This window comes from Gluconobacter roseus (genome assembly GCF_046058915.1).
Lineage (GTDB): Bacteria > Pseudomonadota > Alphaproteobacteria > Acetobacterales > Acetobacteraceae > Gluconobacter > Gluconobacter roseus_A.
The window spans coordinates 972645-1030315 of the sequence record NZ_CP175538.1 but is presented as its reverse complement, the minus strand read 5'-3'; the positions used below and the strand labels follow the sequence as shown (position 1 = coordinate 1030315).

Below are 57671 nucleotides of genomic sequence, written 5' to 3'. Positions count from 1 at the left end.
GGCGCGCAGCAGGGCGCCTGACTGTGCCATGCCGAGAATATCCAAGGCAGGCAGGATCGCGGGGTCAAGTTTGATGGACATTCTGATCTTTGGTTCGCGGGTGAAAGAGACCGTGCCATTCCGCGGAAGGCGCGGCCTCTGTGCCGTTTTCAGTGCGGCGGATTGCCCATGGCCTGCATCAGGGCCGTGACCTGTCCGGGCTGCGCCTTGAACAGGGCGACATTGGACGGGTTGGGGCTTGGCATTCCCGTTGGGAGCTGACCATTGCTGGCGGCGAGCGTCATGCCGAAGGCCGTCATGCCCATAACGAAGGTTTCAGGTGTGCAGCCGTGGCTTTGCAGGACTGGCGCCAGACCCGGAACCTGACTGATCTGCCGGATCGTATCCCCAAGGCTCGTGCCGTGGGAATTGGGGGGCTGGATATTCCGGGCCTGGAGTTCGGCGATCGTTGCTGCGGCCCGGGTCATGAAGTCGGGCGGCAGCGGGTAGTGCATGGCCCGTTCCGTATCGGCGCGGACCTGTGGTGAGACCTGCGGAGCCTGCTGGGCCGGAGCACCCTGAACAGGTGTACTTCCATCAATCTGGGTCTGGCTCTGGCTCGGGACGCCACCCTGATAGGCGGATGGCGGGTAGGTCTGCGCCTGTGCCACCAGTGGCAGCATTACAGCGGAAACGAGAAGGGCCGAGAGCCCTGTCATGCGGGGAAATGTCATGCCTGCACCCATTCGCCAGCGCGCATCAGTGGCACGCGGTTGCCATTCTTGAGACCATCAAGGTCGATCTTGTCCGAACCGATCATCCAGTCAATGTGGATGAGGGAGTCGTTGACGCCGCGCTCCAGCAGTTCTTCCGGCGTCAAGCCTTCGATATCGACCATGCACTTCGTATAGGCCTGACCGAGAGCGATATGGCTGGATGCGTTTTCGTCGAATAGCGTGTTGCGATACAGGATCTTGCTCGCCGAGATGGGCGAGGAGTGCGGCACGAGGGCTACTTCACCGATCCGGGCTGCGCCTTCATCGGTGCTGAGGATGCGCTTGAGCACGTCTTCGCCATGGCTCGCGGATGCTTCGACAATCCGCCCGTTTTCAAAGCGGACCGAGATGTTGTCGATCAGCGTGCCCTGATGGAAAAGCGGCTTGGTGCTGCTGACCCGGCCATCGACCTTGCTGCGATGGGGCGTCGTGAAGATTTCTTCCGTCGGGATATTCGGGTTGCAGACAATGCCGTTACCTGACTTTTCCGAGCCGCCTGCCCAGAGATGGCCATCCGCAAGGCCGACCGTCAGATCGGTGCCGGGGCCGCTGAAATGCAGGGCCTCGAAGCGGCTGTCATTCATGTATTTCGCCCGGGCGTGCAGGCGGGCGTTATGGGCTTTCCACTCGGCGACCGGGTCGGCCACGTCGACGCGGGAGGCCTTGAAGATTCCATCCCACAGGGCGGCGAGCGCCTCATCGGCCGGAAGTTCCGGGAAGACCTGTGCGGCCCAGGCCGGGGTGGCGCAGGCGATGATGTTCCAGTTCACGGCGAACTGCGTGATGATTTCCATCGCCGGGCGGTTGGCCTTGGAATTGGCACGGTTGGCCCGGGAAATGCGCTCGGGATCCTGGCCCTTCAGAAGGGTCGGGTTGGCGCCCGTGATGGCCATGCGGGCTGCTCCTTCGCGGAAAGCGCGGGCCATGCCGTCGGCCAGCCAAGTGGGAGCGACGTCGAAGGCGTCGTCCGGGGCGTGGATGAAGCGGGCCAGCGTGGTCTCGTCATCCGCATACAGCGTCGTCACCAGGGAGGCGCCAGCCTTGTAGGCGTGTTCCGTCACGCGACGGACCAGCGGAACGGCAGCCAGAGGTGCTGTGATGAGAAGCTGCTGGCCCGGCGCGATGTTCAGGCCAACGCGGACGGCAACTTCGCCCAGGCGATCAAGCAGCTGTTCGTGCGAAAAGGTGGAAGGAGCGGACACGTTGGACTCTTTCGCAGTGATCATTCTGTCCGTCATGGTGTGCCCTGTGGCGGCGAAGTGCAAGAGAGCAGCGCAGGCTCAGGCCGTGACGTGACAGGTCTGCGGACGCGCAGTATCGTCGCCGGCATGGAACCCGGACTTCACATTTTCGCCGATGCCGGCGAACCAGACCAGCGACCATTCGATGTTGCGGTCGTCATGCCGAGCCTGCTGCGACCGAGTATCGTCCGGGCACTCCAGTCCATCTTCGCGCAGCAGGGCGGATTGAGGGTCCAGATCATGATCGGTCTGGACTGTGCTCCGGGAGAGGGTGCTGACGAACTGATGCAGCGCGCTGTTGAAGGACGGCCGGCCGGCTGGGTCGTCGAAGTGCTGTGGCCCGGCTATTCCACATCCCAGAGGTATGGCGGATTTGGCCGTGCCAAGGATGGGGGCGTGTTGCGCAGTGTGCTCAGCCAGCTTTCGAATGCGCCGCGGATTGCCTATCTTGATGACGACAACTGGTGGGCGCCGGATCACCTGTCTTCCCTGCTGACGGCAATCGAGGGGCAGGACTGGGCCTGGGCCGGGCGCTGGTTTGTGCATCCGCGGACGCTGCTGCCGATCTGCGAGGATCAGTGGGAGTCTGTTGGGATCGGGGGCGGGATTTTCCGGGAAAGCTATGGCGGGTTTGTCGATCCGAACTGTTTGATGATCGACCGCACACGAGTGCCGGAAGCTCTGGACATGTGGAACCAGCCTCTGGCCGGAGACGGGACACAGATGACGGCCGATCGGAATGTTTTCAGACTGCTGAAGGAGAGGCCGGGCAGGCCGACCGGCGAATATACGGCGTATTATGTCCTGACCGAGACCGACGGGCTTCATCCGGCACGGTTGCGGCTGATGGGGCCGGCGGCCTGGGATGCGGCATCGCGGGAAACGGTCGAGCAGGACGCCTGATGCAAAACGGCCGGTGCAGAAGGGAACTCTGCACCGGCCGTCTCAGCCGCCATTACATGGAGCGGATCGTGTTACGACGCGGCGGGCGGCGCTGGCGGTCGGACTGGGCGTCCGGATTGGCGGCCTTGGCAGCCTTTTCACGCGCGATGGTGCGCAGTTCGACCTCCAGTTCGCGAATGCGGCGCTGGATGCTCTCCTTCAGTGTCGGAGAGGTGTGGGACTTCATGGACGCGATCGTCTCCTTGAGGTCCCGGAGCTGTTTTTCCTTTTCGGCCTGATTGCGGCGAATAGGCTGATTGTCGGACATCTGTCCCTGGAATGCACGCATGTGTTCTGTCTTTCCGCATGAAACATTCACAGACCTCCCGCTCATCCGGGGAATGGCGGGATGGAGCACACGAAAGCGTGCCCGGCTGGCCCTGTCTGGCTCATGATTATGGGGGACGGAGTATTACCGTCCGGTTAATTCAGGATCGGGGAGAGAGGATGTCCCGCAAAGCGTCTGTCAGGCGTATGCACGCCTCGTCCGTTCCGATCGAGATGCGCAGCCAGTCCTGGATGCGCGGGGTTGAGAGATGCCGGACCAGGATCGCCCGCTCGCGCAGTGCGGCGGCGATGTCTCCGGCCCTGTGCTCCGTATGGTGCACAAGAACAAAGTTGGCACAGGATGGCAGGACTTGGAAGCCAAGATTTTCAAGCTCCGGGACCAGCCTGTCACGGCTGGCGATAACGCGCGCCGTGATATCCGCGAGCCATTCGGTATCCTGGATCGCGGCGATGGCCCCGGCCTGTGCCGGGCGGGAAAGGGGATAGGAATTGAAGCTGTCCTTGACCCGGATGAGACCTTCGATCAGCTCCGGGGAGCCAATCGCAAAACCCACACGCAGCCCTGCCAGGGCATAGGACTTGGACAGCGTCTGGACCACCAGAAGATTGTCATACCGGTGTGTCAGTTCAATGGCGGACTGCGCCCCGAAATCGACATAGGCCTCGTCGATGATGACGGTCCGGTCCGGATGACGCTTCAGGAGCGTCTCGATCTGCTCCAGCGGCAGGGCGATGCCCGTGTTGGCGTTGGGATTGGCAACGATGATGCCGCCGCAGTCGCCGGTATAGGCGTCGATGTCGATCGCAAAATCGTCATTGAGCGGGATGTGGCGGAACGGCTGTTCGAACAGGCCGCAATAGACCGGATAGAAGCCGTAGGTCACATCCGAAAACAGGACCGGCGCGTCATCGTGGAAGAGGGCGCGGAAGGCATGGGCCAGTACTTCATCCGAGCCGTTGCCAACGAAAACGCGGTCAGACGTTGTGCCGAAGCGCGCGGCAATGGTGTCGCGCAGAACTGTCGCCGTCGGGTCGGGATACAGGCGCAGGTCGTCGGATGCAGCGTCCCGGATGGCTGCCAGCACTTTCGGGCTTGGACCGTAGGGGAACTCGTTCGTGTTGAGCTTCAGCAGGTCCGCGACTTTTGGCTGCTCGCCGGGGACATAGGGGTGCAGGTCACGGACGCGACGGTTCCAGAAACGGCTCATGCGGGCGTTCCGGTGAACAGGCCGGTCATGAGCTGGCGCTCGGCGAGGTCGCGGGCAGAGACACCATCCGCGTCTTTCAGGTCCGAGTTTGCTCCGGCCGCCAGAAGCTTTCTGGCCATGTCTTCACGGTTGAACATGATGGAGAACATCAGCGGCGTGCGACCGGCATGATTGGCGTGATCCACCTGCGCGCCGTGATCGAGCAGAAGTGTTGCAATGTCGGTCAGGCCCTTGAAGGCCACGCCGGACAGGGCCGTAGCGCCCTTGAGATCGGTGGCTTCCGTATCGGCCTTACGGTCCAGCAGCAGGCGGGTGGCGTCCGCGTGGCCGTTATAGGTGGCGACGATCAGCGCGGTATAGCCGCGGCTGTCGGGCGTATCGATGGCCATGCCGGCGTCCAGAAACTGGGTCAGGAGGTCGGTATCGCCTTCACGGGCCGCGTCGATGAACAGGGCGGTGATCTGGTCTGACGTGAAAGTGACGTTCTGGGCGTTCATGACGGTTTCCACATGGCGGTGTCCCCTCGCGGGGTGTTGTCGGAGGAGAGGTTAGCTTTTTGTGTCAGCGGGCGGAAGGGTGAGGCTTTCACCGTTCTCCAATGCCCGGAACGGACGTCCGGCTCCGCGGCTGGCGAATTCCAGACGGGTGGGGGGCTCCAGAATGGCCTCGTCGGTCAGCTGGAAGGTTCCGAAATGGATGGGCAGCCCCTGTTTTGCCCTGAGTGTATCAAAGGCCATGAGGGCTTCTTCGGGCGACATATGGACACGGCGCATGAGATCGCGCGGGTCATAGGCGCCGATGGGCAGGATGGCGAGGTCGATGTCCGGCCAGCGGCGGTGGATCGCGTCGAAATGCTTGCCCCAGGCCGTGTCGCCCGCGAAAAACACCGTGTGGCCATCTGCTTCGATCGTAAAGCCGCCCCAGAGCGCACGGTTGGCATCAAACGGCGTGCGGGCGCTGCCATGCAGGGCCGGGGTGGCCGTGATGCGGGCGCCGTCATCGGTTGTGCTTTCCCACCAGTCCAGCTCGGCAATGCGCGGCAGACCGGCCTTTTCCAGATGGCGGCGGTTGCCGGGGAGCGACAGGCAGAGCGGGTCGTCACGCTCGGCCAGAGCGCGCAGGCTCGGCAGGTCCATGTGGTCGTAATGGCAGTGCGAGACGAGGTTGATGTCGATGCGGGGCAGGGCATCGAGGGTGATGCCGGGCGGACGGACGCGACGGGGACCGAAACTGCGGAAGGGGGAGCAGCGTTCGGAGAAGACCGGATCAGTGATGATCCGCAGGGGCGCGCGTCCTGTGCGGCCAAACTGGAGCAGAACGGTCGCATGACCGATAAATGTAACGCAGCATTCCCCCGGAGCGGGCGTAACCTGCGGGTAGGCTTTCTGGGGCGGCAGGGCATCCGGCCAGCGGGGACGCAGCCCCATCTGCCATCTGAAGATGTTTCCGATCCGCTGGGATGTCTTGCGGGCCGTACGTGTCTCGTCGGGACGCCAGGCCTCTGGGTTTCGGTAATGACGCCCGTCGAAATGTGACAGGTTGTCATCAAGCACAAGAGCGTGTTTCACAATATGGTTTACCAATCAGCCATTGCGTCCGGCGCGACTTCGCGTCATGCCGTGGCAGCAGAATGTGCGGGAGATATCGTTGCGTTTCTTCCCGTCAGTCACAAGCCGGAGACCCCATTCCGATGAGTACGCTTCCCCAACTCGCCATCAATACGATCCGTACCCTTTCGATGGAAGGTGTCGAACGCGCCAATTCCGGCCATCCCGGCACAGCCATGGCGCTTGCCCCGGCAATGTATGCGGTGTGGCAGCATGACCTGAAGTACGATCCGGCCGATCCGTGCTGGCCGGCGCGTGACCGTTTCGTCCTTTCGGTCGGTCATGCCTCCATGCTGCTGTACTCCACCCTGTTCCTGACGGGGGTGAAGGACATCCAGGACGGCAAGGTCGTCGACGCACCCTCCCTGACGGTGGAAGACCTCTCCCAGTTCCGCCAGCTGAACTCCAAGACGCCGGGCCATCCGGAATACCGCTTTACCGCTGGAGTCGAGACCACGACCGGTCCGCTCGGGCAGGGTTGCGGCAATTCCGTCGGCATGGCCATCGCACAGAAATGGATGTCCGCGCGCTATGACCGTCCGGGCTTCAAGCTGTTCGACTACCATGTGACGGTGTTCTGTGGTGATGGCGACATGATGGAAGGCGTGGCCTCCGAAGCCGCTTCCACGGCCGGTCACCTTGCGCTGGGCAATCTGACCTGGATCTATGATTCCAATCAGATCTCCATCGAGGGCTCGACGGATCTGGCCTTCACGGAAAATGTGGGCAAGCGCTTCGAGGCCTATGGCTGGCATGTGCAGACCCTGACGGACGGCAATGACGTTGACGCTATTATCGCTGCGCTGAAGGCCGCCCGTGCGGTGACGGATCGCCCGAGCATGATCGTTCTCAGGACGGTCATTGGTTATGGCGCACCCAAGAAGGCCGGTACAGCTTCGGCGCATGGTGAGCCGCTGGGTGCGGAAGAACTCAAGGGTGCGAAGAAGGCCTATGGCTGGCCGGAAGACGCTCCGGATTTCTATGTGCCGGACGGCGTGAAGGAGCACTTCGCCGAGGGCCTCGGCAAGCGTGGCGCGGAAGCCCATGCGGAATGGCGCGAGCTGTTCTCGTCCTATCGCGAGGCGCATCCGGAGCTTGCAGCTGAAATCGACTGCATCATCGAGCATCGTCTGCCGGAAGGCTGGGACAAGGACATCCCGACCTTCGACGCAGATGCGAAGGGCATTGCCTCGCGTGCAAGCTCGGGTCAGGTGCTGAACGCGGTTGCGAAGAACCTGCCCTGGATGATCGGTGGTTCTGCTGACCTGACGCCGTCCACCAAGACGGACATCAAGGGCGGCGGCTCCTTCCAGCCGGAAAAATGGAATGGCAGCTATGGCGGCCGGAACATCCATTTCGGTGTGCGCGAACATGCGATGGGCTCGATCTGCAATGGCATCGCGCTGTCGGGTATCCGCGCTTACGGTTCGGGCTTCCTGATCTTCTCCGATTACATGAAGGCCCCGATCCGTCTGTCGGCCATCATGGAACTGCCGGTTCTGTACATCTTTACGCATGACTCCATCGGTGTGGGTGAAGACGGGCCGACGCATCAGCCGATCGAGCAGCTTGCCCAGCTGCGTGCCACGCCGGGCATCATGACGATCCGTCCGTCCGACGCCAATGAAGTGGCCGAAGCCTGGCGCACGCTGATCCCGATGACGCACAAGCCGGCCGTGCTGGCGCTGAGCCGTCAGAACCTGCCGACGATTGACCGCACGAAATACGCCTCCGCCGCCGGTCTGGCGAAGGGTGGCTATGTGCTGGCGAGCTGTGATGGCAAGCCGGACGTGATCCTGATCGCTTCGGGTTCGGAAGTCGGCCTCGTGGTCTCTGCTTACGAGAAGCTTACGGAAGAGGGCGTCAGGGCCCGCGTCGTGTCCCTGCCGAGCTTTGACCTGTTCGAAGAGCAGAGTCAGGAATACCGCGATTCCGTGCTGCCGCCGGATGTGATCGGTCGCGTGGCGGTTGAGCAGGCCGCGGCTTTCGGCTGGGATCGTTATGTCGGTCTCGGTGGCGCGATCATCGCCATGAACACGTTCGGTGCGTCGGCTCCGGCCTCTGCACTTCTTACGAAATTCGGTTTCACGCCTGAGGCAGTCTATGACGCGGCAAAGCGTCAGGCTCTGCGCGGCAAGTAAGGGAGAGATCCTGTGGCAGACACAATCTCCAACACCGGTCTGAACGAAGTCGGCAGCGTGCTGCGCGACCTTGAGAAATACGGTCAGTCTCCCTGGCTGGACTTCATCCAGCGCAGCTTCACGGAGAATGGCAGCCTCCGCAAGCTGGTGGACGAGGACGGCCTGCGTGGCGTGACGTCCAACCCGGCCATCTTCGAGAAGGCCATCGGGCACGGCACGGAATACGATCCCCAGATCCGCAAGCTGCTCGAAGGCGAGGGGCTCTCTCCGGGCGAACTGTACGAGCGTCTGGCGATCGACGACATCCGCGCGGCCTGCGCGGTGCTCGATCCGGTGTTCGAAAAGACCAAGGGGATGGACGGCTATGTCAGCCTCGAAGTCTCGCCCTATCTGGCCTTTGACGCCCATGGGACCATCACCGAAGCGCGCCGTCTGTGGAAAGCGGTCGGGCGCCAGAACCTGATGATCAAGATCCCGGGCACGGCAGAAGGCACGGGTGCCATCCGCGAGGCCATTGCGGACGGCATCAATGTCAACGTGACGCTGCTGTTCTCACTGGAGGCTTACAAGGCGGTTCTGGAAGCCTATATTTCCGGTCTTGAAGCCCGTGTGGCCCGTGGCGAGGATGTCTCGCGCATTTCCAGCGTGGCCTCGTTCTTCGTCAGCCGTATCGACGGCAAGATCGACGCGGAAATTGACCGTCGCGTTGCAGCGGGTGATCCGGAAGCCGAAGCCCTGAAGGCCATTCGCGGCAAGGTTGCGATCGCCAATGCGAAGATGGCGTATCAGTACTATCTGGAAGTCCGCAACAGCCCGCGCTGGAAGGCACTGGCCGAGAAGAATGCCAATCCGCAGCGCCTGCTGTGGGCCAGCACCGGCACCAAGGACAAGGCCTATTCCGACGTCCTGTATGTTGAGGAGCTGATCGGTCCCGAGACGGTCAACACCATCCCACCCGCAACCTTCGATGCCTATCGCGATCACGGCAAGTCCCGTGCGAGCCTGACGGAGAACGTCGATCAGGCGCGGCATGTGATGGCCGAGGCCGAGCGCCTCGGACTGGGTCTGGACGGCATCACCGCCAAGCTGGTCAAGGATGGTTGTGCGGCATTCAGCGTCTCGTTCGATACGCTGCTGACGGCCGTTGCCACCAAGCGCGAGGCCGTGCTGGGTGATCGTCTCCTGCGGGTCAGCGCCGACCTTCCGCCCGATCTGCGCGATAACGTTGCCGCCGCCGAAAAGGACTGGAGCCATAGTGGCGGTCTGCGTCGCATCTGGAAGAAGGACCCGTCCGTCTGGACGAATGGTCCGGAAGCCGGGTGGCTGAACTGGCTGACGGTTGTGCAGGATCGTCTGTGGCATATTGAGGAGCTGGAAGTTCTGGCCCGCGATGTCCGCAGTCGCGGCTTCAAGGACATCCTGCTTCTGGGCATGGGTGGTTCGAGCCTTGGTCCCGAGGTGCTTGCCGAGACGTTCGGAAAGCGCGAAGGCTGGCCGAAGCTGCATGTGCTCGACAGCACCGACCCGCAGCAGGTTACGGCGTTCGAGAAGGCCATTGATCCGAAGAACACGCTGTTCATCGTGGCCAGCAAGTCCGGCGGCACGCTGGAGCCGAACATCCTGTTTGCGCATTTCTGGCAGGTGGCGGGACAGGCTCTGGGCAAGAAGCCGGGTGACAGCTTCATCGCCATCACCGATCCGGGCTTGCACATGCAGAAAGTGGCCGAGGAAAACGGCTTCTGGCGCATTTTCTACGGCGATCCGAAAATTGGTGGCCGCTATTCGGTTCTGTCCAATTTCGGTCTGGTCCCGGCAGCTGCGAGCGGCATCGATGTCCGCAAGCTGCTGACGGTCACGCGCCTGATGGTGGAATCCTGTGACGGAAGCGCACCGCCTTCGGCCAATCCGGGTGCGGTTCTGGGCCTGATCCTGGGACATGCCGCGCACTGCTTTAATCGTGACAAGGTCACGATCCTGGCCTCCGAAGGCATTGCCTCGCTTGGGGCCTGGCTGGAACAGCTGATCGCCGAGAGCACGGGCAAAAAAGGTCTGGGCCTTATTCCCATCGACGAGGAAGAACTCGGCACGCCTGACATGTATGGCACCGACCGTGTCTTCGTAGACCTGCTTCTGGGCGACGATGTACCAGACAGCCGCCTTGGCGCCCTGCGTGCTGCCGGTGCGCCGGTGGTCACCATCCGTCTGGCGGACAAGGCCCAGATCGGGCAGGCCTTCTTCCTGTTCGAGTTCGCCACGGCTGTGGCAGGCGCAGTTCTGGGGATCGACCCGTTCGATCAGCCGGACGTGGAATTCAGCAAGCTCGAAACGCGCAAGCTGACCTCGGCTTATGCTGAAACAGGTTCGCTGCCGCCGGAAACGCCATTCGCCAAGGACGGCCCGCTGTCTTTCTATGCGGATGAAAAGAACACGGAAGCCTTTGCGAACAAGAGCGATGCGGTCTCCATCCTCAAGGCACTGTTCGATCGCGTGAAGGCTGGTGACTATGTCGGGCTGCTCGCCTATATCAGGCGCGATCAGCAGACACGGGACTGGGCACAGTCCGTTCGCATGGAGCTCCGGGATGCGCTGAAGGTGGCGACAGCTGCCGAATTCGGGCCCCGGTTCCTGCACTCGACGGGCCAGGCCTACAAAGGCGGCCCCGACAGTGGCGTGTTCCTGCAGGTCACGGCAACGGATGCGGCGGATGTGCCGGTTCCGGGCCATGGCTTCAGCTTCAGTGTCGTGAAAGCGGCACAGGCGCGAGGCGATTTCGAGGTGCTCGCGGCCCGTGGTCGTCGTGCCCTCCGCGTTCATATCGATGGACCGTTGGAGGACGGGCTGAAGGCTCTGGAAACGGCGATCCACAAAGCACTGGCAGGAGCATAAGTCATGCGGATCGGAATCATCGGACTGGGACGGATGGGCGGCAATATTGCCGTCCGTCTGACCCGGCATGGACATGATGTCGTCGTGCATGACCGCACGCCGGAAGTGACCACCTCCGTCGTCGGACGGTGTGAAGCCGGGCGCGCAACGCCTGCCGACACGCTGGCCGACGTGGCAAAGCTCCTTGAAGGCGACGAGCACCGCGTGGTGTGGGTCATGCTGCCGGCCGGCGCCATCACCGAGGACTGCGTCCAGCAGCTCGGTGGCCTTCTGGGTCGCGGCGACATCATCATTGATGGCGGTAACACCTACTACAAGGACGATGTCCGCCGTTCGGCCGAACTGGCTGAAAAGGGCATTTCTTATGTTGATGTCGGGACTTCAGGCGGTGTCTGGGGTCTGGAACGCGGCTACTGCATGATGTTCGGCGGCACGAAAGAGACTGCCGAATACATCGATCCGATCCTCAGCGCTCTGGCGCCGGGCATCGGGGATGTGCCGCGTACGCCTGGCCGTGACGAGGCGGGTCATGATCCGCGGGCCGAGCAGGGCTATCTGCATTGTGGTCCTGCCGGTTCGGGCCATTTTGTGAAGATGGTCCATAACGGCATTGAATACGGCATGATGCAGGCCTTCGCCGAAGGCTTCGACATCATAAAGAGCAAGAACTCCCCGATCCTCGCGGAAAAGGACCGGTTCGAGCTCAACATGGGCGATATCGCCGAAGTCTGGCGTCGCGGCAGTGTCGTGTCGTCCTGGCTGCTCGATTTGACAGCCGAGGCCCTGACGCGTTCGGAGACCCTCAACGAATTCTCCGGCGAAGTTGCGGATTCCGGTGAAGGTCGCTGGACGATCGAAGCCGCCATTGAGGAAGACGTGCCGGCCCCGGTCATGACGGCCGCGCTGTTTACGCGCTTCCGTTCTCGGTCGGGTAATAATTTTGCTGAGAAGGTTCTCTCGGCACAGCGTTTCGGTTTCGGCGGACACGTCGAGAAGAAATAAGCCTGCGCCCCTCATGGGCAATGACTGGCTGGCAGGGTATGGTTTTGCCATTGCTGACCAGCCAGCCCCCGCAAAGACTCTGACGGGGGTTTTTACAGGGGCTCCTATGTCCGTTGACCTCGACGCCATCCATGCGGCTCTTCCGCCACTGCCACAGACCATCAGGATGGTCGTGTCCGACATGGATGGAACCCTCCTGACGCCAGACAAAACCATCGCGCCTTCGACGGTGGCCATGGTCAAAGTGCTCCAGGAGCGCGGGATTCCCCTCTGCCTGGCCAGCGCACGGCCACCTGCCGCCATGATTCCCTATATCGGGCAGCTTGGTTTGACCGGGCAGAATGCCGGCTTCAATGGTGGCATCATCTTCAAACCCGACGGCACCACGTCCGTCAGCCGTGTTCTGTCTCCGGATGTGCTGTCGATCGTGCATGACATGCTGCATCTGCACGGGATCGAGACCTGGTTCCTGCGACAGTCCTACTGGATGGTGAGGGACGCCTATACGCCCTTCGTCCAGCACGAACAGGGTATTACCGGCCTGACGCCGCATCAGGTTCCTGATCTTCGCAAGGAGTTCGAGGGGATCGGCAAGGTCATGGGCGTGAGCAGCGATACCAGTCTGCTTCAGGACGTCGAGACCGAGCTTGGCGCCATGCTTCAGGGCGATGCGAGCGTGCGTCGTTCTTCCGATATTCTTCTCGACGTGACGCCGGCCCTGGCCAACAAGGGCGAGGCTGTTCGCGAACTGGCGCTTGCCCATGGCATTGCGCCGCATGAGGTTGCCTGTCTTGGCGATGCCCATAATGACCTGCCGATGTTTTCGGTCGCGGGTCTGGGCATTGCGATGGGGCAGGCTGAAGACGATGTGAAAGCCGCCGCGCAGGTTCTCACAGACACCAACGAGCGCGATGGCTGGGCCAAGGCCGTCGAGCGCTACATCCTGCCGAGAGTTCCCAATCCATGACCACCGACATCCGTGCCGCCACGCTGGAAACCCTCCCTGATTCTGAAGCCGTTGCCCTGCGGATGGCCGATCTTCTCGTCGAAGGGATCCTGGCCAAGACGGATGGCCCGTTCCGGGTCGCCCTGTCTGGCGGCTCCACGCCCAAGCGCCTGTTCGAGATCCTGGCCACGCCGTCCCGTGCAAAGCTGATCCCGTGGGAGCGTGTCGAGATTTTCTACGGCGACGAGCGCCACGTGCCGGAAGGTCATGCCGACAGCAATCACACGGTCGGTCAGTCCGTCCTGCTGTCACGCGTTCCGGTGCCGGCGCAGAACGTCCACGCTATCCCGACCGGTGGTACGGCGGAAGAGGATGCGAAGGCTTACGAAAAGACCCTTCAGACCGCTTATGGCTCCGCAACGCTCGATCCGGAGCGCCCGCTGTTTGATCTGGTCATGCTGGGGCTGGGCACTGATGGTCATACGGCATCGCTGTTTCCGGAGCAGCTGGTTCTGAAGGAGCGGACGGCATGGGTTGGAACGGCCGCACCGTCCACAGCACCTTACGAGCGCATTACGCTCACCTATCCCGCCATCCAGTCCAGCGCGCTGGTTGTGTTCCTCGTGACGGGCGCCTCCAAGGTCGAGATGCTCGAGCGTCTGGTCGAGGGCGACAGTTCCATCCCGTCTGCACGGGTGACGAGCGAAGGACGGATCATCATTCTTGCGGACCGCGCTGCGGTGGGAGAGGGCGCATGAGCGGAACGGATATGAACGTTCACAAGCGCACGGCAGCGCGTGAAGCTGCGGACATGGTCAAGAGCGGCATGGTCGTGGGGCTCGGGACCGGCAGCACGGCGGCTTACATGATCGAGCGTCTGGGTGAGCGCGTTAAGGAAGGTCTGGAGATCTTCGGCATTCCGACGTCCGATGACAGCGAAGACAAGGCGCTCAAGGCCGGGATTCCGCTGACCGATTTCGGGGCGCATCGTCGGATTGATATTGCCATTGATGGTGCGGACGAGGTCCAGCGCGGTTCGCTTAATCTCATCAAGGGGCTGGGCGGGGCGTTGCTGCGCGAGAAGATCGTGGCGCAGGCGGCCAAGCGGTTCGTAGTGATCGTGGACGGCACCAAGCCCGTGGACCTGCTGGGCGAACGGGCGCCAGTGCCGGTGGAAGTCATTTCCTTCGGCTGGGAATGCACGGCAGAACGTCTGGCAGCCTGTGGCGCACGCGGCGTGAAGCCAAGAACGGACCGGGCCGGATCGCTGTTCGTGACCGATACTGGCAATATGATTCTGGACTGCCATTTCGGTCTGATCGAGGAGCCTGAGAAGCTGGCTGAAAAAATCGACCGGATTGTCGGTGTTGTGGAGCACGGCATGTTTCTCAACATGGCGTCCGAAGTCCTCGTAGCGACGCCGGACGGCGTGGAGCACTGGGAGCCATGAAGATGACGGAACACGAAACGAAGATGGGTCTGAAGCCGCGTTTTCTCGTGGTCATGGGCGTGTCCGGAACAGGCAAGACAACGGTTGCAACCGGACTGGCCACGCGTCTGGGCTGGCATTTTCAGGAAGGCGATGCACTGCACCCGCCGGCTAATGTCGAGAAGATGAGCACCGGCCAGCCGCTGACCGATGCGGATCGTGCCCCCTGGCTTGCGCTTTGTCATGACTGGCTGCGCGAGCAGGTGAAGGCCGGACATGGCGCGGTGCTGACCTGTTCCGCGCTCAAGCGCTCCTATCGTGAGCAGCTTCGCGGTGACGATCTGCCGATCGAGTTCGTGCATATCGACACGTCGGCCGGAGAACTTGCTGACCGATTGCAGCGCCGGGAAGGGCATTTCATGCCGGCGAGCCTGCTGCCCAGCCAGCTTGCGACACTTGAAGTGCCAGGCGACGACGAGCCGGTGATCCGTGTTTCGGGCGAGAAGCACCCCGATGTGGTGCTGGAGGAACTGATCCGTCATTTTCAGGCGGAGGACTGATCCATGGCCGAGACCACCCGGCTTCTGGTGGATGCCGATGCGTGCCCGGTCAAGGATGAGATCTACCGGGTCGGGGCACGCTACGGCCTTAAGACGATTATTGTCGCCAATAGCTGGATGAACATTCCGCAATCGCCGCTGATCGAGCGCGTCGTGGTGCCGGAAGGGCCGGACGTGGCGGATGACTGGATTGCAGAACAGGTGACGCCTGCGGATATCGTCATCACCAATGACGTTCCGCTCGCCGTGCGCTGTCTGGCGAAGCAGACTTCCGTCCTGCGTCCCAATGGCGAGGAAATTGACGAACGCTCCGTCGGCATGGTCTCGGCCATGCGCGATCTGATGCAGGGTCTGCGCGAGACGGGGACGGTCACGACCTATAATCCGTCCTTCGGCAAAGCCGATCGGAGCCGGTTTTTATCCGCACTCGATACACTCATCGTGCGACTCCGCAGGAAAGCTGCCCTGGCCAGAACGGTCCCCAGTTCTTCCCAAACAATCCACAGGCCCTTCCCCGGAGATGTTCCCTGATTCTGGGGATATGTTTTTCCGGCGGATGACTTTTCCCCGCTGAGGACCTCCCATGAATCCGCTCCGCCTTGCCCAGATTGAAATGTTCTGCGCCGTCGTGGAGGAGGGGACAGTCATTGCGGCCTCCCGCCGGCTGAACTGCGTGGCGTCCAACGTGACGGCACGGCTCAGGGAACTGGAACTTCTGGTCGGGCAGGAGCTGTTCCTGCGCGAAAAGGGGCGTCTGATCCTCACGCCGGAAGGGCGGCTTTTTTATCGGCAGGCTCTGCCGGTCGTCTCCGGGGCGCAGTCCCTGACGGATCTGTTCGCCGAGGGCAGTCCCCGCGGTATCCTGAATATTGGCGCGCTGGATGTGGCGCTTGAAGGCTATCTGCCGAAGATCGTGCCGGATTTTCTGACGGCCTGTCCCGGCGTGGAACTGAAGATGTTCCTGCGCCCGACCTATACGCTGGAGCGGATGCTGGCGGATGGCGAGATCGATCTTGCGCTGACTGATGGCCCGATCGTTCATCCCCTGATGGAAAGCCGCTTTGCCTTTCGTGAGAAGCTGGCCCTTGCCATGCCGGAAGGACAGAAGGGCGCGCGGGATGGGCAGCATGTTTTCCTGTTCAATACCGACTGCTTTTACCGGCGCTATTTCGAGACCTGGCTTGAGCGGCATGGTGTCTCGAATGCGATTATCCATACGGTCGAATCCTATGACGTCATCCTTGCCTGCGTTCAGGCGGGACTGGGCATTTCCTGCGTCCCGCACAGTATCCTCTCGCAGGTGAAAAGACGGCGCCGTGAAGGGATCGTGTTTACGTATCCGGAAGATCTGAAAGGCAGTGAGGTCTATTTCATCTGGCGTGAGCCGGGACTGAATGATCTGGGGCGGAGATTTCTGGACCATGCGCCAACATATCCAGACACTCACAAAAAGTGAGTCCTGAGCTTACGAATCATCACTTTTTATTATGAGAGAATGCCTGCACCTTACGGTCATCGAATGAACTGCTGGTTGGCTGATGCGTCTGTTTCATCACGGAGCGCATGGTCGCCACACAGAAAATGCAGGAACCTTCATGACTGAGAAAAACAATCTCTTCATCAATGGAAGCTGGGTCGCACCGAAGGGCGGAGAGTGGATCAAGGTTGAAAACCCGGCCACCAAAGCCGTTGTCGCCGAAGTCGCCAAAGGCGGTCAGGCCGATGTGGATGCGGCCGTCTCTGCCGCAAAATCGGCATTCATTGGCTGGAGCCGCCGCACAGCGACCGAACGTGCTGATTACATTCACGCCCTCAAGGATCTGGTGAAGCGCGACAAGGAAAAGCTTGCCGCCATCATCACGTCCGAAATGGGCAAGCCGCTGAAGGAAGCCCGGATCGAGGTGGATTTTGCGATTGGTCTGCTGCGCTTCTCAGCCGAGAATGTGCTGCGGCTTCAGGGTGAAATCATCCCGGGCAGCTCCCCGGAAGAGAAGATCCTGATCGACCGCGTGCCGCTGGGCGTTATCGGTGCGATCATGGCCTGGAACTTCCCGCTGGCGCTTTGTGCCCGCAAGATCGGCCCGGCTGTGGCCGCGGGTAATACGATTGTTGTCAAGCCGCATGAACTGACGCCGCTGGCCTGCCTGCATCTGGCAAAGCTGGTCGAGGAAGCCAAGATTCCGCATGGCGTCATCAATGTCGTGACGGGTGATGGCAAGGATGTCGGTGTGCCGCTGGTGGCGCATAAGGACATCAAGCTCATCACGATGACGGGCTCGACCCCGGCTGGCAAGAAGATCATGGCCGCTGCGTCCGAGATGCTCAAGGAAGTCCGGCTTGAACTAGGCGGCAAGGCACCGTTCATGGTCATGGAAGATGCCGATATCGACCGTGCAGCCGATGCCGCAGTCACGGCGCGCTTCAACAATGCCGGTCAGGTCTGCACTTGCAACGAGCGCACCTATATTCATGAGGCCGTTTACGACAAGTTCGTCCAGAAGGTCCGTGAGAAGATCGAGGCTCTGAAGGTCGGTCTGCCGACGGACCCGTCCACGGATATGGGCCCGAAGGTGAGCGAAGACGAGCTCAACAAGGTCCATGAAATGGTCGAACATGCTGTTCGTCAGGGCGCACGTCTCGCCATTGGTGGCAAGCGTCTGACAGGTGGCGTGTATGACAAGGGCTATTTCTATGCCCCGACGCTGCTGACGGATGTCACGCAGGACATGGACATCGTTCATAACGAGGTGTTCGGTCCGGTCATGTCGCTGATCCGCGTGAAGGATTTCGATCAGGCGATCGCCTGGGCCAATGACTGCCGCTACGGCCTGTCGGCTTATCTCTTCACGAACGATCTGAGCCGGATCCTGCGCATGACCCGCGATCTGGAATTCGGTGAGGTTTATGTGAACCGTCCGGGTAGTGAGGCGCCGCAGGGCTTCCACCATGGCTACAAGGAAAGTGGCCTGGGCGGCGAAGACGGGCAGCATGGCATGGAAGCCTATGTCCAGACCAAGACCATCTATCTCAACGCATAATTGTCTGACGGGCGGCGTCTTCCGTCGCCCGCATTCTCTGAAAGGACCGGAACCATGGTAAAAGTCGCTGCACTGGCCACTAACGGCCTTGAAGAAATCGAACTGACGGGTCCGCAGGAAGCGCTGGAAAAAGCCGGTGCGACCGTCACGGTTATTTCCCTCAAGGCAGGGGAATTCCAGGCCGTGAACAAGGACATCTATCCGTCCAACAAGATCCGGGCCGATCTGGCGATTGCTGATGCAAAGGCCGAGGATTATGACGCGCTGCTGCTTCCGGGCGGACTGGCCTCTCCGGATGCGTTGCGGATGAACAAGGATGTCGTGGCATTCGCCCGCGCTTTCGTGAAGGCGGGCAAGCCGATCGCTGCCATCTGCCACGGCGCGCAGACGCTCATTGAAGTAAATGAACTGAAGGGGCGGACCGTCACGTCCTGGCCGGCTATCCGGACGGATCTGGAAAATGCGGGTGCGAGCTGGGTGGATAATGAGGTCGTGGTTGACGGACCTTATGTCTTCTCACGCTGCCCGGATGATATTCCGGCTTTCAACAAGGCGATCATCAAGCATTTCAAGATCGCCTGAGATTTCTGTCAGCTCACAAAAAGGGGGCTCTCCCGGTCGGGAGGCCTCCTTTTTTGTTGGGCAACGGCCTTCAGATTATGCCCTTCACGGCAATGCGCCCCAGTGCGGGATCATCCGTGAAGAAGCCGTCGATCCCCATATCCAGATAGCGGCGGACTTCCGCGATCATGCCTCTGGGGTTGCGGGCGGCGTCTCCGGCATCGCTGCGAAGCTGGGCCGGGAGGAAGTGGTTTTCTGGCCGTGCCGTGTAGGAATGGACCAGAAGTCCGGCCTTATGGGCATCCGTTACGAGCGTGGAGGGCTCAAGCCAGGCGCCATTGCTGTCACGAGGGATCAGGTCCGTGTTGGACGGACCGATCACGTCGGCATAGCGGCGGACTTCCTTGAGGCCTTCCGGCGTCATGAGATCACCGAACGTCGTGCTCTTGCCGGCCGCCAGAAGATCGGGCGGGATGTCCTTGCGCTCGCCCATGAGCAGCATCAGACGTGCCTGCGGGTTGATGGACAGGACGTCTGCCCGGATGCGGCCCAGATTGCCGGTTTCGAAAGACTGGAGTTCCAGCGGAGCCTGCCGGGTGTAGTCATGGGCGGCGATGGTCCGCAGGAACGCGGCTTCGGGGTTCAGGCCGAGGCTGTTGAAATGGGTGGAATGCTTGATTTCCGGCACCAGTCCAAAGACCTTGCCCGTCGCGGCTGACTGTGCGGCGACCTGCTCGATGACTTCCTCGAAGGTCGGGATTTCGAAATGGTCGTCATAGCGGGTGTTGTGGACCCGGATCGTGGAAAGACGCTCGCGGGCACGAAGGGTCTTGAGTTCGGCTAGTGTAAAATCGGTGGTGAACCAGCCGGTTTCGTTCTTTCCGTCAATCTTCAGCGTGCGATGACGGGAGGCGAATTCCGGATGGTCCGCCACATCCGTCGTGCCGGCAATGTTGCTCTCATGGCGGACGACCAGATGGCCGTCCTTTGTCATGACAAGATCAGGCTCGATGAAATCCGCACCGTCCATCATGGCGCGGGCATAGGAGGCCAGCGTGTGCTCCGGACGCAGGGCCGAGGCCCCGCGATGGGCGAATACGAGAGGTTTGGGAGCCAGTGACGGCGCCGCCTTTGCCCGCAGGTGGAGAGCGGGAACTCCGGCAGCCAGCAGGCCCAGTGCGCGGCGGCGTGACAGCATGACGGAACTCCTTACAGGGCGGCGCTGATGCTCAGGAAGAACATGCGTGGCGCGATGGGATAGGCCGAGAACTGACCCGATGTCTGGGTCGCGTTGATCGTGGACCATCCCTTGGTGTTTGTCAGGTTGGTAATGTTGCCCTGGACCTTCAGGGACGCCAGATGCGGAATGTTGCGGAAGGTGTAACCCGCGTTCAGGTTGAACTGCGCATAGGGTGCGGCCCACATGTCGTTAGTGTAGGTCGCATAGCGCTTGCCAATGACATCACCGATGAACTGGCCATAGGCGTTGCCCCAGTTCGTGGTGAAGACGAACTTCTCCGACCAGTCCGGCATGCCGACGACGTTCTTGCCAGCCGTATGAATGATGCTGGAGCCCGTGCTGTAATTATCGTTGTAAACGGACCTGTTGTAGGACAGCGCGTTATACAGCGAGAAATGCGGGCCGAAATGGGTGGTGAAGGAGAAGTCCATACCATCCGTCGTGACCGAACCCACATTTGCAAGCGTGGTGGCCGAACCGATAATGGATGACAGCGTCTGCGTCGTGGCCACAGCCAGAAGGCGGTTCGAGAAATGGACGTGATAGTACTCGACCTGACCTTCGATCGCCGTCAGCGGGCCGAGATGGATCTGGCGGTGCTCACGCAGACCGGTCTCATACGTCCATGAGGTTTCGGGCTTGCCGTTCTTCTTGAACTCTTCGAAGGCGGCCTGGCTGGTGGCGCCCCATGGGGTTGCGTTGCCGTAGCCTGCGTCCTGGAAGGAGCGCATGTTTTCCTGGATGTTGGCGAACCACTGTTCATGCTTCGTGATGTCCCAGACCGCGCCGAAAGCGGGGAGGAACGGCTTGGCGGCGTCGATCTCGCCACCCGGTGCCGTCACGGCATAGGACGGAGAGAGGGAGCCCGGCTTTGCAGCGACCGGCAGGGTGCCGTTCGTATAGACCAACTCGGATTTGAAGCCCGCCATCAGGGAGAAAGTCTTCGAGATCTGCCAGTTGTCCTGCAGATGCGTGACAAACGTGTTGGTGTAGAAATTGTTGGTGTACTGGTCGATCAGGGCGTTCTGCTGGCGCTCGTACGGCGTGGTCGGGTTGTTGGCGTCCAGCGGATACCAGCGACGGGCCTGCGTGTTGTTGTTGCGCTCATACCAGCCACCCAGTTCGATCGAATGCCTGCCGAGATGGTAGCGCAGCGTGGACATCAGGCCGCCGCGGTTGTCCCAGTATTCAGTCGTGCGGGTTGCATAGCCCGAGCCACCAAAAACGGTATTCAGATCCTGACCCGGATAATAGGCAGCGAACAGCGTCGGCAGACCGGCAGCCGAGATCGGGCCGGCGACAACACCTTCACCCAGATCATGGTGATAATAAATGCTGTTGTCCCAGTGCAGGTTCTCGCTGAAATCATGCGTCCACTTGGAATAGGCAAGGAAATCCTCGCGCTGGGCCGCTGAATAGTAATTGCGATAGTTCAGGCCGACCGCATTGGCCTTGGCATAGTTGAAATTCGGATAGGTGAACGGACGGACATAAATGCCGTAACCCTGCGGCAGCGTAACGCTGTCTTCATTGGGTTCGACCTTCTGGGACCAGTCGAAGAAGGTCGAGAAATGATCGTGTTCGCTGTTGTGCACGAACTTCGCGTTGACCTGATAGCCACCCTGATGACCGGCGAAATCCCAGGCGCGGGCATCCTGACGGGAGAAGGACACATAAGCCGAGTTGCCATGGCCGAACTCACCCGTATCGAGGCGGGCGAAGGTCCGGAACGTGGACCAGCTGCCGAAAACCTGTTCGATCTGCGCGCCGCGCTTCTTCAGCGGGTCCTGCGTCGTGAACTGGAGCGTACCACCGAGGTTGGAGGTGGATGCTGTGCCCAGCGCACCGGCGCCCGAGGACACGGATGCCGAGCCGATGTTTTCGCTGATGGCCGCGCGCTGCGGGGACAGGCCGTTATAGTTACCGTAAGCCTGATCGCCGAGCGGAATGCCGTCGAGCGTATAACCAAGCTGGTTCTGGTTGAAGCCGTGGACGTAGAGCGAGGAGTTCTGCTCGTTATTGCCCCACGGATCAGCGTTGTTGAACACGACGCCGGGCAGAATTTCGAGCGCCTTGACCGGGTTCACACCCGGCAGGATCCGCTGAAGCTGAACGCGGCCCAGAGCCTGTTCGGAACGGGTGCGGCGCGCGGTGATGACGAGCTGTTCGCTGCCACCGGCGACGGCTTCAGCCTTGGCCTTGTGTTTGGCATCATGCCGGGCGGCTGTGGTTTTCTTTGTGGCTGCCGTTGCTGCATCGGCAGAGGGGGAAATAGCTGCAGCCAGCGCAAATGGCGAGCAGAAAACGGTCAGAAGCAGGCGGGAACGCAGCAGGTTGCGCGGCATTGAAAGTCTTTCCGGAAGGAGAAGAGATCGAACGCGGCGAAAACTAATCTTTCCTTAAAGAACTGCGTGTGAAGCTCCTGTGAACGTGGAGTGACAGAACGATGACAGTCAGGCCGTCTGCCATCCCAGCCCGACAATGGCGACGCGACGGCCCAGCGGCGTCTCCTGAAGAACGATGACTTCGCGCTCTTCCAGATAGTTCAGCTGCCGGCGTGCTCGGCCGAGCGAGTGCGTGCCATAGGCGCGGGCCAGAGCCTCGTCACCTGGGCAGGTTTCGCCGTCCAGCGCCGTACGGGCGAGGAGCAAAAAGACGCCCTGTACGTCCTCGGGTAGCGTCGCGGCGATGGCCTGGGCCTGTTTCCAGTCCTCGCTTTCGGAACGCTCGCGGTTCAGGCCGGCACGGATGGTGGCCAGCATCCGGTGAAACGGCCCCAGTTCCAGCACATTGCGCGACAGACCCTGAATCCGTGCCCGGAGCTGGAAGTCCTGATACAGGGTGGCCAGCGGCTTGTAGTCCGAACCTTCACCAGCCACGACCTCAGCCACCAGTTCCCAGAGCTGATCGGGATCGGCCTCTATTGCGGCTGCTGCGGGAGCAGGCTCTTCGGCCTCGCGTTCTGCCCCATAGGCATCAAGCTGTGCCAGAAGGTCCGGCGGGGGCGGACGGGACTCCCGGCGGGGACGGGGGGTAAACTCCTGAACCGGTTCGAGAATGATGTCCCGCAGGTCTTCGGCCGAGACCGGTTCGAGCGGCACGAGAACCGGGCCAGTAGCATGGCTTGCTGTCGTGACGGGGCCGATGGTCACGAGCTTCGGACGGCGGCTCAGGGCGGGACCAAGCGCCATGAACTGACCGCGTGCCAGATCCCGGAAGGATTCCGCCGCCCGGCGCTCCATGCCCAGAAGATCGGCCGCACGCGCCATGTCGATATCAAGGAAGGTCCGGCCCATCAGGAAGTTGGACGCCTCGGCCGCGACGTTCTTGGCCAGCTTGGCAAGACGCTGCGTTGCAATGACACCGGCCAGACCGCGCTTCCGGCCACGGCACATGAGGTTCGTCATGGCCCCGAGCGACAGGCGACGGGCTTCATCGGACGTATCACCCCCCGCGACAGGCGCGAAAAGCTGGGCTTCATCGACCACGACGAGGACGGGATACCAGTGCGCACGGGGGGCCTCGAACATACCGTTGAGGAACGCGCCGGCTGCCCGAAGCTGCATTTCGGCTTCGACCTGCTCAAGGTTCAGCACCACGGAGGCGCGATGGGCGCGTACGCGTTCGCCCGCCGCGCGGAGGCTAGCTTCGGACTGGTCTTCGACGTCGATCACCAGATGGCCGTAATGGTCGGCCAGGGTGACGAAATCGCCTTCCGGATCGATCATGACCTGCTGGACGAGGGTAGCCGTCTGCTCCAGCAGGCGCCGCAAGAGATGCGATTTTCCCGAGCCGGAATTGCCCTGGACCAGCAGGCGCGTGGCCAGGAGTTCCGGCAGATCAATGCAGGTGTCGGAGCCGTCGCGGCCCTGTCCGAGAACGATGGATGTCATGGCGTCAGGCGATAGCGGAATTGGACAATTCTAGCCACCCAAGGACGCCATTTGCCGCCGCATGGGCCGTGGAAAAACAGCCCTGAAGCAGATAGCCGCCCGTGGGCGCCTCCCAGTCCAGCATTTCACCTGCCACGAAAACACCGGAGCGGGATTTCAGCATGAACCGCTCGTCCAGGGCATCCTGACGCACGCCACCTGCCGTCGAAATGGCGCGATCAAGGGCATTCATACCGATCATCGGCAGGGGGAGGGCCTTGATTGTCTGAGCAAGCTGGAGCGGGGTAGCGTCTTTCGGGGTGGCGGACTTCAGAAGCTCGCGGGAGGGGGCATCCAGCGACAGGGCCTTGCGTAGCCGGTTGCTCTGGCTCTCCCGTTCCCGCTGGGCCAGCAGGCGTTTCAGGACGTCGTCCACTGAAAGCGTGGGGCGCAGGTCGAGCGTAAGGACTGCACGTCTTTCGGTCGTGATTTTGGCCCGCAAATCTGCTGAAAGCGCGTAGAGCGCCGAGCCTTCCAGCCCGCGCGATGTGATGGTCAGGTCGCCACGCGTCTGTTGCGTGCCGAAAGTCAGGCCCACGGAGTGAAGCACGCTGCCTTCATGCCGGGTCGCGAAATCAGCGGGCCAGTCGGGCAGGAAACCGCAATTCGCGGGGGCGAAAGGCGCTGTCTCATCCGTCATGAAATCCGTCCAGCGGCCGTCCGATCCCAGCCGGGACCAGCTTGCGCCTCCCATTGTCAGAACGGTCGCATCGGCCTTGAAGGATGTCTGGCCTTCAGCAGTTTCGAACCGCAGTGTTGCGCCGTCCCAGCCCATAAAACGGTGCCGGGTATGGATCTGGACGCCCTGTTCCGCCAACCGCTGGAGCCAGGCGCGCAGCAGGGGAGAAGCCTTCATCGCCGTGGGGAAGACGCGCCCTGAGGAGCCGGAAAAGCAGGCCTGTCCCAGTCCTTCGGCCCATTCCGTTAACGCCGATGGCGGAAACGCGCGGATGGCGGGTTCGAGCCAGTTTCGCGCTTTGCCGTAGCGGCTCAGAAAACGATCCAGTGGCTCCGAATGCGTCAGGTTCAGGCCGCTGCGTCCTGCCATGAGCAGCTTGCGCCCCACGCTCGGCATCCGGTCGAAAACCTGCACCCTGCATCCCCGCGCGGACAGGATTTCTGCCGCGAACAGTCCTGCGGGACCAGCTCCGATAATGGCGACGGATGGGGAAGGGGGCGCAGCATTCATAAGCGCCTGATTGCCATGTGAAACAGGGTTTGTCAGGCTCCGCTCCCGCAGTTTCAGCCGGGAAGGGACATGACATGCAGGTTTTTGAGACAATCGGGGCGTTTCGTGCGGCGCGGACGGCCTATCCGACCCTCGGTTTCGTTCCGACCATGGGGTTTCTGCATGAAGGCCATCTCGGACTGGTCCGGCGGGCGAAGGCGGAAAATGGTGCGGTGGCTGTCAGTATTTTCGTCAATCCCACGCAGTTCGGCCCGAATGAGGACTATGCCTCCTATCCGCGTGATCCAGAGCGTGATCTGGCGCTTCTGAAAGAAGCCGGGGCCGATTTGGTGTTTCTGCCAATGCCCGATGTGCTCTATCCGCCCGGTTCAGTCACCCGGATTGAAGTCGGCGGCGTTGCGGATGAACTCGAAGGCCAGTCTCGCCCCGGACATTTCTCCGGTGTGGCGACGGTGGTGACCAAACTGTTCAACATCGTTCAGCCGCAGCGCGCCTATTTCGGGCAGAAGGATGCCCAGCAATGCGCGGTGGTGCGCCGCTTCGTGGCGGATCTGGATATTCCGGTTGAAATCGTGGTCTGTGAGATCGCGCGGGAAGCGGATGGTCTGGCCCGTTCCAGCCGTAATGTGCGTCTGACGACCGAAAACCGCCAGAAAGCGCCAGCCCTGTTTCAGGCTTTGCAGGAAGCCGCACGGCTCTTTCGCGATGGCGAGCGTGATGTAGACACTCTGGAAAATGCTATGCGCGCGGTCCTGACCGAAGCCGGACTTCCGGATATCGACTACGCGACGGTTGTGAACGCAGACACGTTCCGCCGCGAACAGCCCTGTTCCGATAACACTCTGGCGCTTCTGGCCGTGCGGGCCGGGGAGGTCCGGCTGATCGACAACATGCCGCTTTGAGTTGCTCACCCTTCGTGCGGTATAAGCATGAACTGCTGACGTACGGAGGATTTCAGACATGCAGAAAACCATCATGCGTCGTGTGGCCCAGGGACAGGGCCATGAACCCGCCGATCTGGTCATTAAAAACGTCCGACTGTTCGATCTGGTCACGGGTGATCTCATCCCGACCGATATCGCCATCTGCGGTGATCGGATTGTTGGGACTTATGGTGAATACGAAGGGATAGAAACGATTGACGGCGCAGGCCGGATCGCCGTGCCGGGCTTCATCGACACCCATCTGCACGTTGAATCCTCGCTCGTCACACCGTTCGAGTTCGATCGCTGCGTTCTGCCGCATGGTGTGACGACAGCCATCTGTGATCCTCATGAAATGGCCAATGTGCTGGGGCGTGCGGCGTTCGATTATTTTCTGGCCGCTGCCGAGCGGACCATCATGGATCTGCGCGTCAACCTGTCGAGCTGTGTTCCAGCCACGTCCATGGAGACATCGGGCGCTGTTCTGAACGTGGATGATCTGCTGGCCTATCGGGACCATCCGAAAGTGATCGGTCTCGCAGAGTTCATGAACATCCCTGGCGTTCTGAATGGTGATCCGGGCTGCGTGGACAAGCTAGCCGCCTTTGCTGACGGGCATATCGACGGTCACGCACCGCTCATGCGGGGCAAGGCCCTGAACGGCTATCTGGCGGCCGGCATTTCAACCGACCACGAAGCCACGGCTGCTGATGAAGCGCTGGAAAAAGTGCGCAAGGGCATGACGGTTCTGATCCGGGAAGGATCGGTCTGCAAGGATCTTGAGGCGCTGGTGCCATTGCTGAATGTCGCGACCTCGCCGTTCTTCGCGTTCTGCACTGATGACCGCAATCCGCTTGAAATCGCCCATGAGGGCCATCTGGACTTCCTGATCCGTCGGGCCATCGAACTGGGCGTGGAACCGCTGGCCGCCTATCGTGCAGCATCCCTGTCCGCTGCCACAGCTTTTGGTTTGAAGGATCGTGGACAAATCGCGCCGGGCAAGCGTGCGGATATCGTCCTGCTCGATGATCTGGAACGCTGTCAGGTGTCGGACGTCATTTCCGCCGGTCGTCTGGTGAACGACGCGCTGTTTGCCAGCCGCGAGATTGTATCGCCCGTTGGGCTGGAAAGCGTGAAACTCCCGCGCCCGGTAACGGCGCAGGACATGCGTATCGAAGGGAACGGTGCAAAGCGGCCGGTTATGGGACTGATTCCGGGTCAGATCATCACGGATTTCCTGCGTCTGGATCTGCCGGAAAAAGATGGATGTGTTCTGGCCGATCCCGCTCAGGATGTCGCCAAGGTCTGCGTCGTGGCGCGGCATGGACATAACGACAATATTGGGCGTGGTTTTGTGCGGGGTTTTGGCCTGACAGATGGGGCGCTGGCGTCGTCCGTAGGCCATGACAGCCATAATATCTGCGTCGTTGGAACCAATGATGCCGACATGGCCCATGCGGTGAACCATCTGGAGAAAACCGGCGGCGGTTTTGTGGCGGTGCGTGACGGCAGGGTTCTGGCAGAACTGCGTCTTCCGGTTGCCGGCCTGATGAGTGATGCGCCTTACGAACAAGTACGGGACGATCTCATCGTTCTGCGAAAAGCGGCCAAAGACATGGGGGTGGTTCTGGAAGAACCATTCCTGCAACTGGCTTTCCTGCCACTGCCGGTCATTCCCCATCTCAAGATCACGGATTTCGGGATGATTGACGTGCGGACTATGACCGTCGTGTAGACAAAGCCTTTCTGGAGGCAGGGCTCATAACCAGCATTGATGGTATGAGTCCTGTCTTTTCAGGCGTTAGGCCGCCCATTGTTCATAAAGAAATATCAATGTGATGGATGAAGCCGCCGAGGCCGAGAACTTACCCGATAGGTTGAAGGTGGAGGGATCGAAGAACCGTTGGTTGATGCGCCTGGCTCGTGATTTCAGGCTTTTGGCGATTTGATTGACGGTTTTTGGGGGAGCTTTTGATCTGCGTTTTGAGCAGATCGGGAACTGCTCTCCCGCTGGATGACTATGCGCTCGCGTTCAATCTTTCGAGGAAGAGGAAGCGGCGCATGTTGTAGACGATATTGGCCAGCCCGATCCTCATGGTGGCCCGGGTGATACCGACAGTTCGGATGAACAATCCCGTCTGTGATTTCTGGTCGGCAAAGACGTGCTCGACGCGCGATCGGATCACGGACTTTCCAGCATTCGATTTCTGGATATGTCGGGGCATAGGCTTGAGATGCGGCTTTTTTCTGTGAACCTTTGAGACAAAACCCTCTTTGTCCATGAAGTCCTCATTCGCTTTCGAGCGATAAGCTGTATCAGCCCAAACGCTTGAGGCCGTATTGGTTTTATCTAACAGCCCCTCTCTCAATCGCGCACCATCACTGGCGGCGGCATCCGTCGTCTTCCATTTTCGGATGAACCGAAACTTCCGGTCGATGGAGACGTGGGATTTGTAGCCAAAGAACGGGATGGCGAGATCGCTCGACGGTATGGTTCCATCGTCCTGCCGCTTCGCCTTCGTGAACTTCAGTGTCCATCGTGCATGACGATCCTTATGCGACATCTTTGCGGGCTTGTCCTGCCAGTCTTCGGGAATACGTCCTGCCCGGAGATCCGCTTTCTCAGCCTTCGTATTGCGCTGCTTTGGAGCAGCCACCAGTGTTGCATCCAGGATCTGGCCTGACATCGGTAAATACCCGGCGTTGCGCAGGGTCGCATCAAAGCGGTTGAACAGCCCTTCGATCGCACCCGCCTGGGTCAGACGCTCGCGGAACAGCCAGACCGTTTTGGCATCCGGCACCCGATCCGAAAGTCCCAGACCAAGGAAACGCATAAAGGAGAGGCGGTCGTTGATCAGATACTCTGTCCGTTCATCAGACAAATTGTTCAACGTCTGGATGACCAGAATTTTGAACATCAGCACCGGATCAAACGGCGGACGTCCGCCTTTACTTCCGTCTGAATAGGCCAGAGCCAGCTCCAGATCAGGGCGGAACACCTCAAAATCCACAGTCCGGGAAAAGGCCTCCAGCTGATCGCCAAGCCCGCTCAGCCGAGCAAGCCGCTCTTCAACATCAAAGAAACCAGGCTGCTTCATCTTCCACCATCCCCAATCAACGCCGAAGAAATGGAATCACACAGAACAGCTCAGAGCCAAGGGTTTTTCGAACCCTCCAGGTTCCGAAACGATTCATGGTCACCGGTGCTGGCTGTCAATCCTGAGTTTGACTGACGCAATGAATGGGTCAAATCTGCAACTCAGTCTGATAGCCTTTGTATGAAGGCGGCTTTATTTAACTCAGTTAGCTTCAAAACCAATTTCTCGGTATTTTTCAATAATATCCTTATTAGCCGGATCTGATTTGGGCAGTGAAACTCGGATTGTTTCTCCGTAAACGCTATCGGCTGCTGTGCTAAGATCGACAACAGTTCCAATCAGCCCTCCAAAGATCAAATTACCAAATATCCATCCTTGAATATCACTCTCATCGACGCCTGTAACGGGCTGATAGTAAGGTTTCTGACATCGAACGATCAGATTATTATGGCTTTTATAAACGGTGAATGTTGCTGGTGTGTACAAATTTGCAATCAATTTCCCAGAACGATGTACATCACACAAAGCTCCATTAGGTTCACTGTTAATAGAGATTGTTTGTTTCTGACCTTCGAGAATTGTTGCGCATCCCATAAGCGGTATGCAGGAAACAAACAATGCGAATAAAGGAAGAGGTCTCATTTTCATTCTGCTTCAATTCTTGAGGTCAGATAGAATAAATAATAATAGTTTAATAATTATTAACGACAAACAAGAAATATGATGCTTGTAGGATAATTTCCTAAAATTCTTATATTTCTATCAGGCGTCAGGACTGATGATCGGAACATGGTGGTCGCTTCGAAGAAAAGCGCTGATCAAAAAATGAATGTATATCTGTCGTATTGTGTGTCGATGTGTCTTCAGTTCTTGAGGCGTTCGCGCAGGAACTCGATGCAGTTGTGGGGTTTGTATTTTTGCTTTTCGTATTTGATAGGATTTTCGGCCTGGATGTAGAGCTTGAGCCTTTTCGGCCAATCAATTGCCTTAGGACTTTGACGTTCCAGTCGCCAGGCCGTCCATCATTCAACTGAAGATTCCTATGGCGGCCTCAGCGTTTTCAACGGTTGTGCAGCGTTTTGTGCGGATCATATTTTCAGAACGCGTCGTACAGCGCCCTCTATTGCGATTTTTAAGATGATACTGTTCATCACACGACGATCATCAATCTCGGGCATGTCATGGCTTTTTGAAAAAGATGGCCGTAGACAATTCATCTATTCGTCCGTCAGGCAGTAAGATTACTTACTTTTCAGCTTCCTCATAGAATCGTTTGATATTGAGACTGAATTAGTTCGCAGCAGCCAAGACTATGGATAAATACCAAATCTATCTGCAGATTGACAGAAAATAGCGATTTTTGGGAGATGGTGGACCTGACGCGATTCGAACGCGTGACCTTTGCCTTCGGAGGGCATCTGTAAGTCAAAAAACCCTATAATTTCCAGACACTTAAATCATGACAAGGCCATGTATGCTAGGACTATGCTAGAATTTCAAGTCCGAAAATCATTATGTGGTACGCTTGTTAGGTGGCTGCTGTTTGAAGGAATGTGAGTAATGAGTTTGCCCCCGTTCTTGAGAAGTAAGTCGGCCTATATCCGCTATATGTATGCTCAAACTCACCTTGAGAAATTGCGAGAGCAATTGAGCTTGGCAGAGAAGTTGGACAATTTTGAACTTGAATCTCTTCCAGATGACGAACGCAAGAAAACTATCCGCTGCAAAAATCCACCGCCGGTTTTGCTGAGTTTGCTACTTGGTGACGTGATTTACAGTTTAAGGAGTGCGTTGGATTATGTGACGTGTGGGTTGGTCACGCTGAACAAGCCCAATGCGGACCTAAGCCATGTTCAGTTTCCCTTTGGCAGAAAAGGAGAACGCTTAAACAGCGGGCAGAGAAAGCGCATCGAAAGTATTTCAGATGAGGCACTAGGGCCTGTTAGGGCTTGATCCAGTCTGCTGCGGCAGCGATGTGGATGACCGCGAGGAACGACGTTGCTGTTTTTTCATATCTGGTTGCGACAGCGCGCCACTCCTTGAGGCGAGCCCAGAGGTTCTCAACGAGATGCCGACACCGATAGGCCCATTTGGGGCAGACGACCGGGCCATCGCGTCGTTTCGCGGGAATGGCTGGCCGTGCTCCCATGTCCCATATCCGTTCACGAAAGGCATTTGACGCATAGCCCTTGTCCGCCACTACCCACAGGGGAATGGCGGGAAGGTTGTCGAGCATGGCTGGTGCCAGGGGCAGTTCATGAGCCTGTCCGGGGGCCAGCGCAAAACCGAAGGCTTTTCCATGTCCATCAGCGATCACGCAGACTTTCGTGCCATAGCCGCCGCGAGAGCGGCCAAGTGCTTCACGATGGTCTCGCTCTTCGAAAGAGGCCCCTTTTTTGGGCTCCCGCCGCTTTGTGGTGAGCCCTGATGTTCGTGCCATCCAGAAAAGTCATTCCGAATGCCACTCCCTGTTGTTCCTGAACCAGTGCGAGCAGCCGCTCCCATACGCCGAGCTTCGCCCAGCGGATGAAAAGCTGCGCAGCCCGCCACCACGGACCCAGTTCAGCGGGGATGCTCCGCCATTTCGCGCCATTCTCATGACGCCAGAAAATCGCTGCTATCGTCCGCCGCAGATCATGTGGCGGCGTCTTGCCCCTCGGGCGAACCTCCTCAATCAGAGGTTCCCAGATCGCCCATGTCTCGTCCGTAAAGGTGCCTGTTCTGTCTCCTTCTTCCATCCCTACAATATGGGAAGAAATTCAAGATCTAACAGGCCCTAGAAGCCATAGAGCATATGCGTGCCGAATACGGAGAAGGTTTATCGTTGCTATGTGAATTTAGCAATCAGGACAAACACCGCTTCCTCATGCCGGCTTACTCCCATTTAGTGTCTTTTAGATTTGCCGCTGATACGCGAACATCTAATTCGACGACAATGTCCGTACAACCTCTTGCGGGCCACGAAAAACTGCTGCCACTTCGAGATGGTGAGATTGTTGATTTCTCTGATGGCACTCTAAAAACCGTAAAAATTGGATTTCAGTTGGAAGCTGGTGGCGCTTCATACAGAAGTGAAAGCATCGACCTAATCAATGATGCGGTTAGGCAAACGTTGAATGAGTTGCTGCCGCTCACTCAGTCACCAGTGCCTGCTCAAGGGGTACACCCCTAGAAACTTTTAATCGTCAGGCGCAAACGCACACCCTAGTTATTTTTCTGTGTAAGCTGGATTTGAAATAATTTTTTTCTCAGGAGCGAGGAAAATGAAAAGCAACCTCACACCCGTAGATGGAGGGTTCGAAAAACCCCCTGGTATTGAGGTCTGCTCTGTGATTCCATTTCCCCTTAGTTGATTGGGGATGGTGGAAGATGAAGCAGCCTGGTTTCTTTGATGTTGAAGAGCAGCTTGCTCGGCTGAGCGGGCTTGGCGATCAGCTGGAGGCCTTTTCCCGGACTGTGGATTTTGAGGTGTTCCGTCCTGATCTGGAGCTGGCTCTGGCCTATTCAGACGGAAGTAAAGGCGGACGTCCGCCGTTTGATCCGGTGCTGATGTTCAAAATTCTGGTCATCCAGACGTTGAACAATTTGTCTGATGAACGGACAGAGTATCTGATCAACGACCGCCTCTCCTTTATGCGTTTCCTTGGTCTGGGGCTGTCGGATCGTGTGCCGGATGCCAAAACGGTCTGGCTGTTTCGTGAACGCCTGACCCAGGCGGGTGCCATTGAAAGGCTGTTTGACCGATTTGACGCGACCCTGCGGAACGCCGGTTATCTTTCGATGTCCGGCCAGATCCTGGATGCAACACTGGTGGCTGCTCCAAAGCAGCGCAATACGAAGGCTGAGAAAGCGGATCTCCGGGCAGGACGTATTCCCGAAGACTGGCAGGACAAGCCCGCAAAGATGTCGCATAAGGATCGTCATGCACGATGGACACTGAAGTTCACGAAGGCGAAGCGGCAGGACGATGGAACCATACCGTCGAGCGATCTCGCCATCCCGTTCTTTGGCTACAAATCCCACGTCTCCATCGACCGGAAGTTTCGGTTCATCCGAAAATGGAAGACGACGGATGCCGCCGCCAGTGATGGTGCGCGATTGAGAGAGGGGCTGTTAGATAAAACCAATACGGCCTCAAGCGTTTGGGCTGATACAGCTTATCGCTCGAAAGCGAATGAGGACTTCATGGACAAAGAGGGTTTTGTCTCAAAGGTTCACAGAAAAAAGCCGCATCTCAAGCCTATGCCCCGACATATCCAGAAATCGAATGCTGGAAAGTCCGTGATCCGATCGCGCGTCGAGCACGTCTTTGCCGACCAGAAATCACAGACGGGATTGTTCATCCGAACTGTCGGTATCACCCGGGCCACCATGAGGATCGGGCTGGCCAATATCGTCTACAACATGCGCCGCTTCCTCTTCCTCGAAAGATTGAACGCGAGCGCATAGTCATCCAGCGGGAGAGCAGTTCCCGATCTGCTCAAAACGCAGATCAAAAGCTCCCCCAAAAACCGTCAATCAAATCGCCAAAAGCCTGAAATCACGAGCCAGGCGCATCAACCAACGGTTCTTCGATCCCTCCACGTTCAAACCGCTCTCAGCCTTCAGGAGAGATTCATAATAGAATCGCTGTGCGAGCTTTTCAGCTTCGTGGCGATCTCTCGTTCCTAAAGATTTTCGGATTTGTCCCTGTCCGGGAATGGAGAAGCGGACTGACCAGTTAGCAGAGCCGGTCTGTTTGAACACATTATATGGTGCGGAAACTACGTTAGAACTATGCTTATCCACGCGTAAAAGCCCTGTTTTCTGCCCTTATGCTAGCACTAAGCTAGAGGGAAATGAGACAAGCCAAAATCTTAAGTCTCTGAAAAACAAGGAAATTTGGTGGACCTGACGCGATTCGAACGCGTGACCTTTGCCTTCGGAGGGCAACGCTCTATCCAGCTGAGCTACAGGTCCATGCGCCCTCAGATAACTGCTTCGGCGCAAGATTGCCAGCCCTCTTTTTTGAAAGTTCGGTCAGGCTGTTTTCCGCTCCGTGACGAGCTTATGGAAAAACTTGTGTCTGGGCCGTGGCCTGCCATGCGGCAGCAGCGATATCGCCCCCTGAGGGAAGGAACTGGCCGGGATCTGTCAGCCAGGCGACAGCGTCCTGTGCTGCGCTCCGTCGATCCCGGCTGAGAAGATGGTGGGCGCCGGGCAGTTCATCAATCCGGGTTCCGGATGGCAGTTTCCGGAGCAGGCGGGCCGTGAAAGGCGGCAGGACGAACTGGTCCCTTCCGCCGAAAATAATAAGCAGCGGTAGACGGGCTTTTGGTGCAGAATTGTAGGCGGCCCGCATCAGGAGTGTCAGACCGTAGAGCGGATGGATCGTCGAACTGTGCAGGGTGAGGGGATCGAAATACAGCCGCCGAAGCGCCCTGATATTATCGCTTGCAACCCGGTGGCCGGGTACGGCGGAGCCATCAAGTTTCCAGTGTGGGGCGAGCAGGTCCATGCCGCCCAGAATGGCTTCCCAAGGCTGGCCAATATCCAGTGCAGCGGGAGCGAGCAGGATCGTGCTGCTGATGCCGGGTGTGTCCGATGCCGCAAGGAGCAGGGCGATTGCGCCCCCCATGCTTTCTCCCATGACGTGGATAGGAATGCTCGGATAGCGGGCGTGTAGCCAGAGAACCTCTTCACGCGCGTCCTGCACCATTTTTGCCTTACCGGCCCAGCTTCCCCGCTCTGCAGTCTGTCCGAAGCCGCGAATGTCCGGCGCGGCGAGCGTAAAACCTGCGGAGGTAAAGGTCGGGGCAGCGAATTCGAAGGCGTCCCGACTGTCTCCGTATCCATGAAGGGCAAGGATGATGCCGCGGGGTTCAGGTGTGTCTGCGGGATACAGCCGCAGCGGAATATGGGCTCCATCCGACATGGTGAGGGTGAGGGTTGGAGGAATGAGCGCCGTTTCCTGAGCTGTTGGGTGCAGATCCGGCATATGTGGCGCCGTGCAGCCGCCGAGCAGAACCAGCGGTCCCGTCAGGCAGGCCAGTCCGAAGGAAAGACGTGCGAGGCAGTTTGAAACGAAGGGGAATGGGCCTATCATCGCGAGGATTTTAGAACGTCCGCTCCTTCGGGGCGAGAAGGGAGACATTCGTGCCGCCAGAAAAACCTGATCTGGGAAAGCCTGATTCGGGCAAGCCCCATCTGGTACTGATCGACGGGTCCGGCTTCATCTTCCGTGCATTCCATGCTCTGCCGCCGATGAGCAGCCCCGAGGGCGTGCCGGTCAATGCGGTCTATGGCTTTACGAACATGCTGGCGCGTCTGCTGCGGGATCATGTGGGGACGCATCTGGCCGTGATCTTCGATGCCGGCCGCACGACGTTCCGCAACGAGATCTATCCGCAGTACAAGGCCCATCGCCCCGAACCGCCGGAAGACCTGCGCCCGCAGTTCGGCCTGATCCGCGACGCCACGGCGGCTTTCAACGTGCCGTCGATCGAGCTTGCCGGCTGGGAAGCCGATGATCTTCTTGCTGCCTATGCAAAGGCGGTCGTGGCAGATGGCGGGTGCTGCACCATCATTTCGTCCGACAAGGATCTGATGCAGCTCGTGCGTCCCGGCGTCGAGCTGATGGACCCGATGAAGCAGAAGCCGATCCGCGAGGCCGAGGTCGAGGCCAAGTTCGGTGTCCGTCCCGATCAGGTCGTGGACGTGCAGGCGCTGATGGGGGATTCGACCGACAACGTTCCTGGCGTGCCGGGGATCGGTCCGAAGGGTGCGGCGCAGCTCGTGAACGAGTACGGTACGCTGGACCAGATCCTTGAAGCTGCACCGGGCATGAAGGCGTCCAAACGGCGTGACAACCTAATCGAACATGCCGATGCCGCGCGCATGTCCCGCAGGCTGGTGCTGCTGGATGATAACGCGCCGATGCCGCAGCCGATCAGCGAGCTCGGCTGCCGTGAGCCTGTTCGCGAAACCCTGCGGGACTGGCTGGAAGAGATGGGCTTTCATTCCATCATCCAGCGCATGGGGCTGGGGCTGGCTGCAAAGCCGCGCCCGTTCACACGCCAGATCGTCCGGCCCGAGGACAAGGCTGCCGAACGCGAAGAAGCCGCTGCTGTTACGATCCCAGATGCGCCTTATGGTCCCTACGAAACCGTGACGGACATGGACGCGCTGGATCGCTGGATTGCGGACGCACGGGCTGCGGGCGTCGTCGCTGTCGATACCGAGACTGACAGTCTTAATGCGCGGCAGGCCAATATGGTCGGGCTGTCGCTGTCGGTTGCGCCGGGGAAGGCCTGTTACGTGCCATTCCTGCACGAAACCATGCTCGACCTGCTGGAAGAAGATTCGATCGGAGAGGCTTTTGTCCGGCAGCTGGACCGCACCGCAGCGCTGGAGCGTCTGAAGTCGCTGTTGCAGGATGCGTCCGTTCTGAAAGTCTTCCAGAACGCGAAATATGATCTGACCGTCTTTCGCGGCGCAGGCATTCCCGAAATCACGCCCATCGACGATACGATGCTGATTTCCTACGCCCAGTCCGCCGGTGAGCACGGGCAGGGCATGGACGAGCTGTCGGAGCTGCATCTGGGGCACACGCCTGTTACGTATGATTCTGTGACGGGAACGGGACGCAAGCGCATTCCGTTCGCGCAGGTGGCGATCGATACCGCGACCGCCTATGCCGCCGAGGATGCCGATGTCACGCTCCGTCTGTGGCAGGTGCTGCGTCCGCAGTTGCGGATCCGGAAGGCGCTGGCGCTGTATGAGGAAATCGAGCGTCCGCTGATCCAGATCCTGACGGATATGGAAGATGTCGGCATCAAGGTGGACGCCACCGAACTGCGCCGCATGTCCGCCGATTTTGCCGAACGCATGGCGACGATCGAACAGGACATCCACGCGCAGGTCGGGCGGAGCTTCAATGTCGGCTCGCCGAAGCAGCTTGGCGAAATCCTGTTTGACGAAATGGGTCTGCCTGGCGGCAAGCGGACGAAGAGCGGAAGCTGGGGCACGGATTTCGGGGTGCTGGAATTGCTGGCCGAGCAGGGGCATGAGCTGCCGCGCAAGATCCTGGACTGGCGTCAGCTGGCCAAGCTGAAATCCACCTATGCCGATGCGCTGGTCCAGCAGATGGATCAGGATACGCAGCGGGTTCATACGTCCTTTCAGATGGCTATCACCACGACGGGACGGCTGTCTTCAAACGAGCCGAACCTGCAGAACATCCCCATCCGCACCGAAGAAGGCGCGCGCATCCGCAAGGCGTTCGTCGCCGCTCCCGGCTGCGTTCTGCTGTCCGCGGATTACAGCCAGATCGAACTGCGTCTTCTGGCTCATGTCGCAAAGATTGAACCGCTGCTCGAAGCGTTCCGTCTGGGGCAGGACATTCATGCCCGCACGGCGTCCGAGGTGTTCGGCATTCCGCTTGAAGGCATGGACCCGCTGACCCGTCGCCGGGCCAAGGCCATCAATTTCGGCATCATCTACGGCATTTCGGCCTTCGGTCTGGCGCAGCAGCTTCAGATTTCCGCAGGTGAGGCACGGTCCTATATCGACGCCTATTTCGCCCGCTATCCCGGCATCCGCGCCTATATGGAGCGGACCAAGGAAGAAGCGAAGAAATACGGCTATGTCACGACGCCATTTGGTCGCCGCTGCTATGTGCCGGGCATCACCGAAAAGAACGGTGCCCGTCGTGCCTATGCGGAACGTCAGGCTATCAACGCGCCGCTTCAGGGCGGGGCCGCGGACATCATCAAACGCGCCATGGTCCATCTGGCACGGCGTCTGCCGGCGACGGGTCTGAAGGCACGCATGGTATTGCAGGTGCATGACGAACTGCTCTTCGAAGTCGAAGAGCAGGATGCGAAGGCACTGGCAGAGTTCGTTCGCACGGAAATGGAAGGGGCCGCCAAACTTGATGTGGCCCTTGAGGTAGAAACCGGTATTGGCCCAAGCTGGGCTGACGCACATTAAAGACAGGAAGGTCATGCAGACCAATCACGAACGCCGCAAGCGGGTCGGCAATCGCATCATCTGGAGCGTTCTCGCCGTTGCGGCCGTTCTGGGATATGTCGGCTTCCATCTTGCGTCCAATGGCGGACCAGGTCTTCTGGTCCAGTCCAATGGCAATGAGGTCGGCGGCAGCTTCCGTCTGGACTCGCTGGGCGAAAGCACTGTCACCGAGGGCGATTTTCATAATACCTGGATGCTGGTCTGGTTCTTCGATGCCAACTGCCCCGAGGAAAAGTGCAAGCCCGTGCTGAAGAGCATGGAGCAGGCGCTGGTTACGCTGCGTCCGGAAGGTATCCGCGTTTCGCCGCTGGCCGTTTCCCTCAATCCGTTCGACGAGGCTGACCCGCTCAAGGAATATGTCCTGCCTGTCGCACCCCATGTCATGCCGTTCACGGCCACGCCGAACATGATCAAGGCCATGACGGCCGAATATCATGCGCCGCTCCAGAAGGAAGGGGACCATTTCGTTCCCGCGCCGCAGATTGTCATCATGGACCCCAATGCCCGCTATGCCGGCACCATTCCGGCTGACGGCAACGCTGATGCGCTGATCGCGCGTCTGCGTGAACTTGCGAAGCGCTGAATGAAGCGGGGGTCTGCGCTTCTTGCGATAGGAATGGTTCTGGGGCTGGGAATTTCCCAAGCCCGAGCCGGGGAGCAGACCCCGCCTGACTGGAACGGCATTACGCTCGGCAGTCCCCATCGTGGTGGCACGCTGCACCTGACGGCAGATGGTCCCGGCGGCACGCTGGACCCGCAGATCAATTATGGAACCCAGTACATCCAGGTGTTCCTCAACATGTACGATCCGCTGCTAACGTTCCGCATGGTTCCGGGAACAGCGGGACTGGAAGTGGTGCCGGACCTGGCCGACGCCATGCCGCAGATCAGTCCGGACGGTCTGATATGGCGCATGCATCTGCGCTCTGGCCTGCATTTTTCAGACGGTTCTCCCGTGCGGATTGAGGATGTAGTCGCGTCTTTCCGCCGCATCTATCGTGCAGGCAGCCCGACGGCAGCCTCATTCTATGGCGGAATTGTAGGTGCGAAAGAGTGTCTGGAAAAGCCTGATTTCTGCACGCTCCCGGGTGTCGAAGGGCATCCGGACACCGACGAGATCGTCTTTCATCTGACAAAACCGGATGGCGAGTTTCTGTACAAACTCGCATTCCCCCATGCCGTGATCCTGCCGGCAGGCACCCCGCCGCATGATCTGGGTGGGACAACTGTTCCCGGAACAGGACCGTACCGGATTACGGAATATGATCCGGGTCACGGCATGGTGCTGGAGCGCAATCCGCACTTCCATGTCTGGAACCCGCAGGCCCAGACGGATGGCTTCGTGGACCGAATCGAATATGATTTCGGTCTTTCGGATGAAGCGCAGGTCACAGCCGTCGAGCAGGGACGCTATGACTGGATGCTGGACGCCAAGCCGGCGGACCGTCTGGGTGAACTGGGCGCGCGATATACGTCCCAGGTGCACATCAATACGCTTCTGGGCCTGTATTATCTGGCGATGAATATCCATGAAAAGCCGTTCACGGATGTCCGCGTGCGCCGGGCCGTCAGCATGGCCGTCAACCGCCATGCCATGACGATCCTGTTTGGTGGTAACGCGATTTCCGAACCGCTGTGCCAGATGGTGCCGCATGGTATTCCGGGTGCCGATCTGGGAATGAGCTGCCCGCAGGATGTGGAAGGGGCACGCCGCCTGATCCATGAAGCCGGTGCAGAAGGCGCCTCGGTCACGCTGGTGGTCCCCAATCGCGCCATGGAGCTCGGAATGGGCACCTATCTGCGCAATGCCCTTCAGTCCATAGGCCTGAACGCGCAGCTGCGTCCGATCACGGCAGGGCTTGCGGAGTCCTACGAGCAGAATACCGCCAATCACGTCCAGATCGCGCTGGCTTACTGGTTCGCGGATTATCCATCGGCCTCAACCTTCCTCGACGACCTGTTTGGCTGCGATAACTACCATCCGAACTCGGCCGTCTCCCCGAATTTCACGGGCTTCTGCGACCAGCACGTCCAGGTCCTGTTCGGTCAAGCCATGGCACAGACCGATCCCGAAAAAGCGGCCCCGATCTGGCAAGAGGCCGGACGCGCCATCATGGACCAGATGCCCGGTGCACCGATGATCCAGATGCGCACCGTCGATTTCGTCTCCAAACGGCTCGGTAACTATTATTCGACGCTGCTGAACCACATGGTGTTTTCACATGTCTGGGTGCAGTGACGCAGGGTTTGCGTGACAACCTGTTTTGTCTCGAAGAAAAGCGGCCAGCCTATCGGCATCATGACGGTTGATGCGGCTGCCTGTAAGATGTGCCACGCCAATGGCCGGAACGCCCCAGATCTGGCCTTCCCGGGCAAGCACATCCGGCCGGCGCGAATGCTCTTTTCGTAAAACCGGCAGCCCCTGAGCCAAAGCCTCAAAAGTCCCAAGACCAATGACGAGAATCATGCGGGGGCATAGAGCCTTCGCAATCTCCTCGCATTTCTCCACTGAAAATCGCTCAAGCTCTTTGCGAACCGGGCGTGCAATCTGTCGCCATGCGGCCATTGAAGGCGCACGAAAGAAAACAAGATTTAGCCCGGTGCATCGGTCCAGATCTTCGACGCTGAAGATTTTGCGGATTGCGCGCGCCAGCGGCCATGGTGCTGCTACAAATTCAAACCGGGATGGCCATGAGGTATGTTGACCTTCGGCAAAACCGTCCAGCGCATCCTGACTGCGCCCACCCGGCTGGAAGCCAATGAAAAGAATATCGGGACAGGGGCGCGGGGGACCGTAGAGAATACGGTAGCCCAGCGCAGCCTGTCCCATTTCGGGCGCAAGCCTCGCATACAGGGCTTCGGTGTCCCGATAGATCTTCTGGACCAGCAGTGCCGGTCCATCCGTCACAGGCCGATATCGCTGCGGAAGATCTTGTCCTCCCACTGGATTGCAGACGCGCCCTCATAAGCCAGCTTCCGGGCTTCTTCAGGTGTCGACGCCTTTGCGCAAACCGTCAGGACGCGCCCGCCATCCGCGACCAGAACGCCATCGACCAGCTTCGTCCCTGCATGGAAGACCGAGACGCCCGGAACGGCTTCGGCGCGTTCAATCCCGCTGATCCGGCCACCCTTTTTCGGCGCGTCGGGATAGCCGTTCGCCGCCAGCACCAGCGAGATCGAATGCTCGTCGGAAAATTCTGCCGCCGCATGCTCCAGACTGCCCTGCGCCAGTGCCGCGAGGATCGGCAGCAGGTCTGATTTCAGACGGATCAGCAGGGCCTGCGCTTCCGGATCACCGAAACGGACATTGTATTCGATCAGCTTCGGCCCTTCGGTCGTCAGCATCAGACCAGCGAAAATCACACCCCGGAACGGCGTGCCACGACGCACCATCTCGGCCAGCATCGGGCGCACCATGATGTTGAGCGCCTTTTCCTGCATCTCGCGCCCAAAAGCGGGGGGAGGGGAAATCGCACCCATGCCGCCGGTGTTCGGGCCGGTATCACCGTCACCGAGGCGCTTGTGATCGCGTGCGGCCCCGATAAGCACGGCCTTGTCATCCGAGCAGAACGCAAAGAGCGAGACTTCCTCGCCCACGAGGCATTCCTCGATTACGAGCGGCATGCCGAGCCTGCGGATGGCGTCTTCGGCTTCTTCCATGCTCTGGGCCACGACGACGCCCTTGCCGCCAGCCAGACCGTCCGCCTTGATGACGATCGGCGCCCCACGACGACGTACGAACTCAATGGCCGGGGCTTCCTCTTCAAAGCGCTCCCAGCGTGCCGTCGGAATGCCAGCCGCATCCGCCACGTCCTTCGTGAACGCCTTGCTGCCTTCCAGCAGGGCCGCAGCCTTCGTCGGACCTGCGCAAGGAATGCCCGCTTCCGCGCAGGCATCCGCCAGACCGGCCACCAGCGGCGCTTCGGGGCCGGGCACGATCAGGTCGATCTTCTGCTCCTGCGCAAAACGCACCAGCCCTGCGACGTCATCAGTCTTGAGCGGAACGAGCGTTGCGACAGACGCCATGCCGGGATTGCCAGGTGCCGCATAAAGGGCGGTCAGACCCGGTGAGCGCGCAAGACATGTAGCCAGGGCATGTTCACGCCCTCCGGACCCGACCAGCAAAACGCGCATTCCGCTTATCCTTTATTATGCAATCGTGGGCTTCGTTTGAGGGCGTGCGTAGCATAGACTGGCGGCATGATGGAGAGTGATGGCGCGTCGATCCGCGGGAATGTTCCGCAATATTCGGTTTCCGAGATTTCCGGGGCGATCAAACGCACGCTGGAAAGTGGATTCGGCCGTGTGCGCGTCCGTGGCGAGGTCACGGAATTCAAGCGCTATCCCTCCGGGCACGTTTATCTGTCGCTCAAGGATGAAGGCGGCAAGATCGCCGGTGTGATCTGGCGCGGCAGTGTCTCGCGTCTTGGCATGGCGCCGGAGAACGGCAACGAGGTCATCGCGACCGGACGTGTCTCGGCTTACGGCGAGCGCTCCAGTTATCAGCTCATCATCGACCGCATGGAGTTCGCAGGTGAGGGGGCTTTGCTCGCCAATATCGAACGTCTGCGCCGCAAGCTGCTCGAAGAAGGCCTGTTCGACCCCGAGCGCAAAAAAGCCATCCCGTTCCTGCCGTCTCTGGTGGGCGTCATCACGTCGCGCTCGGGAGCGGTGCTGCACGACATCATCACGACGATCAGCCGTCGTTTCCCGCGGGACGTGCTGCTCTGGCCGGTTCCGGTTCAGGGTGAAGGGGCCGCCGCGCAGATTGCTGCGGCCATCGAAGGCATGTCCGTCCGTCGTCCGCGTACGCCGGATGTGCTGATCGTCGCGCGTGGCGGTGGTTCGCTTGAAGACCTGATGGCGTTCAATGACGAGCGCGTTCTGCGTGCTGTGGCGAACTGCCCGGCGCCGATCATTTCCGCTGTCGGCCATGAAACCGACACGACGTTGATCGACCTTGTTTCGGACCGTCGGGCACCCACACCGACCGCCGCCGCCGAAATGGCCGTGCCTCTGCGCTCGGAAATGGTCGCGGACATGGCGCATCGCAATGCGCGTCTGACGGGTGCGCTCACCCGCATCATCCAGACGGCCCGCGCGCGACTGGATCAGGCCGCCGCCCGTCTGCCCGATTTGCCGGGCCTGCTGGATTCTGCCCGGATGCGTCTGGACGATCGTGGCCAGCGGCTCGATCTGGCGCTTCCGTCCTTTGTCATGCGGGTTCGCAACCGGCTCGATGCGCCGGGGATGCATCTGCCGTCACCGGAGCTTCTGATCGGGCGCAGTCGCGCGCGGTTGCAGGCCCTGTGTCTGCCCGCGCCAGAGCTTCTTGTCAGCCGTGCCCGCGCCCGCCTGACGGCTCCCACAACCCATCTTCCCAGCCCGGAACTGCTGATCGAACGTCGCCGGGCAGCCCTGCGCATGGTTTCGGGCGAACTGGATACGGCGTGGCAACGCTCGCTCCAGACCTTCCAGCTCCGGACGGAGCGTCAGCGCCTGTCGCCCGATATCCTTAGAAGCGCCATTCGCCTCCAGCAGGCCCGGCTTCAGGGACTGGGCAGCCATCTTGAGGCCGTCTCTCCCCGTGCCATTCTCAGTCGCGGCTATGTCCTCGTGCAGGATGTGAACGGGCAGCCCGTCACGAGTGCGGAGGCCCGTCCTGTTGCGGATCGCGTTGTTCTGTCTTTCGCTGACGGTGATCGTGGGGCAAGACTGGACAGCCTGTCGCCGCAGGGCGATCTTGGACTGTAACTCTTTCATCCACCCGATCTGTGATCCGGAGTCTGCATGCGTTCGTTCTGGTTGAGTCTCGTTGCCCTGCCGCTGCTTGCAGCCTGTGCCCAGCAGCCGACGGCGCCAGCGCGTCCTGCGGGCTCGCCTCCGACGCAGGCCAGGATCCCGCCGCAGGATTTTGCGCCCGGTCTGGTCGAAGAAACCTCTGAGGATGGCAAGAAGAAGCTGTTCAACGATCCTTCAGCGCCGCTCAACACACCGCTTTGTGGAGCAGCCCTTCAGGAACAGGCCCAGGCAGCCGGAGCCATCTATCCGCAGAGCCTGGCCAGCACGAGTTCCTGCCCGCGCAATGCCTGTTTCCAGCCGCTGACCGGGACCTATATTGCGGCAACCGGAGCCCAGAGCGTCTGCCGCTAAGGCACTCGCGGGGCTGACAGTCCCAAATAAAAAGGCCGGTCGGGACATCCCGACCGGCTTTTTTCATGCTCGAGGAATGCGCTGACGGATCAGCGCTTCCACCAGCCGACACGACGCTTCGGCGGTGCGACTTCGTCGATATTCACCGGCTGAAGGACGTTCCCGTCTTCGGTCGGGGCCTCGGCCGTCTTGGCCTTGGTGGTCCGACGGGTGCGGGTCCGCTTCGGCTTGGCGGCTTCCTCGGCAGCAGGCTCTGCCGGAGCAGCAGGAGCCGTTTCAGCGACAGGCTCGGTAACAGGAGCCTCTGCTGCGTCAGCCTTTGCCTTCGATGTGCGGCGTGTCCGCGTCCGGCGGGGCTTGGGAGCCTCTTCGGCTACGGGCTCTTCAGCAACCGGAGCAGGGATAGCTTCGGCCGCAGGAGCTTCGACAGCCGTCTCGGCGGGAGCAGCGTCCGCTTCCCTGGCGCGGGCGGGGCGACGGCCGCGACCACGGCGGGGCTTGGGAGCTTTTTCAGCAGCCGGTTCCTCGACGACAACGGTCGTTTCAAGAGCGGGCGTGTGCGCGATCTCGATTTCCGTCGGCGTGTTGATGCCGGTCTGGAGAGCCTGGGTCGTGCCCTCGAACTCCGCCTGTTCGATCACATCAAAAATGTCGAAGCTGCCACCGAACGGATCGGCTGGGGTCGGACCCGTGTAGCGACGCTGTGCCGGACGCTCCTCACGCTCTTCCCGACGACGCGGCGTGCGGTTCGCAGACGCTGGTGCAGTGCTGCGCTGGGGCGCCACATCCCGTGTCTCGGACACGGGTTCCGTAACGGTCGTGTCGGAGCCTTCGGTTTCCTTGACGATACGCTTGAAGCGGGTGCGACGACGGCCCGGAATGATGCCATTCTCGTCAGCCTGCTCCGGCGCAGGAGCCTCGCGGGTTTCGGAAACCGGAGCTGCCTGCTGCGTCTCCGCTGCCGACACGTCCCCGTTCTGCTCGCGACGGCCACCGCGACGGCGGCGACGACGACGGCGACGGCCACCATTGTTTTCCTCGTCGCCTTCGGAGGTCACGACGTCTTCGATGATTTCCGCATCGACAACCGGTGTTTCCGTCCGCAGGGCGACAGGAGCGGGAGCCTGCTCTTCGATGATCTCAATCGTGCGGACGTTCTCCGGCGCCCGCTCGATCTGACGCTCGGGTGCAGCGGTCTGTGCCTTCAGGCGCTCGATGCGCATGTCAGCCGCCGCCAAGTTCTCTTCCGTGCGGAAAACCACCTGCATGCGGTGATGGCGTTCGATGTCCGCCAGCCAGGAGCGCTTGTGATTGAGGATGTAGAGCGCGATATCCGAGCCCACATAGACTTCGATCTCGGCCGAACGCTGGCGTGCGCCTTCCTCGTCGATGGCGCGCAGGACGTGCAGGGCCGAGCTTTCCGTTCCACGGATAAAGCCGGTGCCCTGACAGTGTGGGCAGGGGGTGAGCACGGATTCCGCAATGGACGGACGCAGGCGCTGGCGGGACATTTCCAGCAGACCGAAATGGGAGATGTGTCCGACCTGGATGCGGGCGCGGTCGGAGCGCAGGGCTTCCTTGAGGCGCTTTTCCACCTGTCCGTTGTGACGGCGGCTTTCCATGTCGATGAAGTCGATCACGACCAGACCGGCCAGATCGCGCAGACGCAGCTGACGGGCGACTTCCTCGGCGGCTTCGAGGTTCGTGCGCAGGGCCGTTTCCTCGATGTTGCGCTGGGAGGTGGACTTGCCGGAGTTCACGTCAATGGCGACGAGGGCTTCGGTCTGGTTGATGACCAGATAGCCACCCGACGGCAGGCGCGCTGTCGGCGAGAACATCGCATCCAGATGGCCTTCGACATTGTAGCGTGCGAACAGGCTCTGGCCGCGGTTCTGCCAGAGCTTCACCTTGTTGGCGTTGCTCGGCATCAGCAGACGCATGAACTCGCGCGCGCTCTTCCAGGCTGCTTCGCCATCCACGAGGATGTCTTCGATGTCCTTGGAATACAGGTCACGGATGACGCGCTTGATGAGGCTTGCTTCTTCATAGACCAGCGTCGGCGCGACCGAGGACAGGGCGTGGGAGCGGATGTCGTCCCAGAGCTGCAGCAGATATTCGCAGTCGCGCGTCACTTCCGCGGCCGGACGGCCTGCACCGGCGGTGCGGACGATCATCGCCATGGATTTCGGCAGGTCCAGCTCCGCGATGATGTCGCGCAGGCGGCGACGATCGGAATCGGACGTGATCTTGCGCGAGACGCCACCGCCACGGAGGGCGTTGGGCATCAGAACACAGTAGCGGCCGGCCAGGGAAATGTAGGTGGTCAGGGCAGCGCCCTTGTTGCCACGCTCTTCCTTGACGACCTGCACCAGCAGCACCTGACGGCGGCGGATGACTTCCTGGATCTTGTAGTTGCGCAGGAAACGGGCCGTGCGGCGCGACGATGCGCTTTCCTCACCCGTATCGTGCTCGCCACCAACGGTTTCGGGCGCGCGACGGTCATGGTTGTCGCCGTCCTCGCTGTCCGTGGCCTCTTCGGAAACCGTTTCGGTCTCGCCATCATCGGAAGCATCACCGCGCTCGGCAATTTCCTCTTCCTGGAGCGCGATGAGCTTCTCGCGGTCTGCGACAGGGATCTGGAAATAGTCGGGGTGGATTTCGCTGAAGGCGAGGAAGCCGTGGCGATTGCCGCCATATTCGACGAAAGCGGCCTGAAGGCTTGGCTCTACGCGAATGACCTTGGCAAGATAGATATTGCCCTTGAGCTGCTTCTTGGTCGATGTCTCGACGTCGTAATCTTCGACGCGGTCACCATCCATGACCACAACACGCGTTTCTTCCGCGTGTGTGGTGTCGATGAGCATACGCTTGGTCATGGAAAACTGAACTCCACGACGCTCCGCAATGGCTGCCTTGGCCGGGGGGAGCGTCAGATTGTGTGGGGTGGAGGGAACGGCGCAGTCCGAACGCACAGCGGCGGGACACGTTGGGTCCCGTTCCGGTGAGGTTGCTGGCTGCGAGCACGTTGAGTGACATTCGTCCCCTGAACAGACGGCCGGTCCAGAGTCTGGAGCCGGATGAAAAACCTGATCCGGACGGGCGGCTGGCCTGTACCGGAATCCATAAGATCGCCAGTTCGGTCCGGTCAGGACAGGGTGCGGGGGGCTAGTCGCGCATCTGTCAAACGACGGGACGTCGTGGCGGAGAGACAGGGAAAGGCGGGAGCGGCACGGGAAAGGCTTGAGCCCGTGTCCGGTCGGACCGCACTTTACAGGTCCCTGTCACGCAGGATGACCGAAACCGCCCCCCGTGGCAAGCGCGGCGTTTTTCATTTGCCCGTGCGCTGTTTTCCGGACGCTTCATGCCATGTTCCTGACAGGGTTTTGTGCTGTATGATCGCCCCGTTATTCAACGCCGGACGCTGGGAACAAGGGATGCTGACGCGACGCACACTGGTAAGTGGCCTTTCGGGGCTGCCGTTGCTGACGCCCGTTGCGGCATTCGGGCGCCATCCGCTGCATAAGAAACTGTCTGCCCCCGCCGTGCATCGCGGGGCCGCACCTCCAAAGCCGCTCGTCATGCTGGATCCGGGTCACGGTGGGAAGGATCCGGGTGCGATCGGGATTTCTGGCACTTATGAAAAGCATATCTCGGAAGCCGCAGCCTCCGAACTCAGCCGCCAGCTTCTCGCATCAGGTCAGTACCGTGTCGCCATGACGCGCTCCGAAGACCGGTTCATCCCGCTGGAAGGGCGGGTTGAACTGGCCCAGCGGCATCAGGCGCATCTCTTTATCTCCATGCATGCCGATGCGCTGCATGACAGGGATGTGCGCGGGGCGAGCGTTTATACGCTGTCCAGCGGGGCTTCGGATGCGCAGACAGCCTCTCTGGCGCGCACGGAAAACAGTGCGGACCGCTTTGCCGGACCGGCCTTTCATGGGATGTCGCCGGATGTCCAGCAGATACTGGCCAGTCTTGTTTCCGAAGAGACGCGTCGTGGGTCCGCGCATATGGCGGCAAGCGTCGTCAATTCGTTCCGCAACAGGATCGGTCTGCTGACCCATCCGTCACGTCATGCGGCTTTCGTGGTTCTGAAATCCTCGGAGATCCCTTCGGTACTGGTGGAAATGGGGTTCATGTCCAACCGGCTGGACGAGGCAGCACTGCGTCAGTCCGTACATCGCACGCAGGTCACCAGCGCCATGAAAACGGCCATAGACCGTTATTTTGCCTCCCGTCCGGGCATCATGACCGGCTGACCTGACATTATCTGCAATGAAGGCTTCACGGTCATGCGGGTTGCGCATGACGAAAGAATTGGTCATTTAACGCAGCCATGACGTTTCTTTCGATCCTCTCGCTTCGACTTATCGGCCCCTGAACGCCTTTCCAAGGCGGACAGCGCTCCGTTGCGTTCAGGGGATGACAGACAAAAAACTTTCCTGAACCAGACGAGACGATCACAATCATGAGCTTCCACCATCCGTCCTTCGGCACGATCGCCGACGACCGCGTCATCATCTTCGACACCACGCTGCGCGACGGCGAGCAGTCCCCCGGCTTTTCGATGAACCTCGAAGAGAAGCTCCGCATGGCTCATGCGTTGAGCAATCTGGGCGTGGACGTGATTGAGGCCGGCTTCCCGGTGGCATCCGAAGGCGATTTCGAGAGTGTGCGTCGCATTGCCGAGGAAGTCCGTGGGTCGGTGATCTGTGGTCTGGCCCGCAGCGGTGGCAAGCGTGACATCGAATCCTGCGGTGAAGCGCTGAAAAAGGCCGAGCGTCCGCGGATCCACAACTTCATTTCCACCTCGCCGCTGCACATGAAGTACAAGCTGCGGATGGAGCCGGAGACGGTTCTGGAAATCATCGCATCGGGTAACCAGAAGGCACGCCAGTTCACGGATGACGTGGAATGGTCGGCTGAGGATGGCTCCCGCACCGAGCCCGATTTCCTGTGCCGCTGCGTGGAAATGGCGATCCGCAATGGCGCCAATACGATCAACATCCCCGATACGGTCGGCTTTGCCACGCCGGAAGAAATGCGCGCCATTTTCAGCATGCTGCGTGAGCGCGTGCCGGGTGCGGATCAGGTGATCTTCTCGACGCACAACCATAATGATCTGGGTCTCGGCGTTGCCAATACGCTGGCTGCGGTCGAAGGTGGTGCACGTCAGATCGAATGCACCATCAACGGCATCGGCGAACGTGCCGGCAATGCGGCGCTTGAAGAAATCGTCATGGCGCTGCGCACGCGTCACGACCAGTATGGCAAGACGACCGGCATCGAGACGACGAAGCTGCTGGGTATGTCCCGCATGCTGGCGACGATCACGGGCTTCGACGTTCAGCCGAATAAGGCGATCGTCGGCCGTAATGCGTTTGCGCATGAAAGTGGCATCCATCAGGATGGTATCCTGAAGAATGCCGCGACCTATGAGATCATGACGCCGGAAAGCGTGGGCTGGAACAAGACCTCCCTGGTCATGGGCAAGCATTCCGGCCGCGCGGCGTTCCGCGACAAGCTGGCGCAGCTCGGCTACCCGCCGCTGGAAGACGAGGCTCTGAACGCCGCTTTTGCGCGCTTCAAGGACCTGGCCGACAGCAAGAAGGTCGTGTTCGACGACGATATCCGCGCGCTTGTCGATGACGAGAGCCGCGACCATGAGCGCGTACATCTGATCGCGCTGGAACTGGCCTCCGGGACGAAGCAGAAGGCCCGTGCCAAGCTCGAAATCAGCGTTGATGGTGCCATCCAATATGCCGAAGTCAGCGGCAACGGTCCGGTCGATGCAGCTTTCCGCGCCATTGGCGAAGCATTCCCGCACACGGCCGAACTGGCGCTGTTCTCTGTGGCCAATGTCACCGAAGGCACGGATGCCCAGGCCCGCACGACAGTCCGTCTGCAGGAAAACGGCAAGCTCGTGGACGGGCAGGGTGCCGACGCCGATACGGTGGTTTCGGCTGTCCGCGCCTATATCCACGCTCTGAACAAGCTCCTGACCAAGCGTGAGCGGACGGAGCCGGAAGCGCTTTCCTGATCTGTCAGGGGCAGGATCCTTCAGGGAACAGACATGTAGAAATATTCTGCATGCCTGTTTTTTTGACATAGGCATTAATAACTAAAATATATAGTTTATATACGAAGTAGACAAACATAACACGATCAGTATGGTTCCCTTTCTGACCGAAACAAGGGACCGTCATGCCGCATTCATGGCTCTATACGCTTTCAGGACTGCTGGTGGGCTTCCTGGTCGGAATGACCGGTGTCGGCGGGGGCTCCCTGATGACACCGCTGCTGATCCTGCTGTTTGGCGTAAAACCCCAGTCTGCGGTGGGAACGGATCTGCTCTATGCCGCCATCACCAAGATCTTCGGCACGGCGCTCAATCGTCATCACGGTGTTGTACGGTGGAGGATCGTTCTTTTGCAGATGGCCGGCAGCCTCCCCGCCGGTTTGCTGTGTCTGGTCTTTCTGCATCATGTCGGTCCGAGTCCGTTCGTCTCGAAGCTGATTACCGAGGTGCTGGGCGTGGCGCTCCTGCTGACGGTGCCTGCCATCCTGTTCAAGCCACGGCTGCAGAAATGGTCCAGTGGAGCCGGGACACTGCGTCCGCAGACGGTCGACATCCTGACGGTCGCGCTGGGGGCGGTTCTGGGAACACTGGTGACACTGTCATCGGTGGGAGCGGGGGCCATCGGAATGGCGGCGCTGACCGTTCTTTTTCCCCGGGTCAGTACGCGGGAACTGGTGGCGACGGATATCGCGCATGCCGTGCCGTTGGCGCTGCTGGCCGGTGGTGGTCACTGGCTTCAGGGCGCGGTGGATACCGTTGTGCTGGTGGAACTGCTGATGGGGTCCATTCCCGGCATTCTGCTCGGCACGCTGCTGGCAGGACGCCTGCCAGAGAATGCCCAGAGATGGTTTCTGGGCATTCTTCTGGCAATCATCGGCCTGAGGATGGTCTGAACGGGACCATCCCGGCACTCAGGCCTCAGTAGCCGTAACCGCCCTGATAGTTCTGGGGCTGCGGCTGCTGATACCCGCCCTGCTGGGAATATCCGCTGTTAGGCGGATAGCCGTTGGGATATTGCGGCTGCTGGCAGTTGGTGTTGGGTGGGCACTGATACTGCGGCTGCATGTACTGGCCCTGCTGCTGCGGATAGGCCCCCTGCTGGTTTTGATAGTAACCCTGCTGCTGGCCGTTCGGGTAACCGCTCTGGTAACCCGGGCGGTTGGGCGTGGTCACCGCACCGGCGCCGGCACCGAGAACGCCACCGGCCAGGGCGCCGATTGCCGCACCGCGACCGCCGCCTGCAAGCGCGCCGATGGCCGCACCGGTTCCGCCGCCAAGAAGGCCGCCACCCAGTGCGCGTGAGCCAGGGTCATAATTCCCTTCACATCCACCCAGAGCCATGACTGTGGCGAATGCTCCGACCAGCGCTGTACCGCGCAGGGCAGAGTGGGAAAAAGCGGTCCTCATAGTCCGAATCCTTGATCGTCTCTAACGGAAGTGAGCGCTGCTTATAGCTCAATATCCGTTGCGTGGGCGGTTGGGCGTTGTCGCAGCCCCAACTGCCGCACCTGTACCGCCTCCGACAAGAGCGCCGATGGCCGCACCGCGACCGCCGCCTGCGAGCGCACCGATTGCCGCACCGCCACCTGCGCCGATCAGGGCGCCTGAACCGGCGCGGGCCCCACTGTCATACGGGCTGCCGCATCCGGCGAGAGCCACACCACAGAGAGTCAGAGCGGCCAGAAAACGGGGAGTTGTGAAGGTCTTCATGACAAAACATCCTGTTGAGCGTTCCGGAAACTGTGATGGCCGGAACGGTTTTGCGGATTTAGACAGACACAACGTGACAGAAGGGTGGCAGGATCAGGGCCCACGATTATTTTTTTCCATGTCCCCGGATGGGATCTGTACGATCCGTTAGGAAAGCGCGCATTATATTGCATTCCCGGGCCTTGCTGAACCTGCGTCGTCTGGTTAAGTCCACCCGCGGGGAACCGCCCCGCAATCACGATCCGCCATCTGTCCCCCGCACAGAGCCGCGCCAGGAGTTTTGGATGTTTTCTCGTCTGCTGGGTCTCATGTCTGCCGACATGGCCATCGACCTCGGCACTGCCAACACGCTCGTTTACGTCAAAGGTCGTGGTATTGTCCTCGATGAGCCCTCCGTTGTGGCGATCGCCGAAGTGCGTGGCAAGAAACAGGTTCTTGCAGTTGGTAACGAAGCCAAGCAGATGGTCGGACGCACGCCGGGAAACATCACCGCCATCCGTCCGCTGCGCGATGGTGTGATTGCGGATTTCGAAGTTGCGGAAGAAATGATCAAGCATTTCATCCGCAAGGTTCACAACCGTCGTGCCTTCGCCAGCCCGCAGATCATTATCTGCGTACCGTCGGGCGCTACGGCTGTTGAACGTCGCGCGATCCAGGAAAGTGCCGAGAGCGCGGGCGCACGCAAGGTGATGCTGATCGAGGAACCCATGGCGGCAGCCATCGGCGCGGGCCTTCCGGTCACGGAGCCTTCGGGCAGCATGATCGTGGATATCGGTGGCGGGACGACGGAAGTGGCCGTCATTTCGCTGGGTGGCATCGTCTATGCGCGTTCGGCGCGCGTGGGCGGGGACAAGATGGATGAAGCCATCATCTCCTATATCCGCAAGACCTATAACCTTCTGGTCGGTGAAAGCTCGGCAGAGCGCATCAAGATCGAACTCGGCTCGGCCATGATGCCAGATGATCCCGCAAATCCGGACGGCCCGCTGACGGAAATCAAAGGTCGTGACCTCATCAACGGCGTGCCGCGCGAAGTGGTCGTCAGCCAGGCCCAGATCGCCGAGAGCCTGGCCGAGCCTGTCATGCAGATCGTCGATGCCGTGACGACTGCGCTTGAAAACACGCCGCCCGAACTGGCCGCCGACATCGTGGACAAGGGCATCGTCCTGTCCGGTGGCGGCGCGCTGCTCTACCGTCTGGACGAAGTGCTGCGTCTGTACACGGGTCTCCCCGTGACGGTTGCGGAGAACGCCCTGTCCTGTGTGGCACTCGGAACGGGGCGGGCGCTTGAGGAAATGCGCCGTCTGCGCAGCGTTCTGAGCAGCATGTACTGAGGACTCGCTGACGCCGGATGCTGTCCATCCATGCCCGGCAGGTGCTTGCAAAGGCTGTCCTGCCCATCCTGATCCTGCTGGCGGTCGGGCTTGTCCTTCTGGGGCTTGTCCGTCGTCCGGCGGTTGACGGGGTGCGACTGATGGCAACGGATTTCATGGCCCCGGCCTATCATGGTCTGGTCTGGCCGCAGGAGCGGGCGAAGGTCTGGCTGACGGATCTGCGCGGTGCGACGGACCTGGCGAAGGAAAACGCCCGTCTGCGTGAAGAAAACCGCGCCCTGCGACACTGGTATGATGTTGCCGTGGCCCTTGCGGCAGAAAATGGCCGTCTCAAGAAAAGCCTGCGCTGGATCCCCGAGACGGTGCCCCAGTATGTGACCGGCCGTGTCACGCGTGACGATGGCGGGCCGTATTCACGCGCGGTCCTGCTGGATGTCGGAAGCGGACATGACGTTCGGATCGGGGATGTTGCGCTGGACGCCGCCGGACTGCTGGGACGTGTGACGGAAGTCGGGCCCCATACGGTCCGCGTCCTGATGATCAATGACGATGCCAGCCGTATCCCTGTTACACTGGCGACATCGCATGGCGATGCGATCATGGCGGGTGATGATACAGCGTCACCTCGCCTGATTTTCTATCCGCAGGACCATCATCCCGTCGAAGGCGAGCGTGTGGAAACCCGCGGCCAGAGCACGATGCCGGCCGGACTGCCGGTCGGCACAGTCCATTACAGCGCGCCGAACCGGCCGGTCGTGGTGCCGGATGCGGATCTGGACCGTCTGGATATCGTCCGCGTGTTCGATTACGGCGATGACGACTCGCAGGCGCCGGACGCACCGGGCCGTGTGCGCGTAAAGAAGCTGCCCCAGAACCCTATGACCGGGCCGCTGCCATTTTCATGGCTGCCCAATCTTCCGGACATGCCGGGCCGGGGAGGGCAATAAGCGTCATGGTTGCCGAGAACTCCACGCCGCATCTGCATTCCGCCGTCGAGCCGAAACAGACCTTCCGCCGGGCGCTCGACATGGCGGCGCGGGCGGCCATGCCGTCCCTGTTCATCATGTCTTCCGCAATCCTGCTCTCCGCACCGTTCGGTATTCCCGGACAGGCGCAGCTTCAGTTCGGGATTGCGATGTGCACGGTCTGGTTCTGGGCCTATAGTCGTCCGCGCTCCATGCCCCCTCTGGCGGTGTTTCTGTGCGGGCTGGTGGTGGAAATCTTCAGCTTCGGGCCGCCGGGAACTGTCCTGCTGTCGCTGCTGGTGATTTATGGTGTCTCGCATCACTGGCGCTATGGTCTGTCCCGTCTGGGCTTCATCGTGGGATGGCTGATTTTCAGCATTCTTGCCGTGCTTGCCTCGTTTTTTCAGTGGGCTCTCGTCTGTCTGCATGCGTTCGCACTTCTCTCTCCTGTCCCCGGCCTCTTTCAGGCGGCGCTGACAATCGGTATCTATCCCAGCCTGACCGCGCTGTTTGTCTGGGGACGTCGCACCTTCGCCAATCCCGATCAGGCCTGACAGCATCTTTCATGGTCCGCACATGGCGTGCGGAGCGGAAGGCTGTTCTCTTTTCCGGATCCTGAATTTCTGCCCTGATGTTTTCCCGAAATACTCCTTTCCGGTCGCGGATACGCCAGAAGCGTCAGGCTGAGCCTGTCCGCTCGGGGCGCGGTGTCTTCACGCGTCGTGCGCTGCTGGTCATGGCCGTGCAGGCGGGAGTTCTCGGCGTACTCGGGCGGCGGCTGTATAATCTGCAGGTCGTGGATGGCGGCCATCTGCGCCAGCTTGCAGAGCGCAACCGGACCAGCAAGCGCCTGCTCGCTCCGGCGCGTGGCACGATCCATGACCGTTTCGGCGTGGCGCTGGCAGACAACAAGGTGAGCTGGCGCGCGCTCCTGATGCCGGAAGAGACGACCGATATTCCGGCCGTTATCGAACGTTTTTCCCAGATCGTCCCGCTGGACGAGCATGACCGCGCCCGGATCGAGCGCGACCTGCGACACGTCCATAAATACGTTCCCGTCACGCTGCATGAGTTCCTGTCCTGGGACGACATGGCGCGTATCGAGCTCAATGCGCCGTCCCTGCCGGGCGTACTGGTCGATGTCGGATCGACACGGCTTTATCCGTTCAAGGATCTGACGGCCCATATCGTGGGCTATGTCGCGCCTCCCAATGAAGAGGACGTGGCGAAGGACACGACGCTTTCGCTGCCGGGCATGCGCGTCGGGCGTGCCGGGATCGAACAGACGCAGGAAGCCGTGCTGCGCGGTGAACCGGGCTCCGTGGAGATGGAAGTCAACGCGGTCGGTCGCGTCATTGGCGAGATCGATCGTGTGGAAGGCCAGCAGGGCGAAGATGTCCGCCTGACGCTGGATTCCGTCCTCCAGAAACAGGTGCTCAACCGCCTTGAAGATCGTGTCGCCAGTGCGGTGGTCATGGACTGCCGCAATGGCGAGGTGATGGCGATGGTCAGCACACCGTCCTTCGATCCGTCACTGTTTGATTCCGGCGTCAGTCACGCCCAGTGGAACGAATGGGCCAATGACCCGCGTACGCCGCTGGTGGACAAGGCGGTGTCCGGCCTCTATCCGCCCGGCTCCACTTTCAAGCCTGTCGTGGCCCTGGCCGCCCTGAAATCCGGTTCTGTCACCGCGCATGACCGCTTCAACTGCCCCGGATATTACGATCTGGGTGGCGTGCGCTTCCATTGCTGGAACCGCTGGGGACATGGCCTCATCAACATGCATGAGGGCCTGAAATATTCCTGCGACGTCTATTTCTATGAAGTGGCGCGCCGCTGTGGGATGGACCCGATCCAGGCCGTCGGTAATGCGATGGGGCTGGGTGTCAAACTGGACATTGAACTGCCGCATGTCCGCTCCGGCGTCATTCCTACTCCGGAATGGCGGCAGCGGCACGGATTTCACTGGAATGGCGGTGATACGGTCAATGCCGGTATCGGGCAGGGTTTCGTGCAGGTCACGCCACTCGCTCTTGCAACCTATGTCTCGCGTATCGCATCGGGCCGGGATGTGCAGCCGCATCTGTTGCGGGCGACCAACGATCAGCTTTCCCCGCTGGCGTCTCTGGATGAGGCGGCAAAGGTCGATCTGCCGCCCGATTATCTGGACGTCGTACGCGGTGGCATGTTCGCGGTCGTCAACGAGCCGCATGGCACGGCGCCGAAAGCCCGACTGGACCTTCCCGGTATCCAGATGGCCGGCAAGACAGGGTCCGCGCAGGTCCGTCGCGTATCCCGAGCATTGCGTGAGTCCGGGCATTTCAACTCCATGAACCTGCCCTGGGAATACCGCCCGCACGCGTTGTTCATCTGCTTTGCACCTTACGATAATCCGAAATATGCGGTTTCCGTCGTGGTAGAACATGGCAATGCCGGTGCGGACGAGGCAGCCCCGCTCGCCAAGCTCATCATGACCGACGCCCTGCTGCGTGATCCGGCAAGCGACGTCCGTCCGCCTGCACCCGTAGCGGCTCCGGCTAAGGAGCCTGCCGCAGAGGGTGCACAGCCTGCGGATACAGCGTCCACTTCGCCGCCGCAGCCCGCAGGGCAGGGACAGCCTGATCCGGGAGCGCCGCAATGAGACGCAACGGCCTGAACACATTCGGCTTCCTAAAATCCGACCGCCGGCTCCTTCGCGCGGAACCTGATTTCCGGCCCATGGCGCGGCTGCTTCAGGTCAACTGGCTCTATGTCCTGCTGGTCTGTCTGCTGGCAGGCGTGGGCTATATTGCGCTCTATTCGGCCGGTGGCGGGTCTGCCAAGCCGTTTGCCGGGCCGCAAATGGTGCGGTTCGGGTTCGGTCTGGTCATGATGATCGCGGTCTCGCTCGTCAGTCCGCGCATCCTGCGCATGGCGTCCGTGCCGATCTATCTGCTCTCGGTCACGCTGCTCACCCTCGTGCTGCGGATGGGGCATGTGGGGAAGGGGGCCGAGCGCTGGATCAATCTGGCGGGCATGCAGTTCCAGCCGTCCGAATTTGCCAAGATCGGCCTCGTCCTGATGCTGGCGACCTGGTTCCATCGCATCGGCAATGAGCGGATGGGCAATCCGCTGTGTCTGATCCCGCCAGCGCTGTTAACGCTGCTGCCGGTTTTGCTGGTGCTCAAGGAGCCCAATCTCGGAACCGCGACCATCATCGGCGTTATCGGGGCGACGATGTTCTTCGCGGCCGGGATGCGGCTGTGGCAGATCCTGCTGCTCGTGGCGCCGCTGCCGTTCATGGGCAAGCTGATCTACAGCCATCTGCACGATTACCAGAAGGCCCGGATCGATACGTTCCTGCACCCCGAGCATGACCCTTTGGGTGCAGGCTACAACATCATCCAGTCCAAGATCGCACTTGGCTCTGGCGGTATGTGGGGCGAGGGATACCTG

50 protein-coding genes and 1 tRNA gene (2 of these 51 cut by a window edge) are annotated in these 57671 nt (G+C 60.4%); 30 read left to right on the top strand and 21 right to left on the bottom strand.

The genetic code is table 11. The annotated features are described in order from the left end of the window. The 3 genes from ACJ2A4_RS04805 to ACJ2A4_RS04795 all read right to left on the bottom strand — a co-directional run. Positions 1 to 81: the beginning of a hypothetical protein gene (locus ACJ2A4_RS04805; RefSeq protein ID WP_408873829.1), read on the bottom strand. The gene continues 351 nt to the left of window position 1, outside the view; only the first 81 of its 432 coding nucleotides appear in the window; it begins with the start codon at positions 79 to 81; the stop codon falls past the left edge of the window. 68 nt (positions 82 to 149) lie between these two features. Beyond that, positions 150 to 713, bottom strand: coding sequence for a hypothetical protein (locus ACJ2A4_RS04800; protein WP_408873828.1), 564 nt, complete (start codon positions 711 to 713; stop codon positions 150 to 152). Then, positions 710 to 1993, bottom strand: a complete 1284-nt coding sequence (locus ACJ2A4_RS04795) for an aminopeptidase (protein ID WP_408873827.1) — start codon at positions 1991 to 1993, stop codon at positions 710 to 712. The genes ACJ2A4_RS04800 and ACJ2A4_RS04795 overlap by 4 nt, the downstream gene beginning before the upstream one ends. A gap of 54 nt (positions 1994 to 2047) precedes the next feature. Between ACJ2A4_RS04795 and ACJ2A4_RS04790 the strand changes: the two genes are divergently transcribed. After that, complete coding sequence (locus ACJ2A4_RS04790) at positions 2048 to 2899, top strand: glycosyltransferase family 2 protein (protein ID WP_408873826.1); 852 nt, start codon at positions 2048 to 2050, stop codon at positions 2897 to 2899. A gap of 52 nt (positions 2900 to 2951) precedes the next feature. On the opposite strand, the gene ACJ2A4_RS04785 is transcribed toward ACJ2A4_RS04790, so the two are convergent. The 4 genes from ACJ2A4_RS04785 to ACJ2A4_RS04770 form a co-directional block, all read right to left on the bottom strand. After that, complete coding sequence (locus ACJ2A4_RS04785; RefSeq protein ID WP_024716948.1) at positions 2952 to 3227, bottom strand: hypothetical protein; 276 nt, start codon at positions 3225 to 3227, stop codon at positions 2952 to 2954. A 139-nt stretch (positions 3228 to 3366) separates the two neighbouring features. Next, the gene (gene hisC, locus ACJ2A4_RS04780) at positions 3367 to 4434 is read right to left on the bottom strand and encodes a histidinol-phosphate transaminase (RefSeq protein ID WP_408873825.1); all 1068 of its coding nucleotides are present in this window, start codon (positions 4432 to 4434) and stop codon (positions 3367 to 3369) included. Then, positions 4431 to 4931 (bottom strand): ankyrin repeat domain-containing protein, encoded by a 501-nt coding sequence (locus ACJ2A4_RS04775; protein WP_408873824.1) that lies wholly within the window; start codon positions 4929 to 4931, stop codon positions 4431 to 4433. The genes hisC and ACJ2A4_RS04775 overlap by 4 nt, the downstream gene beginning before the upstream one ends. A 51-nt stretch (positions 4932 to 4982) precedes the next feature. Further along, positions 4983 to 5987, bottom strand: a complete 1005-nt coding sequence (locus ACJ2A4_RS04770; protein ID WP_408874099.1) for an MBL fold metallo-hydrolase — start codon at positions 5985 to 5987, stop codon at positions 4983 to 4985. Between the two features lie 137 nt (positions 5988 to 6124). Between ACJ2A4_RS04770 and tkt the strand changes: the two genes are divergently transcribed. The 11 genes from tkt to ACJ2A4_RS04715 all read left to right on the top strand — a co-directional run bounded on the left by tkt (position 6125) and on the right by ACJ2A4_RS04715 (position 18625). Continuing rightward, the gene (gene tkt / locus ACJ2A4_RS04765) at positions 6125 to 8182 is read left to right on the top strand and encodes a transketolase (RefSeq protein ID WP_408873823.1); all 2058 of its coding nucleotides are present in this window, start codon (positions 6125 to 6127) and stop codon (positions 8180 to 8182) included. 12 nt (positions 8183 to 8194) lie between these two features. Continuing rightward, complete coding sequence (locus ACJ2A4_RS04760; protein WP_408873822.1) at positions 8195 to 11068, top strand: bifunctional transaldolase/phosoglucose isomerase; 2874 nt, start codon at positions 8195 to 8197, stop codon at positions 11066 to 11068. 3 nt (positions 11069 to 11071) lie between these two features. Continuing rightward, on the top strand, positions 11072 to 12070 hold the full coding sequence (gene gnd, locus ACJ2A4_RS04755) for a phosphogluconate dehydrogenase (NAD(+)-dependent, decarboxylating) (protein ID WP_408873821.1): 999 nt from the start codon (positions 11072 to 11074) through the stop codon (positions 12068 to 12070). Between the two features lie 106 nt (positions 12071 to 12176). After that, positions 12177 to 13037, top strand: a complete 861-nt coding sequence (locus ACJ2A4_RS04750; RefSeq protein ID WP_408873820.1) for a Cof-type HAD-IIB family hydrolase — start codon at positions 12177 to 12179, stop codon at positions 13035 to 13037. After that, a complete protein-coding gene (gene pgl / locus ACJ2A4_RS04745; protein WP_408873819.1) occupies positions 13034 to 13774 on the top strand; it encodes a 6-phosphogluconolactonase in 741 nt (246 codons plus the stop codon). Before ACJ2A4_RS04750 ends, pgl begins: the two co-directional genes overlap by 4 nt. Beyond that, entirely contained in the window at positions 13771 to 14466 is a 696-nt protein-coding gene (gene rpiA, locus ACJ2A4_RS04740; RefSeq protein WP_408873818.1) for a ribose-5-phosphate isomerase RpiA, read from the top strand. Before pgl ends, rpiA begins: the two co-directional genes overlap by 4 nt. Before the next feature lie 2 nt (positions 14467 to 14468). Continuing rightward, positions 14469 to 15005, top strand: a complete 537-nt coding sequence (locus tag ACJ2A4_RS04735) for a gluconokinase (RefSeq protein ID WP_408873817.1) — start codon at positions 14469 to 14471, stop codon at positions 15003 to 15005. Between the two features lie 3 nt (positions 15006 to 15008). After that, positions 15009 to 15536: a YaiI/YqxD family protein gene (locus tag ACJ2A4_RS04730; protein WP_408873816.1), complete on the top strand. Its 528-nt coding sequence runs from the start codon at positions 15009 to 15011 to the stop codon at positions 15534 to 15536. Between the two features lie 52 nt (positions 15537 to 15588). Beyond that, entirely contained in the window at positions 15589 to 16461 is an 873-nt protein-coding gene (locus ACJ2A4_RS04725; RefSeq protein ID WP_408873815.1) for a LysR family transcriptional regulator, read from the top strand. Between the two features lie 139 nt (positions 16462 to 16600). Continuing rightward, a complete protein-coding gene (gene aldA, locus ACJ2A4_RS04720; RefSeq protein WP_408873814.1) occupies positions 16601 to 18043 on the top strand; it encodes an aldehyde dehydrogenase in 1443 nt (480 codons plus the stop codon). Between the two features lie 54 nt (positions 18044 to 18097). Continuing rightward, positions 18098 to 18625, top strand: coding sequence for a type 1 glutamine amidotransferase domain-containing protein (locus ACJ2A4_RS04715; RefSeq protein ID WP_408873813.1), 528 nt, complete (start codon positions 18098 to 18100; stop codon positions 18623 to 18625). 70 nt (positions 18626 to 18695) lie between these two features. On the opposite strand, the gene ACJ2A4_RS04710 is transcribed toward ACJ2A4_RS04715, so the two are convergent. From ACJ2A4_RS04710 to ACJ2A4_RS04695, 4 genes are all read right to left on the bottom strand, one after another. After that, positions 18696 to 19802, bottom strand: coding sequence for a glycerophosphodiester phosphodiesterase (locus tag ACJ2A4_RS04710; RefSeq protein WP_408873812.1), 1107 nt, complete (start codon positions 19800 to 19802; stop codon positions 18696 to 18698). A gap of 11 nt (positions 19803 to 19813) precedes the next feature. Continuing rightward, the gene (locus ACJ2A4_RS04705; protein WP_408873811.1) at positions 19814 to 22189 is read right to left on the bottom strand and encodes a TonB-dependent receptor; all 2376 of its coding nucleotides are present in this window, start codon (positions 22187 to 22189) and stop codon (positions 19814 to 19816) included. Positions 22190 to 22297: 108 nt separating this feature from the next. Next, positions 22298 to 23737 carry a helicase HerA domain-containing protein gene (locus ACJ2A4_RS04700; RefSeq protein WP_408873810.1) on the bottom strand — a complete coding sequence of 480 codons (1440 nt, stop codon included), beginning with the start codon at positions 23735 to 23737 and terminating at the stop codon, positions 22298 to 22300. Between the two features lie 4 nt (positions 23738 to 23741). Continuing rightward, entirely contained in the window at positions 23742 to 24965 is a 1224-nt protein-coding gene (locus ACJ2A4_RS04695; protein WP_408873809.1) for a TIGR03862 family flavoprotein, read from the bottom strand. A 74-nt stretch (positions 24966 to 25039) separates the two neighbouring features. On the opposite strand from ACJ2A4_RS04695, the gene panC reads away from it, so the two are divergent. Together panC and ade are read left to right on the top strand one after the other, a co-directional pair. Then, positions 25040 to 25867 carry a pantoate--beta-alanine ligase gene (panC, locus tag ACJ2A4_RS04690; RefSeq protein WP_408873808.1) on the top strand — a complete coding sequence of 276 codons (828 nt, stop codon included), beginning with the start codon at positions 25040 to 25042 and terminating at the stop codon, positions 25865 to 25867. Between the two features lie 58 nt (positions 25868 to 25925). Beyond that, entirely contained in the window at positions 25926 to 27623 is a 1698-nt protein-coding gene (ade, locus tag ACJ2A4_RS04685; RefSeq protein WP_408873807.1) for an adenine deaminase, read from the top strand. 283 nt (positions 27624 to 27906) lie between these two features. Here the strand turns inward: ade and ACJ2A4_RS04680 are convergent, their stop codons facing one another. Beyond that, positions 27907 to 28986 carry an IS5 family transposase gene (locus ACJ2A4_RS04680; protein WP_408872988.1) on the bottom strand — a complete coding sequence of 360 codons (1080 nt, stop codon included), beginning with the start codon at positions 28984 to 28986 and terminating at the stop codon, positions 27907 to 27909. A gap of 201 nt (positions 28987 to 29187) precedes the next feature. Beyond that, a complete protein-coding gene (locus ACJ2A4_RS04675; protein ID WP_408873806.1) occupies positions 29188 to 29628 on the bottom strand; it encodes a hypothetical protein in 441 nt (146 codons plus the stop codon). A 918-nt stretch (positions 29629 to 30546) separates the two neighbouring features. On the opposite strand from ACJ2A4_RS04675, the gene ACJ2A4_RS04670 reads away from it, so the two are divergent. Then, a complete protein-coding gene (locus tag ACJ2A4_RS04670; RefSeq protein WP_408873805.1) occupies positions 30547 to 30939 on the top strand; it encodes a hypothetical protein in 393 nt (130 codons plus the stop codon). Here ACJ2A4_RS04670 and ACJ2A4_RS04665 read toward each other — a convergent pair. Then, positions 30929 to 31724 (bottom strand): IS5 family transposase gene (locus tag ACJ2A4_RS04665; protein ID WP_408872677.1). Its coding sequence is split into 2 segments (ribosomal slippage): positions 30929 to 31385 and positions 31384 to 31724, totalling 798 coding nucleotides; the frame shifts between segments, so codons are not numbered across the junction. The two genes, ACJ2A4_RS04670 and ACJ2A4_RS04665, sit on opposite strands and share 11 nt — an antisense overlap. A 56-nt stretch (positions 31725 to 31780) precedes the next feature. On the opposite strand from ACJ2A4_RS04665, the gene ACJ2A4_RS04660 reads away from it, so the two are divergent. Both ACJ2A4_RS04660 and ACJ2A4_RS04655 read left to right on the top strand, forming a co-directional pair. Continuing rightward, a complete protein-coding gene (locus tag ACJ2A4_RS04660; RefSeq protein WP_408873804.1) occupies positions 31781 to 32158 on the top strand; it encodes a hypothetical protein in 378 nt (125 codons plus the stop codon). Positions 32159 to 32355: 197 nt separating this feature from the next. Continuing rightward, the gene (locus tag ACJ2A4_RS04655; protein WP_408873803.1) at positions 32356 to 33435 is read left to right on the top strand and encodes an IS5 family transposase; all 1080 of its coding nucleotides are present in this window, start codon (positions 32356 to 32358) and stop codon (positions 33433 to 33435) included. 433 nt (positions 33436 to 33868) lie between these two features. On the opposite strand, the gene ACJ2A4_RS04650 is transcribed toward ACJ2A4_RS04655, so the two are convergent. Then, positions 33869 to 33945, bottom strand: a tRNA-Arg gene (locus tag ACJ2A4_RS04650). An 88-nt stretch (positions 33946 to 34033) separates the two neighbouring features. Next, complete coding sequence (locus ACJ2A4_RS04645) at positions 34034 to 35071, bottom strand: alpha/beta hydrolase (protein WP_408873802.1); 1038 nt, start codon at positions 35069 to 35071, stop codon at positions 34034 to 34036. 50 nt (positions 35072 to 35121) lie between these two features. Between ACJ2A4_RS04645 and polA the strand changes: the two genes are divergently transcribed. The 3 genes from polA to ACJ2A4_RS04630 are packed head-to-tail and all read left to right on the top strand — an operon-like array spanning position 35122 to position 40234. Next, on the top strand, positions 35122 to 37956 hold the full coding sequence (gene polA / locus ACJ2A4_RS04640; RefSeq protein WP_408873801.1) for a DNA polymerase I: 2835 nt from the start codon (positions 35122 to 35124) through the stop codon (positions 37954 to 37956). Between the two features lie 13 nt (positions 37957 to 37969). Beyond that, a complete protein-coding gene (locus ACJ2A4_RS04635; protein WP_062508589.1) occupies positions 37970 to 38578 on the top strand; it encodes an SCO family protein in 609 nt (202 codons plus the stop codon). Beyond that, on the top strand, positions 38579 to 40234 hold the full coding sequence (locus ACJ2A4_RS04630) for an ABC transporter substrate-binding protein (RefSeq protein WP_408873800.1): 1656 nt from the start codon (positions 38579 to 38581) through the stop codon (positions 40232 to 40234). Here ACJ2A4_RS04630 and ACJ2A4_RS04625 read toward each other — a convergent pair. Further along, on the bottom strand, positions 40214 to 40825 hold the full coding sequence (locus ACJ2A4_RS04625) for a hypothetical protein (protein WP_408873799.1): 612 nt from the start codon (positions 40823 to 40825) through the stop codon (positions 40214 to 40216). The genes ACJ2A4_RS04630 and ACJ2A4_RS04625 overlap by 21 nt on opposite strands. 74 nt (positions 40826 to 40899) lie before the next feature. Further along, on the bottom strand, positions 40900 to 42129 hold the full coding sequence (gene purD, locus ACJ2A4_RS04620; protein ID WP_408873798.1) for a phosphoribosylamine--glycine ligase: 1230 nt from the start codon (positions 42127 to 42129) through the stop codon (positions 40900 to 40902). Between the two features lie 66 nt (positions 42130 to 42195). Here purD and xseA point away from each other — a divergent pair, with 66 nt between their 5' ends. Both xseA and ACJ2A4_RS04610 read left to right on the top strand, forming a co-directional pair. Further along, a complete protein-coding gene (gene xseA / locus ACJ2A4_RS04615) occupies positions 42196 to 43749 on the top strand; it encodes an exodeoxyribonuclease VII large subunit (RefSeq protein WP_408873797.1) in 1554 nt (517 codons plus the stop codon). A 36-nt stretch (positions 43750 to 43785) separates the two neighbouring features. Further along, on the top strand, positions 43786 to 44148 hold the full coding sequence (locus ACJ2A4_RS04610; RefSeq protein ID WP_194258496.1) for a hypothetical protein: 363 nt from the start codon (positions 43786 to 43788) through the stop codon (positions 44146 to 44148). 89 nt (positions 44149 to 44237) lie between these two features. On the opposite strand, the gene ACJ2A4_RS04605 is transcribed toward ACJ2A4_RS04610, so the two are convergent. Beyond that, on the bottom strand, positions 44238 to 47024 hold the full coding sequence (locus ACJ2A4_RS04605) for a ribonuclease E/G (protein ID WP_408873796.1): 2787 nt from the start codon (positions 47022 to 47024) through the stop codon (positions 44238 to 44240). A gap of 558 nt (positions 47025 to 47582) precedes the next feature. Here ACJ2A4_RS04605 and ACJ2A4_RS04600 point away from each other — a divergent pair. From ACJ2A4_RS04600 to ACJ2A4_RS04590, 3 genes are all read left to right on the top strand, one after another. Beyond that, positions 47583 to 48407, top strand: coding sequence for an N-acetylmuramoyl-L-alanine amidase (locus tag ACJ2A4_RS04600; RefSeq protein WP_408873795.1), 825 nt, complete (start codon positions 47583 to 47585; stop codon positions 48405 to 48407). Between the two features lie 209 nt (positions 48408 to 48616). Next, positions 48617 to 50188 carry a 2-isopropylmalate synthase gene (locus ACJ2A4_RS04595; RefSeq protein WP_408873794.1) on the top strand — a complete coding sequence of 524 codons (1572 nt, stop codon included), beginning with the start codon at positions 48617 to 48619 and terminating at the stop codon, positions 50186 to 50188. A gap of 164 nt (positions 50189 to 50352) precedes the next feature. Then, positions 50353 to 51120: a sulfite exporter TauE/SafE family protein gene (locus tag ACJ2A4_RS04590; protein WP_408873793.1), complete on the top strand. Its 768-nt coding sequence runs from the start codon at positions 50353 to 50355 to the stop codon at positions 51118 to 51120. Positions 51121 to 51145: 25 nt separating this feature from the next. On the opposite strand, the gene ACJ2A4_RS04585 is transcribed toward ACJ2A4_RS04590, so the two are convergent. Both ACJ2A4_RS04585 and ACJ2A4_RS04580 read right to left on the bottom strand, forming a co-directional pair. Then, positions 51146 to 51634 (bottom strand): hypothetical protein, encoded by a 489-nt coding sequence (locus ACJ2A4_RS04585; RefSeq protein ID WP_062508606.1) that lies wholly within the window; start codon positions 51632 to 51634, stop codon positions 51146 to 51148. A 48-nt stretch (positions 51635 to 51682) separates the two neighbouring features. Then, complete coding sequence (locus tag ACJ2A4_RS04580; protein WP_194258502.1) at positions 51683 to 51937, bottom strand: YMGG-like glycine zipper-containing protein; 255 nt, start codon at positions 51935 to 51937, stop codon at positions 51683 to 51685. A 284-nt stretch (positions 51938 to 52221) separates the two neighbouring features. Between ACJ2A4_RS04580 and ACJ2A4_RS04575 the strand changes: the two genes are divergently transcribed. The 5 genes from ACJ2A4_RS04575 to rodA all read left to right on the top strand — a co-directional run. Next, positions 52222 to 53271 (top strand): rod shape-determining protein, encoded by a 1050-nt coding sequence (locus ACJ2A4_RS04575; protein ID WP_062033912.1) that lies wholly within the window; start codon positions 52222 to 52224, stop codon positions 53269 to 53271. Between the two features lie 17 nt (positions 53272 to 53288). Next, entirely contained in the window at positions 53289 to 54218 is a 930-nt protein-coding gene (mreC, locus tag ACJ2A4_RS04570; RefSeq protein WP_408873792.1) for a rod shape-determining protein MreC, read from the top strand. 5 nt (positions 54219 to 54223) lie between these two features. Further along, positions 54224 to 54790 carry a hypothetical protein gene (locus ACJ2A4_RS04565; protein WP_408873791.1) on the top strand — a complete coding sequence of 189 codons (567 nt, stop codon included), beginning with the start codon at positions 54224 to 54226 and terminating at the stop codon, positions 54788 to 54790. A gap of 77 nt (positions 54791 to 54867) precedes the next feature. Beyond that, on the top strand, positions 54868 to 56877 hold the full coding sequence (gene mrdA / locus ACJ2A4_RS04560) for a penicillin-binding protein 2 (RefSeq protein ID WP_408873790.1): 2010 nt from the start codon (positions 54868 to 54870) through the stop codon (positions 56875 to 56877). Then, on the top strand, positions 56874 to 57671 hold the 5' portion of the coding sequence (gene rodA, locus ACJ2A4_RS04555) for a rod shape-determining protein RodA (RefSeq protein WP_408873789.1). Its footprint extends 393 nt past the window's final position; the window shows 798 of its 1191 coding nt (coding positions 1-798); it begins with the start codon at positions 56874 to 56876; its stop codon lies off the right edge, out of view. Before mrdA ends, rodA begins: the two co-directional genes overlap by 4 nt.

Coding starts and splice junctions, on each gene's coding strand:
- ACJ2A4_RS04800 (WP_408873828.1), bottom strand. CDS start 713: ATGACATTTCCCCGCATGACAGGGCTCTCGGCCCTTCTCGTTTCCGCT.
- ACJ2A4_RS04795 (WP_408873827.1), bottom strand. CDS start 1,993: ATGACGGACAGAATGATCACTGCGAAAGAGTCCAACGTGTCCGCTCCT.
- ACJ2A4_RS04785 (WP_024716948.1), bottom strand. CDS start 3,227: ATGCGTGCATTCCAGGGACAGATGTCCGACAATCAGCCTATTCGCCGC.
- hisC (WP_408873825.1), bottom strand. CDS start 4,434: ATGAGCCGTTTCTGGAACCGTCGCGTCCGTGACCTGCACCCCTATGTC.
- ACJ2A4_RS04775 (WP_408873824.1), bottom strand. CDS start 4,931: ATGAACGCCCAGAACGTCACTTTCACGTCAGACCAGATCACCGCCCTG.
- tkt (WP_408873823.1), top strand. CDS start 6,125: ATGAGTACGCTTCCCCAACTCGCCATCAATACGATCCGTACCCTTTCG.
- gnd (WP_408873821.1), top strand. CDS start 11,072: ATGCGGATCGGAATCATCGGACTGGGACGGATGGGCGGCAATATTGCC.
- ACJ2A4_RS04750 (WP_408873820.1), top strand. CDS start 12,177: ATGTCCGTTGACCTCGACGCCATCCATGCGGCTCTTCCGCCACTGCCA.
- pgl (WP_408873819.1), top strand. CDS start 13,034: ATGACCACCGACATCCGTGCCGCCACGCTGGAAACCCTCCCTGATTCT.
- rpiA (WP_408873818.1), top strand. CDS start 13,771: ATGAGCGGAACGGATATGAACGTTCACAAGCGCACGGCAGCGCGTGAA.
- ACJ2A4_RS04735 (WP_408873817.1), top strand. CDS start 14,469: ATGACGGAACACGAAACGAAGATGGGTCTGAAGCCGCGTTTTCTCGTG.
- ACJ2A4_RS04730 (WP_408873816.1), top strand. CDS start 15,009: ATGGCCGAGACCACCCGGCTTCTGGTGGATGCCGATGCGTGCCCGGTC.
- ACJ2A4_RS04725 (WP_408873815.1), top strand. CDS start 15,589: ATGAATCCGCTCCGCCTTGCCCAGATTGAAATGTTCTGCGCCGTCGTG.
- aldA (WP_408873814.1), top strand. CDS start 16,601: ATGACTGAGAAAAACAATCTCTTCATCAATGGAAGCTGGGTCGCACCG.
- ACJ2A4_RS04715 (WP_408873813.1), top strand. CDS start 18,098: ATGGTAAAAGTCGCTGCACTGGCCACTAACGGCCTTGAAGAAATCGAA.
- ACJ2A4_RS04710 (WP_408873812.1), bottom strand. CDS start 19,802: ATGCTGTCACGCCGCCGCGCACTGGGCCTGCTGGCTGCCGGAGTTCCC.
- ACJ2A4_RS04705 (WP_408873811.1), bottom strand. CDS start 22,189: ATGCCGCGCAACCTGCTGCGTTCCCGCCTGCTTCTGACCGTTTTCTGC.
- ACJ2A4_RS04700 (WP_408873810.1), bottom strand. CDS start 23,737: ATGACATCCATCGTTCTCGGACAGGGCCGCGACGGCTCCGACACCTGC.
- ACJ2A4_RS04695 (WP_408873809.1), bottom strand. CDS start 24,965: ATGAATGCTGCGCCCCCTTCCCCATCCGTCGCCATTATCGGAGCTGGT.
- panC (WP_408873808.1), top strand. CDS start 25,040: ATGCAGGTTTTTGAGACAATCGGGGCGTTTCGTGCGGCGCGGACGGCC.
- ade (WP_408873807.1), top strand. CDS start 25,926: ATGCAGAAAACCATCATGCGTCGTGTGGCCCAGGGACAGGGCCATGAA.
- ACJ2A4_RS04680 (WP_408872988.1), bottom strand. CDS start 28,986: ATGAAGCAGCCTGGTTTCTTTGATGTTGAAGAGCGGCTTGCTCGGCTG.
- ACJ2A4_RS04675 (WP_408873806.1), bottom strand. CDS start 29,628: ATGAGACCTCTTCCTTTATTCGCATTGTTTGTTTCCTGCATACCGCTT.
- ACJ2A4_RS04670 (WP_408873805.1), top strand. CDS start 30,547: ATGAGTTTGCCCCCGTTCTTGAGAAGTAAGTCGGCCTATATCCGCTAT.
- ACJ2A4_RS04660 (WP_408873804.1), top strand. CDS start 31,781: ATGCGTGCCGAATACGGAGAAGGTTTATCGTTGCTATGTGAATTTAGC.
- ACJ2A4_RS04655 (WP_408873803.1), top strand. CDS start 32,356: ATGAAGCAGCCTGGTTTCTTTGATGTTGAAGAGCAGCTTGCTCGGCTG.
- ACJ2A4_RS04645 (WP_408873802.1), bottom strand. CDS start 35,071: ATGATAGGCCCATTCCCCTTCGTTTCAAACTGCCTCGCACGTCTTTCC.
- ACJ2A4_RS04635 (WP_062508589.1), top strand. CDS start 37,970: ATGCAGACCAATCACGAACGCCGCAAGCGGGTCGGCAATCGCATCATC.
- ACJ2A4_RS04630 (WP_408873800.1), top strand. CDS start 38,579: ATGAAGCGGGGGTCTGCGCTTCTTGCGATAGGAATGGTTCTGGGGCTG.
- ACJ2A4_RS04625 (WP_408873799.1), bottom strand. CDS start 40,825: ATGGGACAGGCTGCGCTGGGCTACCGTATTCTCTACGGTCCCCCGCGC.
- purD (WP_408873798.1), bottom strand. CDS start 42,129: ATGCGCGTTTTGCTGGTCGGGTCCGGAGGGCGTGAACATGCCCTGGCT.
- xseA (WP_408873797.1), top strand. CDS start 42,196: ATGATGGAGAGTGATGGCGCGTCGATCCGCGGGAATGTTCCGCAATAT.
- ACJ2A4_RS04610 (WP_194258496.1), top strand. CDS start 43,786: ATGCGTTCGTTCTGGTTGAGTCTCGTTGCCCTGCCGCTGCTTGCAGCC.
- ACJ2A4_RS04605 (WP_408873796.1), bottom strand. CDS start 47,024: ATGACCAAGCGTATGCTCATCGACACCACACACGCGGAAGAAACGCGT.
- ACJ2A4_RS04600 (WP_408873795.1), top strand. CDS start 47,583: ATGCTGACGCGACGCACACTGGTAAGTGGCCTTTCGGGGCTGCCGTTG.
- ACJ2A4_RS04595 (WP_408873794.1), top strand. CDS start 48,617: ATGAGCTTCCACCATCCGTCCTTCGGCACGATCGCCGACGACCGCGTC.
- ACJ2A4_RS04590 (WP_408873793.1), top strand. CDS start 50,353: ATGCCGCATTCATGGCTCTATACGCTTTCAGGACTGCTGGTGGGCTTC.
- ACJ2A4_RS04585 (WP_062508606.1), bottom strand. CDS start 51,634: ATGAGGACCGCTTTTTCCCACTCTGCCCTGCGCGGTACAGCGCTGGTC.
- ACJ2A4_RS04580 (WP_194258502.1), bottom strand. CDS start 51,937: ATGAAGACCTTCACAACTCCCCGTTTTCTGGCCGCTCTGACTCTCTGT.
- ACJ2A4_RS04575 (WP_062033912.1), top strand. CDS start 52,222: ATGTTTTCTCGTCTGCTGGGTCTCATGTCTGCCGACATGGCCATCGAC.
- mreC (WP_408873792.1), top strand. CDS start 53,289: ATGCTGTCCATCCATGCCCGGCAGGTGCTTGCAAAGGCTGTCCTGCCC.
- ACJ2A4_RS04565 (WP_408873791.1), top strand. CDS start 54,224: ATGGTTGCCGAGAACTCCACGCCGCATCTGCATTCCGCCGTCGAGCCG.
- mrdA (WP_408873790.1), top strand. CDS start 54,868: ATGTTTTCCCGAAATACTCCTTTCCGGTCGCGGATACGCCAGAAGCGT.